The organism is uncultured Parabacteroides sp., assembly GCF_902493135.1.
In the GTDB taxonomy this organism is placed as follows: Bacteria; Bacteroidota; Bacteroidia; order Bacteroidales; family Tannerellaceae; genus Parabacteroides.
Map to the genome: position 1 here is coordinate 1 of NZ_CABUOD010000035.1, position 50,382 is coordinate 50,382.

The window sequence follows — 50,382 nt, forward strand, 5'->3', positions numbered from 1 at the left end:
TACAAACCAATAATCATAGAGTAGCTTCGCCATCGCCTCTAAATTCTGATTTATCGGTATATAAAGAGAAAAGGAGAGGAAAAATCCCCTCCTTAACTCAAAACCAAGTATCAGACATTCAAATCTTTCATTGCTAATCCATAATTTTCTTGACCGAACAGGTCTCTATGGATAAGTTTCAAACCAAGAGTCTGATAATACTTGTAGTCATCACCTTCGGTACAGAGGTATCTGTAACCATATCGAGGCATGTATTCCTTGAAGAATCGAGCCAAGTCTTTCAGGCTTTCGGCTTGGTTCTTTTTGAAGTTACTGCGCACAATGATGATAGACCAGTCGGGGAAGTTGCCTCTTCCTTCGCTGTACTCCCAGAAGCGGATGTAGCAGTCCAAATCACGCTCACGGATGTTCACACAAAAGCCATTGGCATTTTGCATCACGCTACAACTGTTTCTGTAGCCGAACTTCTCACACAAGTAGAGATTAAAATCAAGAATCAAATCGTTTTGTAACAAAATTAATTGAGTTTAAAAAGTTAATAAATGGTGAATTATAAATGAAAGCCTCGCTTGCGCTTAGCCTTTTTCTTTTTCATCAGGCGATTGAACTCGGCTTCTTCTGCGGCAGTGGCATCATAGGATGAGTTCCCGTTTAGCAAACCGAGACTTAAGCCAAAGCTATCGTCGGAATGAGAAACGCTTTGCTGCATCTCTTCTTTCTGTTGTCTGGGTTCCTGTTGGGTTAACTCCAATAAGGATGCGCAAGCATTCTGTCCCAATCGGTTGTCGATATTCAAGTAGCTGAACTCCCTACTGACTTTTGAACCAGAGAAAGAAAAACCGTTGTACTCAAACTTGACACCCTGTATTTCTCTTGTAGTCCGGCTGACTTTGAATTTCATATCAATGTCACGGTCGGCAAGGGCTTCTTTCAGTTCATCCCAACTTTGAGCTTTGGGCAATTCCTTTTTCAACGCCTTGTATATCTCATGCTTTGCCCGGTCGTATGGGCGCAAGCGTTCCTCCTTAATATGGTCTTTGCCGTTGGCAAAGTGCAAGCGGTATTTTGCCGTCAGCATCTTACACGCCTTTTCATTTCTGCGGAAGTCGTTCTTGTCGCTAATCGTTTTACCGTCATTGTCCACCCGATTAAAAACGATGTGACAATTCGGATGTTCACGGTCAATATGCCGGGCGATGATGTACTGCGTGTTTTCGATGCCCATCAGTTTCATGTAGTCGTGGGCGATTTGCAACATCAACGCATCATCAGACTTCAGGCGTTCGCCATCTTCAGGAGAGAAGTTGAGCGAGGTGTGTCCGACAATATTCTTTACCTTGTCATCGAGCAATGCTTGTAATTCAAATTGCTCCGCCATCTGTTCGGGTGAGCCATCCACTCCGACAGCTTCCAACAGTTTGGATTTCTCCTCTTTCAGGACATAGCGAACACAGCCACCGAACGATGTTCCTTTTGTCTGTTTACCTATCATCTTTCAGTCGCTTTATGAGTTGATTAATACGCTGCGCCATCTCTTCGCATCTTTTGGCAACAGCAAAGAATCCGTAGGTGTTTGCCTGCTTCGCCAATTGGTTAAGATTGGTGCTTTCACCTATCAACTGACGGATGATGTGGATATGCTCTTTCGTGATTCGTTCACGTACTGTTCCGTTCTCAATGAGCGAACGGATGACTGCGCTTTGGGTCTGTTTGCTCCGTCTGCAAAGCGCACCGAGCCATGCGAATTGGTCGTAAGACAGACGGAGTGTTATCGTATGTTTCTTTTCCATTTTGAATAGCTTTTAGTGAATAATTTGTGACCATCGGGAGCCGCCTCCTCAGACTTTTTGAGGAGTAAGTGGTCGGGAAATGTAATACACCGACATTAACTTGCTACAGTAAAAAAGTCTCGATTCCTCTCCCTTTGCTCAAAGTTTGAATCCTCGTTTCTTGGGCGGTGAAAGCTTCGGTTGAGGGATATCTCGTTGTACGCTGATGAGCTTCAAATCGAATATCTCTATCAGTATTTTCAAGTTCGGATTCCTCTTAATCATCTGCTGGAGTATGGCTTCATCGGGGCGTACTTTTAACAGATAATCGGCGATGTCGTAACCCTCTTTACGTTCGTTCTCAGTTGCTTTGGCTTCTAGATAATCGAACAGTTGTACATCAATTCCATAGCTTTTCATCAACCCGATTTTGCTCTGCCAATAGTCAGTCGCTCCCAAATCGGGGAATAACACAACGCTTCTTCCAGCCAGAACGGATAGGCTGTTGGTATTGAAACAACCGTTCTTTCCACCCGATGCAATCCATAGGAATTGGGGTAGGTAGTAGGATGCAATGAGTGCCGTTTTCTCGCTTTCGACCAGTGCAACAGGACGGCTTTTGTCTTCTATAAGCAGATGCTCACCGAAGAAACATTGTTTCAGATTATAGCCATCCTTGTGCAGTATGGAGTGTACCCACGTGACGTGATTGTACGGCTCTTTTATCCGCTTGCCTGTCGTTGGATTGTAAAGCATTATCTTACCTGTGCGAACTCTGTTCTGGTAATCCATTTGCCAAAATACGGTTGCACCGTCCCAATGCTTGGAAGTGCCGACTTTGTATTTCTCCATCAGTTTCAATGTCTCCGCTTCTCCAAATTGAGCCGATAAGAATTGGAACAGTTTGTTGTCGGGATAGCGTTGCAACGACTGATTGACTATATCCAAATCAATGTAGGAAGTGGCTTTCGGTTCGACTTCTTTTATAGTCGTATAACTCCGAAAGGTATCCTCGGATAACTTCTCCTTCTCAGACGGATTCCGTTCAAAGTAATCACGAGGCGTGAAGTGATAACCGCATTTCTGTTCATGGTCACAACGACCCACGTAATCGGGTAACTTGATTCGTTTCTCCGTATCAATGTACTTGGAAAAACATCTTTTACAGTGGCAGTTTGGGCAAGTATGCCGGGTACTGACACCTTTGTAGGGTTCTAATATGAATCTATGTGTACTCATTGTTTGTTTCTTGTTTTATGTGTCACTTTTGTCGTTATTGTCGTTTTCTCTTGGAAAGTGCCAAAACCGACAAAAATGTCATGGGTTAATCTTTGAATATTCTCCATGCTTCTTTTTGCGGAACAGAGTCCCGATATTGTCATTGAGAAAGCGTTGAAATGTTCGCTCCTTCATTCCGTTTTTTTCGGCTATCTGTATAGCTTGGGCAGTTGTAAAGGAAGGAGGCAGCAGATTGACTATCGCCTATTGCTGACTGTTGAGGGCATTCTCATTCAGAATATTTTGCACGCTCAATGCGGATTCCTTGAAATATTCTGTCAGTTTAATGGCTCTCTCCACCGTCAGCAGGTCGATACACGTCTTGTCGCACTCTCCGCAAGTCCATCGTGCCAGTTGGATAATCAGACAGAAGCGAATGATGTATATCTCCAGCTTGCAATAGATACTTACAATGGTGTCGTTTGTTTCCCGGTCGCACAATTCTGAAAAATGGTGCTGCCATTCGTAAAGCCGTTTCTTGGCATCCTCTGAGAAGAAGAGAGTTTGCGGTTCAATTTCGCTGTCTTCATTGAGGTGGCACTCTGATTGTATCAGCCTGTCAATGATAGCATTCCATTCTTGCTCTATATCTTCCGGCAGTTCTTTGTCATTCCACCGTGCCTTCTGTTGCAGATTAGGCATTACAAACAGAATGCGGTCGATAAATCCGTTACTGGAGCGTTCACCTTTAGCCAACTCGTTCAAGATTTTCTTTTGGATAGTACCAATGACCGATATATACGGACGCTTGATGAAGATGGAACTCTTGGCATTCTTACGGTCGGACATAGTGGTCTTGGCACTGAACACAGAGAGCCAGAACTGTTCTTCCGAACCGTTGTTATAGCGGTTGAAGTTCTTGAACCATGCGGATAATTCATCAGCCCACAGGCATAACCCACGTTTGTTTTGCGCATGAATGAGGCTTAACTCTTCGGGAGTTACATCCGAAACCAAGAAGCGTTTGCGGATAGGCTCTTGTGGAAATTGTTCTTCACCGCTTTCCGCACGTTCCTTGCGGCTCATGCTCATCAGTTCATCGTATTTGGCAAGAGCCTTTTCAAATTCCTGATTCTGTCGGTAGTCATAACCAAGAAACGGCTTCATTGCAAAGCTGAGCGGATGGCTTTTGTTCGCTCCCGGTCTTCCAATCAATGCCATATACAGGATGGGGCTTTCCAGCCAGCCTTGCTTGATTTGGGCAAGGTGTGTGTTGCCTATGCCGACTGCTATTGCCGTGAGGATGGCTGCGGCAATGTAGTCGGTAGGGTAGTTATGGCATTCGTGTACCTCACGGATGATGCGTTGGATTTTTGCAGGGAATATACTGATGGGGAATGCCGTACCAGACAATCTTGTGCTTAAATCAATCGCTTCATCAATGATGGATGCCGGATTAATAGAATATGTATCCATAGCCCAACCTATTAAAATTGCACTAATGATTTGGGCTTATGGCGTACACCACTCTGCATATTGGCAAGCATCTCCTCGTATGTCTGCTCGGCAGTCTTTCTCCGTCCGTTCTCAATCCAAGCAAGAAGCTCGTCCTCGTAGAAATAGAGTTTCTTCCCCTTCTTATAAGACGGAAGTAGTCCTTTGCGCACCAATGTATATATGGTAGGCTTGGCTTTACGGATGATACGGCAAGCATCCTCGATTTCCACCAATACATGTTTGTCGGATGGCTGTGGTTGGAGTTCCGCTACCATCTTTTTCAACTCGATGACCTGTTCGGTCAGATAACCTACCGCCTCGGGTAGCTTATCAAATGTTACTGTTTCTTTTTGCATACGCCAATCGTTTTTAATTGTTCGACGGCAAAGGAAACAGGTGTTTCAATGGTGGAATCATTCACCAAAATTTAACTGATGAATAACTTTTTGATGGTAATTAGTGATGATTACAAAGGATTTAGCTACCTTTGCATAAAATTTGAGTATGAAAATATAGATAAAGTATTATGTCAAAACTAAGTGAATTGGTTGGTGTTGTTGAAGAACCACATCTTGTCATTCAAGAATACTTTAAGACGCTGGATGATTGGTGTACTGAGATGGAACTGTCGGATCCCATAAAACAATCTGTAATGTCTTCGCAGTTGGTTCTTATACCAGAAGGGTTTCGTGATTGTCCAAAGGCGTTTACCAATTATGCGAGTGACTTCTATAACTACTGCAAGCATGTCAATAGTGTGAGTATCGAAATCTGTTGCAATGATGAGGAGTTTACGCAATTGGAGTTGTGCTCGGTAAAAGTTCGGTTGGGGAAAATAATTGCTACATCAAGCATATCTGGTGTTATCATTTGGAATATAGTCAGCGGTTATATAAAGGATGTTATTGATGAAGCGGTCAAGACGGAACCAGTTGTAGAACAGGTGGCAGATGTACCCTCGTTTCAGTCTGAACCAGAGTGTTCTTTCTCTGTTATTATTCGCGACTCAACAGGTAAATGCATTGAGGTGAAATACGATGGACCGGTGTCGGGTATGGAAGAAGCTGGAGAACAAATTAAGATAATAGCTGGTGATGGAAAGTAAATACATTGATATTCTGCAACATCTTTGTGATGATTCTTTTGATTACAAGGGAGCACTGAATGTTGTACGAAAAGATCTGCATAATGCAAGGAACAATCATCAAGAGCAACAAGCCAATAACTTTTGGGCAATAAAGACTGTTATTGAGATATATCAGGGGATGGTTGATGTGTATGAGTTGCTGCAACAGCACGAATACTACAAAGCGTGGTGTGAAGCGGAACAGGTGGAGATTATGTGCAACAATCTCCAACGCAATTCCCAAGATGTTTTTACTATCGTAAAAGACCTGTATGAATGTATCATCCGACTGCAGGGCTTGTATCCGTATCAGATATTCTGTAGCTATGTGATACAAATCAAGAAGGAGCGTTGCTCTATCTGCAATCAGATCCGTAACATAAGGCATGACTGTGGACACAGAAGAGGATATGTATATAATGGTCAGTTCTGTTGCAATATAATTGAGGACTTTGAACTCAAAAGCATAGATATTGTGGATAATCCAGTACATAAGTATGCTGTACTATTTACTAAGGGTAAAGATGGAAATAGCGAGGATAACTATGACTACTCGTTGGTAGAGGGATTAATGCAGTATTGGACGAAGCCATTTCAACATTGGATATATTATATCAAGCACATTCATAAGCCTTTGACTGATTATCCCGGGCTGACGGATGATGATTATTGTCCTTGCGGGTCAGGGAAAAAGTATGGTGAGTGTTGCAAGTCCGATCCTGAGGGTGTAAAGCACAAAGTGTACCAGTTTAGGGTAGAACAATGTTTATTATAAGTGTTTTAATGATATTGGTATAGTTCAATAAAATAGAAAGTTGGTTTAGGAAATTTAGATTCTCGGAATCTCGCTTACTGACAAAATCTATTTAGGCTTGTCCCGCAAAAAGAATATCAACGGTGTTGAAAATCTTTGCAGTTCAAGTGATCCGAATTTATTTAACTTTTAACCGAGTCCAATTTTTAGTGGACACATATGACATGAGTTAATAATTTACAATTCAGTTTCAAAAGAAATAAAAGGAACCCGTAAAATTAGAAAGATTGGAATTTTGGATTGATTTTTAGTTAGGCAATCTTCTTGTCTAATTTAATCTTGCATTCAGATTCAGTATGAGACATTTTGCGCTCAATGGTAGATATTTCCGAATCACGGAGAGTATGAGCGAATACCCTCTTTATGAATGTGGCAGTCTGTAAGCGTGGCTTGCCAAATGCTTTACCGATATTCCATCCAAAGTGCATGATGTCAATGGTCTTTAACTGAGAATCAACCTTTATAGGTTCAACTTTAGGCAGAGTATCTGATAAGTAATATTTTGTAACATATCTACACAAGCGATTAAGTGCAGCTTCATCAAGATAGAGAACTAAGGTTTGTTTTGTGTAAGCAATGACCTTATCAAGTTTTTCTTGTGATTCTCGTTCTTTCTCAGCCATAGCGTTTGCACGGGAAATCTCATATTCTGATGGTTGATTAAGCACATTGATAGGGATGTTGCTAATAGAGGCTGTAGGGACTTCCTCCTTTGGAAATTCTACCATGTCTTCATTGGATTCTGAAAGCGAGAGAGTAGAAACTTCTTCTGTGGTGTCAGATGTAGTTTCGATTTCTGCTTCAGATTCAGAAACGATAGGTTCTGGATCTATGGTATTTTCAATAGATTCCTGATGTTCTATTGGATTTTCAGTTACCACCGCCTTATTACGATAGCACTCAAATCTCATAAAGCTTTTTTCTATTGTTGGGGAAAGGAGTTGTCTGAATACCATTTGCAGATTGAGATAGATAGCTCCCATGATAATGGTGCATACCACCAAAATGAGGTAACTACTGAACTCGTCCCAACCATAGTGAAGTACGGTCTGGCGGGCTAAAACACCAATGATTGCGATTGTACCAAAAACAATCAGATGCAATGTTATATGTTCTATCTTTCTCTGTTCCATAGTGAGATGTATTAATCGTTTGTGTGCAAATATATAGGATTAATTTTTGAGAAAATCCATAGTTTTGCCTGTTAATGGGCTTTTGACGATATATTTCATCACTTTTCACCATGTTATACTCCTAATAATAAGCGTATTGCAAATTTCTTGCTTTTGGATGAAAATAGTTGGGTAAATAGGCTTGTGTATCTTAAAAACAAAAATTATCTGCATCATTTAAGGTAAACAATGCAGATAATCAATAGGGTATAGAGATATTGCTTATTAGCAATACAATGTATGGTTTGTATCCTTGTTAAAATATAACAGGAGGTTGTAATCTTGTTTATGAGCGACTTTGTTTATTAGCCATTTCCTAAATGCAGCGGAATGCCCGGTGTCAATCTGATAGGATAGGATTATAACCATATCGAGATTATACACATCGGCATTGTTCCCATTCTCCAATTTGATGTACTTACGAACTTCGTAGCTATTCAAAATATTGATTTTCAGTATTCTCTTAATTGCAGCGTGGATAGTACCAGCCGTTGTATAAAACAAGTCTGCCAGCTCCCAAGAGGTCATCCATACTTCGCCATCGGAAATATAGATGCCTTGTCCGTTGTTGGTTATGATTCCTCGTTTCATAGTTCTATCTATTTGAGTGATATTTTATTAGCTGTTTCTCGCTTCTTGGTATTGACCAAATCGGCATATATCTGAGTTGTGGACACGTTCTTATGCGTTAGCATCTTTGAGACCGTGTAAATATCTGTACCTAAGGATATTTGTATGACGGCATACGAGTGACGAAATCCGTGGAAGGTTATCGGTTTCGTTATCCCTGCCTTTTTGAGCCAGCTTTTCAGCGGATAATTAATCATACTCCGTTTCAACTTCTTGAATACTTTGCCTGTTCCGGGCGTACCGCATAGTTCGTAGGCTTCGTAACTGATGGGGAGTGTTGCCTCCGTTTGAGTTTTCTGTGTCCTGATACGCAGACAATAACCTTGGTCTGGAGCGATAGTAAAGTCTTCCCATTGCAGATTGAGAATATCACTGATGCGTAAGCCTGTCAGACAAGCGAACAGAGAAGCGGATTTCAATACGGGGATGTCGCAAGGAGTGGCAGCGAGTTGTTTTACTTCTTCCAACGTCAGATACTCTTTCTTTACGTCTTGTGGCTCTATCTTATCAAGGTAATCGTTAATGTTCTCCCGAAACCATTTATCCCGATAGGCAATCTTCAATAATCCTCTGAAAGTAGAGTAGTAGCCGGATGCCGAATTGAGGGATATGGAGCGGTTGCTGTGTTTGAGTTGTTTGGCGTTTAGCAGGTACTCACGGAACTTCTTGCATAAATCCACATTCACATCACCAAAGGTACATTGTCCCTTGACGAAGTTGTAGAAATGCTGATAGACGAATTGCCATTTCTGGTCTTTGTTTCGACACATCTTCTTGAAGTAGGCGAGGAAATCGGCTTTCTGCTTGGTCTTATCCAAGAAGCCAAACTCTTCGTTGATGAGCGATTGTACCCGGATGCAACGGATCGCTTCTGCTTTGTTCAACATATCGTTGTTGAACTCCCGTTCCATTTCGTTTTTGGGATGGGCATAGATGTAGATGCCAAGGTATTCCCTGCGGCTCATCTGCATCGTTTCAGGGTTACGGACTGCCGGATAATAATCCAGATACAAGGAGATACGATTGTTTCGAATCACTCTCTGACGAACTGTTACTTTTGTACACGTGTGTGACATACTGTTTAATATTTAGAGTTTTACATTTGTTTGGTGCAAAGGAATAAGGTGATTCAATGGTGGGTATATTCACCGAAAAATAACTTATTCAATCTTTGGGGCTGCAAGCAACTTATCCAGTTCTGGCTTGGAGATAAGTGTGTATTTGCCTTTCTTGACCTTAGGGATATTATGATACTTCGCATAATGATAGAGCTGGTCACGGGTGAGATTGAATTTCTCCATTGCTTCGGCTACCGTATAATATTGAGGTTCTTCGGGGGCAGCAATGCCCTTGGCTATATCCACATGCTTCTTAGAATAGTACACCATGATGCCCTCTTTCTTCTTTGGAATGGCATTCTTGGAAACGAAACAGTAGATGGCGGATAAGGTCATGCCGAACTTCTCGTGCATTTCTTGGGTACTGTACCATTCGGTAATGTCAGGATTCGGTGCTTTCTTGGCGAAGTAAGCGTCCATGTGTTTCTTACTCCAGTAGGTCTTACCACGATTGAAAGTCCGAGGGATGTTGTTCTTCTTGGCTACTAAGAATATCCATGATTCGTTTACATGATATTTCTCTTTGACTTCTGCGGTGGTGTAGAAGTCGGTGATAGGGGCTTTCTCTTTTGTTGGTGTATGGAATTCTGTTGGATTATTGAATAACACATCAATATCCTCTTTATTCAAAAGGTATTTGAAGCCCAAGCGAATGACCTTTAATTCACTACGTTTAATGTAACCGTAAACGGTTGGTCTAGTTACTCCGAGATAGATAGCCGTTTCGGTGATTGTAAGAAATGGTTTGTCTTTTATTCTTTCAATAGGCTTTTCTTCTATCTTCTTTTCTACGATTTGATTGTTTGCTTTGATTGCTTCATCACGCTTTCTCTTTTTATAGAGTGCGTTGGCACATTGCTTGGAACAACACGCAGTAGTTGTCTTTTGGGCGATAAACTCTTTACCGCACCAAGCACAAATTCGCTTAATTTTCAGGTTGCTGCTCATTTTAATTCATCTTTATTTCTCCGTTATTTTTGTAAATTCCCGTAAAACCGTGTAAAATGGCGTATAGTTTCTCTACTACCTTTCTACAGGATTTTCAGTCTTTAACAAGCGAGCAACAAATGCGGTACAAAAATGAGCTGAAAAAGCCCTATAAACGATAACCATCGCTTATAAGGCTAAAAAGAAAGGCGTTCAAAATGAACGCCTTAATAATCATTGATGATATATGCTAATCGTTGGTAATCACCACTTATTTTCCGATGCAGCATACATAGCTGCCTGAATGATAGATTATTGCAATTTAATCGGTAGAAAAGTTGTTTTTTGAGCCTCCTAGACTTGTTTTTAAGGCTGTATTACACTCTTTTCTCAATGAATCAGAACTATGAGGAAGTATTGCATCCTCAATGAAGTTCACCTGTTTCCTATCGGTTACAAAGGTACAAAATTTAGGGATGTTTTCGCCGATAATGTCAACTAAATGCAAGATATTTTCACGGATATTGTATGCTGACCAAAAGAGAAATATTCAGTTGAAGCCTTTTTTCTTTTCTTCCCCTCTGTTTGACTTGACTTTATTGCCCGTGCATATAATAACGGTCATTAAAGTCAAGTTGAGAGTGGAGTCATATCTTTTTCTTTTGGCGAGCAAAATAGTTCTTTGATATGATGAGTGTATGATGAACAATTTGCATTGTTTGTAACGAATAACATATTGTTTGTTGATAGGTGTATATGGTGCTTACAAACAACATTATAGCATTTAGTTTTTGGAAGTTTTTGCTCAAAATAGATTATGTATATGGTTAATTATGCCAAGATGTGCATTTTTCTATGTGTAATACATCATTAAATAAATAAAAAGTATTACTTTTGTATATTATATGATAGGTTGATTATGGTGAAGTCATCGACATAGTCGCTTTGCACCTTAAATTGATGTAGTAATGGCAAAGAATACAATGGGAATCAAACTTCCCTGAAAATTGGAGCAGAAGATGCAGATTGTAGGTGAGCAGATTAAGTTGGCTCGCTTACGTCGGAATCTGAGTGTGGCTCAGGTGGCAGAACGGGCTACCTGTTCTCCGTTGACCGTAGCTCGTATAGAGACAGGTGCACCGACCAGTGATTAGGTAGAGAGTAACGAAATAACAAAAAAGAAAGATAAATATGAAATACAAAAAAAGTCCTTTAGACTATTTCTTACAACAACGGATAAGTGACAATGCAAAAGAGCTAAAGAATACTCTTAATGAAACATTGCAAATGGAGCAAAATTGTCTAGAGCAAATACATCTAAGCATAAATCATTGTAAAAATAATATTGCTGTCTGTGAAGAGCAAATTAAAAAATGTAGTATGGCGTCTTTGTCTATCTATGAAGCTAAGAAATTTGCATTCAAAGACAATCTAACCATATGGAATACGATGGGACATATTCAAATGACAAGTATTGAAATGAAGGAATATTTGAAGCGCTTGTCTGTTGAAGATGTTGACGAATGGGAGCAACGAACTGTTATTAAGTCGGCATATACAGCTATATATGAAACTTCAAAAAAGTTAGTTGATACTACTGGTGATATTATTAAATTTATTAAGGATTGTTTCCCAAGTTATGACTATGGAGCATTTACTGCTGCAAGAAAAGAGCTTACCAAGTTTAGAGAGGAAAACACAGCCGAATTAACTCGTGTTAGAAAGGGAATAGATGCTCATAGGGATGTAGAAGTAAGTGCACAGATAGATATTATAGAAAGATTGCATTTGGCTGAAGCGGTGCAATTAATTACTAACTACGGAAATATTGTTAATAAGCTTGGCAATGTAACAAGTTTGATTATAGAATTGGGTGTAAAAAGATTGCAAGTATGCTTCTAAATTCTATACTTTATGGAATAAACGGTATAAGACAATATCTTCATAATGTATTATTAAATAAACAAAAAGCATTATCTTTGCATATTATATGAAGGGTTGATTATGACAAAGAATACAATGGGAACCAAACTTCCCCGAAAATTGGAGCAAAAGATGCAGATTGTAGGCGAGCAGATTAAGCTAGCTCGTTTACGTAGGAATCTGAGTGTGGCTCAGGTGGCAGAACGGGCTACCTGTTCACCGCTTACTGTGTCTCGAATTGAAAAAGGTATTCCAACTGTTGCTATAGGAATTTATATGCGTGTGCTGTATGCTTTGCAGCTCGATGATGATATTTTACTGCTTGCCAAAGAAGATAAAATGGGAAAAGCTTTGCAAGATTTGAGTTTGAAAACAAGAGAACGTGCATCCAAGAAAGAATAATCTATGAAAAAGTTGTATGTATATGCCGATTTCGATTGGCTCAAAGAAGTGGAACTCATTGGCGAATTAGGCTATGAGTCTCTTCGTGGTGCGGACAGCTATAGTTTTACGTTCAATAATGAATGGTTAAGGCAGCACAGCGATCTGTTTTTGAGTGACGACCTGAACAATTATCCCAGTCAGCAATATACACAACCGGACAAGGATATATTCGGATGTTTTTCTGATGCCTTGCCGGATCGTTGGGGACGAACTTTGTTGTTGCGTCGTGAGCAAATTGCGGCAGCGGAAGAAAAGCGACCTGTAAGAAGATTGTCTTCTTTCGATTTTTTGACTGGTATCGATGATTTCTCCCGAATGGGTGGATTCCGTTTTAAGGAAACCCCTGATAGTGAATTTATAAATGTAAGTGAATCGTTGAAAATCCCACCTCTGACAGATATTCGGGAGTTGATTGCAGCCAGTGCTGAGATTGAGAAGAGCGAAGAAAACAATATGCTCCCCGATAGGAAATGGATTGCACAACTTGTGCAACCTGGGACATCATTAGGAGGAGCAAGGCCTAAAGCTAATGTAATAGATACGGATAAAACTCTTTATGTTGCTAAGTTCCCGTCTCGTAAGGATGACTATGATGTTGGGCTTTGGGAGCATTTTAGTCACTTACTTGCTAAAAAAGCAGGGATAAACGCAGCAAAAACCAAAGTGTTGGCTACAAGAGAAAAATATCATACATTGCTGTCACAACGCTTCGATAGAACTAATGATAGCAAACGTATTCATTTTGCATCTGCCATGACCTTATTGGGGCTGAGTGATGGTGACAATGCAACTACCGGGCATGGTTATCTGGATATAGTCGACTTTATTATTCAGAGCTGTACCGATGTGGAGCGAAACCTACAGGAACTATACCGCCGTGTGGCTTTCAATATTTGTATCGGCAATACTGATGACCATTTTCGCAATCACGGTTTTCTTTTGACTGCAAAAGGTTGGACACTATCTCCTGCATATGACATGAATCCCACGCTGAGTGAGTATCAAAGTTTGCTTGTTTCATTAACTTCTAATAAAGCAGAGCTGAGTATTTTGCTGGATGCTTGCGAAGACTACATGCTAAACCGTAAAACAGCAGAAAAGATTATTTCGGAGGTTATTGAAGCTGTAAAAGGATGGCGCGAATTGGCAACACGATTAAGTATTTCCAAGAGAGAAGCGGATATGTTTGCCGGAGTGTTGGATGGGCGATATAAGGCGGAATGACTATTATAGTGTGCCAAATTACCAAGCAAAAATGCGCCAAATTGCCAAACGATACGAGATAGATGGTTGATTTGTATGTGATTGAATAATAAGATGCGATTGAAGTTTTGTGTTATGCTGAGCGAACATAATGTTTGTGTAGCATAATTTTTTGAAAGATGAAATTCATTGATGAAATAGATAAAAGCGGTAAATGTGTTTTTGTACATAGCTTGATGCCAATTGTAGTCATTCCTTTAAATGATGTTTTTGTTGCTTATATACTTGGCTATATGAAGAATTAGATGTATTTTTGTTTGTAATTTAACGAGGATAATTTAAATACTAATGTCGAATAATCAACAAATGATGCTGAATAGAATAAAAGTGGTACTTGCAGAAAAGCAAAGAACCAATAGATGGTTGGCGGAGCAAATGGGTAAGTCCGAGAATACAATTTCAAGATGGTGTTCTAATAAGTCACAACCATCCCTTGATATGTTGGTTAAAGTTGCAGAATTACTTAATGTTGACCCTCGTCAACTTATAAATGGTGAGACAAAAATTTAGTTATGGCAATAAAGAAGACTCAATTATATAGCATACTTTGGGAAAGTTGCAATATCCTACGCGGAAGCATGGACGCAAGTCAATACAAGAACTATGTATTGACTATGCTGTTCTTGAAGTATATCAGCGACAAAGTTAAATCTGATTCAGACATATTCTTTGACCTTCCTGAAGGATGCTCTTTCAATGACATCGTTACTCTTAAAGGGAAAACCAATATAGGCGAGGAGATTCAGAAGAAACTCCATGCTATAGCCCGAGCGAATCCTCGATTGGATCACATTATCAACGAAGCTGATTTTGATGACTCGACAAAACTCGGATCAGGGAAGGCTAAGGTTGATACATTGACAAGCCTCATTTCTGTTTTTCAGCGGGATTTCCTTGATTTTAGTAAGAACCGTGCAGGTGATGACGATCTTATCGGAGATGCGTATGAATATCTGATGAAAAATTTTGCCGCAGAGAGTGGTAAAAAGAAAGGTCAGTTCTATACTCCTGCTGAGGTTTCTCGCTTAATGGCTCGTCTGATAGGCATACATAAAGACAATCGACCGCAGATTTCCATATATGACCCGACTTGCGGCTCGGGATCATTGTTGCTTCGTGCTGCTGCGGAATATTCCAAGCATCGTGATGGTGTTTCTATATTTGGTCAGGAACTAGATGGGGCAACACGAGGTATGGCGGTTATGAATATGTATCTTCATGGTTATGACGACCCGGAGTTAGAAGTCGGAGATACTATTGAAAAGCCATTCTTTAAATCAACCTCAAATCAACTGGAAACATTCAACTATGTCGTTGCCAATCCTCCATTCTCTCAGAAAGGATGGATAAAGGGAGAAATTAAGACTAATGACATCTTTGGTCGATGGGGAAACTCAGACAATCTACCGCCCATTCCACCGGTTGGCTATGAAGATTACGCATTTTTGCTCCACATTATCAAGTCTATCAATTCCCAAGGACGGGGAGCTTGTATATTGCCAAACGGAGTTCTGTTTCGTGGCAATGAAGAGGAGGCTGTTAGGCGGAAAATTATTGAGAAACGGTATATTAGAGGTATCATAAGTCTGCCTACAAACTTGTTTTTTGGTACTGGAATTCCAGCTTGTATTATCATTATTGACAAAGCTAAGACTTCGACATCAAAAGGCATTTTTATGATTGATGCTCGCTCTGGATTCGCAAAAGATGGAGCAAAGAATCGACTTCGTGAACAGGATATTCGTCGTGTATTTGATGCATGGGAAACTCTTGAAAATCTCGAAGCAAATGGTAACCTTGATGATAAAGAGGAAACCATACCTCATTTTGCCCGATTCGTACCTTACACCGAAATTACCAACGAGCGAAATGATTGCAATCTCAATGTGTCACGTTATATAACACCAGTCGATACTGAAATTCAGCAAGATCTTTATGCTCACCTCAAACTAAACGGAGGATTACCTGCCAAGGATATAGAAGAAGGATTTTCTTATCTTTGGCGACACTGTCCGACACTCAAAGACGAGCTGTTTGAGCCATTGGAGGAAAATTATTATAAACTGTGCGTCGGACGCAACGAGATTCCAAACACTATTACACACAATAAGGAATTCTGTACTTTAAGTGGATTCTTTTCGGAAGCAGTAGAAAAATGGTATAAACTTGTGTCACAACAGATGTTTGCGCTTGCTCTCGGATGCCAGCCTAAAAAACTTATAGCAGACTGGAGTGAGTCACTCCTTAAAATGCTCTCCGAAATCGATGGTCTCGTTGACAAATACACGATATATGACATATTGCTAAACTATTGGAATTCTGTTATGCAAGATGATTGTTATCTGATTTCTCGCTATGGTTGGACGGTAGAATTGTCTTGTGATGTTCTTACGACCGATAAAAAATCTAAAGAGGTAAGGTTCGTTCCTAAAAAGAATCCTACCTTCAGGGATTATAATTGCGATTTGTTGCCAGTTCATGTTGTTATCAATCAATATTTCAAAGAAGAGAACAATGTGGTCAATAAAGCTGAAGAGCGTGTGTCACAACTCAAAGGTGAGATAGAACAGATGGAGGAGGAATACCCCGAGGAACTTAACGATACTGTTACCGAAATCATAAGCAAATATATCTACGCTATATGTCCTAAACCTTTGGAGGGAGAAAAAGATGTTTTAGAGACATATCTTGCTATTAACGAAAAAGGAAAGATTGGCAAAGAGAAACGCGAAGCTATAATAGCTGAAAATCGGAATGTTTTCGACCGTCTTAGTGATTTGAGTGTAAGTGCAATTAAATATCGGTTGAAGGAAGTTGTCAATTATGCGGCATTGCCAGATGAAACCATTAAGTTATATAAAAAATATATTGACTTTAACAGAGAGTTGGCTGATGCTAAGACAGATGTTAAACAAAAGATATTAAAGTTGACCAAACTTGTTGTTGAAAAATATCCAACTTTACAAGAATCGGAAATTAAGGATATGGTTGTCAACGACAAATGGCATACCGCTATAGTTGGTGGAGCCATTAGTGCGGCTTTCGATGTAACCGTGGATATTGAACAACAAGTTACTGCTCTTGCTGATCGTTACGCTCGACGTCTATCTGATATTGAGTTATCGGTACGTGGATTTGAAGAAAAGGTTAATTCTCACCTCGCTAAAATGGGTTTTGAAGTATGATTGAAACTAAATTCAAACAAACTGAGTTGTGCCAAATACCAGAGGATTGGGATATAGGCACCTTTGCTGATTTCTTAATAACTTTTTCTGCGGGGGCTACCCCTTATCGAGGTATCCCTGATAACTTTGTTGGTACAATCCCATGGATTTCAAGCGGAGAGCTAAATTATTGTGAAATTGAAAATACTCGAGAGCACATATCTTCAGACGCTCAAAAGAATACTCATCTTACGTTGCATAAACCGGGAACATTCCTTATTGCAATTACAGGGCTTGAAGCTGCGGGGACTAGAGGGCGATGTGCCTTTGTTAAAATTCCCACAACGACAAATCAGTCATGTCTTGCAATCAATAGCACTGACAAGATGACTGTGAAATATTTGTTTTGGTTTTATCGTCAATGGAGCGATTATCTTGCTTTCAATTTTAGTCAAGGTTCAAAACAGCAAAGCTTTACGGCAGAGATAGTAAAACGTCTTCCATTATATGCGCCGAAATATAAAGAGCAAGAGAGAATCGCAGAAGCATTGAGCGATTTAGATAAGTTAATTCGTGAACTTGATACTCTGATTGAAAAGAAACGGTCTATAATGCAGGGGACTATGCAAGATCTCCTAACAGTTCGTCGTCGACTTCCCGGTTTCGATGAACCATGGAAAGAAGAAACTGTAGATAATATCTGTATAAGATTTGATAATCTGCGCATTCCTGTCGCTGAAGCTCTTCGAAAAAAAGGAAATATTCCGTATTATGGAGCAAATGGAATTCAAGACTATGTTGATGGTTTTACCCATGATGGAGAATATATCCTGTTAGCAGAGGACGGTGCAAACAATCTTATAGATTATCCCATTCGATATGTTAAAGGTAAAATATGGGTTAACAATCATGCCCATGTTTTACAGGGTAAACCAAATAAAGCTGACACTCGATATTTATCATACGGCCTTAAGACCATAGATTTTGAATCTAATATAGTTGGCAATGGACGTGCAAAATTAAATGCAAAAACCTTAATGGATTTGCGTGTCGTAATTCCATCCACTACCGCAGAGCAAATTGCAATCGCAGAAGTCCTCTCAGACATGGATGCTGAGATTGAGACACTGGAGTCAAAAAGGGATAAATATATTGCAGTCCGTCAAGGCATGATGCAGCAGTTATTAACAGGAAAAATTCGTTTAATATGAACACGATACCATTAGTAGATTCGGAACGCACAACTCAAAACCGTGTTGTTAATCTCCTCCACGATTACTGTGGCTATCAGTATCTTGGATATAAACAGAATGCCGATAACCTTCCAATTATTCCTGAAATTCTCGGAAAGTTTATAAAAGATACACAACACGCCTCAAATACGGAGATTGATAAAGTTCTTCGCTTGCTCGACTTGGAAATAAGCCGATGTCATGACAAGGATACGCTGTTTCAGAGCAATCTGAACTTCTATAGTTATCTGCGCTATGGAGTAAATATTCAAGGTGATGACGGACATAGTAAAACAGTCAAAATTATTGAATGGTCCGAGGATAATGTGGCCGACAATATATTTTCTTTGGCAGAAGAGGTAACAGTCCATCGTAATATAGAGGAATATCGTACGCGGCGTCCAGACATAGTAGTATATGTCAATGGAATGGCTCTTGGAGTTATTGAATTGAAGAAATCAACTGTTAGCGTAAAGGACGGTGTACGCCAGCAAATTCGCAACAATGGTAAAGATAATGAGATATGTCATTTTTTTGTGCCTGCCCAATTTCTTTTTGCCGGAAACGATAGTGAAGGAGTGCATTATGGTACAATACTAACTCCGGAAAAGTTTTGGTTGCGTTGGAAAGAACCAACAGGTCAAAGTTATCCCAATGATACGTCCACTCCCGAACCAATTCCTGAGCTATTTCCAAGATCAGAATTTCCTAATGAGCTTGATCGTTCATTGCTTCAGATGCTTGAACCGAAAAGAATTTTGCGTCTTATTCATGACTGCGTTGTATATGACGGAGGTATTAAAAAAGTTTGTCGTCCAAACCAATATTTTGCATTCGAGGCAGCAAAACCACGCATCCGCAATAAGCAAAGTGGTATTATCTGGCACTCGCAAGGTGCCGGCAAAAGTTTGATGATGGTATGGCTGGCTCAATGGATATTGGAGAATATGCCAAATGACCCGCGTGTTGTTATTATCACCGACCGTGATGAACTCGACAAACAAATTGAGAATGGATTCAAAGATGCCGGTCATAAACCAATTCGTGCCAAAAGCGGAAATCATCTTCTTTCGATGCTGTCAGAAGTTGAACCTAATTTGATTTGTACCCTTATTCATAAATTCGGTATTGCAGGACAGGAGGACTCCGCTTTTTCTCCTGAAGAGAAGAAACTTCGAGGAAAACGCTCACCTGAGCAATATATGGCTGCACTTGCAGAAAAACTGCCGAAAGGATTCAAGGCTAAAGGCAATATATTTGTTTTTGTTGACGAATGCCATCGTACACAAGGTGGTATACTCAACAAAGCCATGAAAAAAATCATGGGCGATGATGTTATGCTCATTGGTTTTACTGGAACTCCATTGCTGAAACAACAAAAGAGTAAACTTACATCGAGAGAAAACTTTGGCAATTATATCCACACATATAAATTTAATGAGGCGGTTAAGGATCAGGTGATTCTCGATCTACGTTATGAAGCTCGCGAAATAGAGCAGAATCTTGAAAACGAACAGGCCGTTGACCAACTCTTTGAACACATTACACGCAATCTCAGTCCGAAAGCAAAAGAAGAGTTGAAAAGTCGATGGGCTGTAATGAAGAATCTTTTTTCGAGTCGTGACCGCGTGCGTAAGATTGTAGCCGACATTGTAAAGGACATGCAACTCATATCATGCCTTCGGGAAGGTTGGGGTAATGCAATGCTGGTTTGCGATAGCATTTATCAGGCTTATCGTTGTTGGGAGGTCTTTCAGGAAACACAACTTAAAGGGCATTGTGCAGTCGTTTCAAGTTTTAACGGTAAAGATGCGAGTCCAGAAGAATCATCTTCGGGCGAAACACAAAGCGAGGCTGAATATAAAGCAGAGATGGCTAAGAAGATGTTTAATGACCGCACTCCCGAGAAATTTGAGGAATGGGCTAAGACTCAATTTGTTGACCATCCAGGTGACATGAAACTATTGATTGTGGTAAGTAAACTACTTACTGGTTTTGATGCTCCATCTGCCACTTACCTATATCTTGACAAAAAAATGGAGGGGCATGATTTGTTTCAAGCCATCTGTCGCGTAAACCGTACAGATAATGAGCATGAAGAAAAAGAGTTCGGGTATATTGTCGACTACAAACAGCTTTTTAAGAATATTGAAAATGCGGTTAATGATTACACCAGTGGAGCATTTTCAGATTACGACAAGGAAGATGTGGAAGGATTGTTAACGGATCGATTTGAGAATGCCAAGCGCGATCTGGACACGGCACTTGAACGTGTAGAGCATCTTTGTGAGCCTGTTGCTCATCCAAAAACGACCAACGAATTTTTTGATTACTTTGTATTCGACCAACGCAGCACGGAGCCTGATGAAGAAGAAGCTGCAACTATCCGAAGTGCCCCCATACGCGAAGCCTTCTATAATGCTGTAAAAATTCTTGTGACTCGTTATTCTGCAATTGCGCTTGAAATGGAGAGAGCTGGTTATACGACTGAAGAGGCGCAGACTATATTTGAGCGTATCAAGAATTTTGATAATATTCGGAATGCCATAATGCGCCGTGCCGGAGATATTATCGACATGAAACTGTATGATCAGCAGATGAGGAACATACTTGATATGTATGTAGATGCCAAGCCCTCAAAGGTTTTCGCTATGCTTGAAGACTTTTCATTTCTTGATCTTGTGCTAGACGGCAACTCAGAGGAAGCAGAACAAGAGGCCGAGGAAGCACTTGGAGGAAAGGACGGTGTTGCTTCAACGATTACTGCCAATGTTCGTCGTGTAGTAAACCGTAAACGTGAGAGTAATCCAGAAGAATATAGAAAATTCTCAGAACGCATAAACCGACTGCTTGCGGAGTATCGCCAAGGAGTTCTTGAGTACAAGGAATATCTCAAAGCAATAGCGGAATTGGCTCGTGAACTGGGTAACCGTACATCAGACCCTCGGCTTGATACTCAAGGGAAACAAGCGTTGTTCGATAATCTTGGCGAAGATGTAGAGTTAGCTCTCGAAGTTTATCAACTTATAAAAGTTAATGCTAAGCAAGGATTTAGGACTAATGATGTGAAGGAAGCAAAACTTCGTAAAGCATTAGCTTCACTTGCACGCTCCAAACCATTTAATGTAGATGATATCCTGAGCATAGCAATAAAAAATCCTGAGTTTTAATGCACACCATAGTAGTAGCAGATATTGAAATCGAAGTCGAACGCAAATCCATTAAAAATTTGCATTTGGCTGTTTATCCTCCGGATGCGAGGGTACATATCTCTATGCCTAATTATCTGACTGATGATGACGCTCGGAATTTCGTATTGCAAAAACTAGAATGGCTTCACGTTCAGATTGAGGAAATACTCGCCCAACCTCGACAGACAGAACGGCAATTCGTATCGGGCGAGAGTCATTATTTATTTGGTCAACGGTATCAACTTATTGTAGAAGAGCTACCTCACTATTCAAATAGTATGGAACTTAAAGGTAACAAACTTTATATGTTTTTGAAACCTGGCACTTCTATTGAAATAAGAGCAGAACTAATGCGTATCTGGTATAGGTCGCATCTTAAAAAGGAACTGGCATCAATGCTCCAATATTGGGCTAATAAACTTGAAGAAAATCCTTTTGAATGGCAGGTCAAGCAGATGAAGACTGAATGGGGCAGTTGTATTCCTTCAAAGCGTCTCCTTATCTTTAATCTTGAACTTGCCCGAGTACCACGTGAGTGCATTGAGTTTGTAATTGTACATGAGTTCTGTCATTTTAAAGTCGATAATCATAATAAAATTTTCGAGATGTTGATGACCAAACGTCTTCCGAATTGGCGCGCTTTGCGCCAAAAACTGAATGCATTTGTAGCACTACCATACAAAGAATAACGCACACTTATGAATCGAATTATACTTATCGGCAACGGCTTTGACTTGGCACATGGGCTTCCTACTAGATATGAAGATTTCATAAACTGGTATTGGGAAAAACGAGTTGACTCTTTTACAGGAAATATTACATCTATATCAGAGGACTGTCTTTGTTCTATCAAAATTACTTCAGACAACTACAATCGCTGTTGGAATGTCTTTGCATTTTATCTTCCTAAGTATTTTAACAAACCGTCCGGTAAAGAGATAATTGATTGTATTGCCAATGATTCTAAGTCCTTTGAATTTTCATTGTCTCCATTTTTTAAGAGTATATGCACTTCTATTGAGGTCAAAGGATGGGTTGACATAGAAAAGGAATATTATGATTTATTGCGAAATTCAATTATAAATCCAGACAACTGTGATTATACAATTTCTGAACTCAACAAGCAATTACATTATACTCAGGAACTTTTAGCTCAATATCTTTCTTCTATCACAACTGATAATATAAAGTGCAATAAGGAGATACAACGTCAAATTTATGGAAATATTCGTAAAGACGATGTTAGTATTTCACAATTACAGGTTTACTATGACTATGTAGATTATTTAATCCAACAAGACGATGCGTACCAACAGTTACTCTGTAGATATGGTTATGAAGGTTCCGATAGGCATTTTATGACAGAAGATATCAAACAGCTCAGAAAGCAGTTTATAGGTTCGTCAGAGATAGAAGAAATTTACCTAAAGGATTTAATAATTCCTGAGAATATTATGTTACTTAATTTTAATTATACTGAAGTAGCAGACAAATATGGGGGGCTGAAAGTTGCAGCTATAAATCATATTCATGGAGACTTGAATAATCCTAATAGCATAATATTTGGTTATGGTGATGAGCTTGATGAGGATTATAAAGATTTCCTTAAACAATCAGATAATGAGTGTTTAAGAAACATCAAATCTATAAAGTATTTAGAGTCGGGAAAATATCGTAATTTACTTCAGTTCATTGAGTCTGCTCCATATCAAGTTTATATCATGGGGCATTCTTGTGGTAACTCGGACAGAACGCTGCTAAACACCTTGTTTGAACATAAAAACTGTGTTTCAATAAAGCCACATTATTATCAAAAAGATGATGGCTCAGATAACTATCTGGAAATAGCACAAAATATATGTCGTAATTTTACGGACATGAAGCTAATGCGTGATAGGGTCGTAAATAAAATGTTTTGTGAACCATTACCACAATATATTAAATGATTTTGTTATGGCAAAGAATATAGAAATACGAAATAGTACGGCTGAGTTTCTCATCTTCATGCTTGAAGGCAAAGAGGATGGGATTCAGGTGATGTATAAGGATGAAACCATTTGGGCAACGCAAAAGGCAATGGCTCAGCTTTTTGATTGCTCAACTGACAATATTGGACTGCACTTAAAAAATATATTTGCATCTGGGGAACTTGTCAAAGATTCAGTTACCGAGAAAAACTCGGCAACTGCCGCAGACGGGAAGAATTATCAAACGATGTTCTATAATCTCGATGCCATTATTAGTGTCGGGTATCGAGTCAATTCTGTTCGTGCCACTCAGTTCCGGCAGTGGTGTACGTTTGTACTCCGGCAATTTGCCATCCGTGGTTATGTGATTGACAAGAAGCGAATGGAGAACGGTTCGTTTATTGGTGAGGATTATTTTGAGCATTTGCTTGCCGAAATAAGGGAGATAAGGCTGAGTGAACGTCGTTTTTATCAAAAACTTACAGATATTTATGCTACGGCTATAGACTACAACAAAGATGCTCCGACAACTCGTCTATTCTTCAAGAAGGTACAGAACAAAATGCACTATGCTGTGCATGGGCATACCGCAGCGGAGCTTATTGTTGAGCGTGCCAATGCAGAAAAGGAACACATGGGATTGACCACTTGGGAAAATGCTCCGAATGGAAAAATTGTCAAAACTGATGTGTCTGTTGCAAAGAACTATTTGCGAGAAAAAGAATTAGAAGAAATGGGTAGGATAGTCAATGCGTCCCTTGATATGGCAGAAAGTATGGCTATGCGTCATATACCTATGACAATGGAAGATTGGGCAAAGCGAATAGACAAATTCATTAATTTATTTGAGAGCCCGATATTGCAGGATAGCGGAAAAATTTCTGCCGAATATGCAAAAGAGTTTGCTGAATCTGAGTTTGAAAAGTACAGGATCATTCAAGATCGTCTTTTCCAATCTGACTTTGATAGATTTGAAGATAATAGTCTTCCTGCATTAGATATTGAATAATTATAATGTCATTTTGATGTTGGCAAAATCGCCTTTAGGATATGGCAGATTCATGTTGTTAAATTGGCAAGTGTTCGGACAATAGTTCTGTGTTCATCATCTAGTATCTGCATTTATGGTGACCGACGTTACTCCAGTATACCACTTAAAAGCAAGAAAAGAGTTCACATAAGAGTTCATAAAAGAACCAGTAGGGTTCATAAAAGAGTTCGTAAAAGCACTACTGAAATACGCTTGCCGATGGTAATTGTCAAACAGAGGCTACAAGGGTATTACAAGCCCATCCAAAACATGATTGCGTGGAGAGTTAAGGTATTCTATAATCGCAATAAAGTCATATCCTGCTTGCCTGGGATTGGCAACTTCTCACGAGCGATTTATTGCTTGGGGTATTGAGTTACCCTAACTCAATAGAGGTCGTATAATGGGCAAGCCCAGGGTGCAATTAAGTGTGCAAATTTCGCTTTTTGTCGAGAAAGATGAGGAAGAGGCTGGCGAAAAGAAAAAGTGCTTAAATAACGCTATTTTTCATCCAATCAGCTTGCTGGAAAATTGGCATTCTCAAACGGCCGATTGGTCGCTTGGGGTATTAGGCTCCCCATACAAGATAATGTCTGTACAACGGGCAAGCCCGTGGCTTTAAAAACAACCTATTCCAAAGGAATTATCCACAATAAATTTGCAAAATAAAATGGCAACGACCAGTTTCGAGAATTATCATGAAACCAGTCGTTGCGCTTAAACTTTAGCATACATCACAATACACGCTTTTAGAATAAAGTCAAGTGGAGAGTCAATAATGGTAATCCGGCATGAACCGATAAATGCCACGGCTGTCCTGAATCACCATCCGTTTGTTCGTGAGAAACTTAATTATCTTCACAATCTTGTTGTGATTAAATTTCGTTCCTGCCAGTTCGTAGGCAGTGGTCAGTTCTTCTTCCAAAGCCTTATATCCCGAAATAGTTTCTCTTCCCTCAAAAGCCAGTTCGAGAGCCTTGCGATGGATTGTTTCGTGGATGTCCCTATAAGGGGAGAAGGGTTCCTGTTTGGGACGACCTGCACTTTTCTTGGTCGGCACATAGTCCGGCAGAAGTTCGGGAAGTGATTGGTCATTGATGCAGAAGGCGAATGGCAGAAAGTCTTTGGAACGGGTATGCACACTTTCCACTTTGCTGATGTTGTTGTCGTCCTTGTCTTTTTCGATTTGGATGACAGTCTCAGCCTTGTTGTTAATTTCCGTGCCAATGTGTCCACGGGCATTTTCATCGCTTTTGTTCTGATGAAGGATGGTGTGAAGATGAATCTGGTATTCGTCAGTCCACTGCATGAGTTTGGAGATTACGCATGTGGCTTCACACGGTGAATTGATGTCATATACCAAGTCACGGATTCCATCAATCACCACAAAACCGAGACCTTCAATATGACTGATGGCATCGTCTATGATAGCCAAACGCTCCTTCGGATTGAACTTGCGCAAAGCGAGAAAATAGAAACGGTCGCAATCCTCATTGGCCGGCAACTCTGCCAGTTTCATTATACGATGCATTACAATCATGCAATGGTTCTGACTCTGTTCGGTGTCAATGTAAAGAATGCGGTTTTTCCCGTCAGGAAAATCCGTTGTGTAGTTAAGGATTTCTTTTCCGGACAAAGCTGCTGCCACCATAGCCGACACATTGAAAGTCTTTTTGCTTTTAGCCTTGCCTATAGATGCACTGAAATTTCCCAATGTCCCGATAGCCACTTTGCCTATTTTCAGAACTTCCGGCTCCAGTTCGTATTCCTTTTCCAAACTGAGCATTGTTTCTTGCCATCTTATAGCGACCTGAGCAAGATTTTCAATGGGTGCTGCCGTTTCCATACTCACCAGCTTTTAGGATTGGCTTTGCGACGTGTAGTTGCAAGCATTTGGGCGTGTTCTTCCTCGATGCTTATAGGCGATTCTCCTTTCCTTCCGCTTTCCAACCATTTGTCCAATTCATCACGATAGACAAACAAGTGTTTTCCTTGTTTGATGATTGGAATACCACCATGCTTGGCTTTGTAATAAAAGGATGATTTCGAGATACCTAAATATTCGCAGACTTCATCAACGGTCATTGGAACATGGGTGTCTTTTTTTACCTCGTTATGCTGCTGATGAAGTTTTTCTGTCAGCAGACTTTCCATACTTGAGATTCTCTCGCAGAGTTTGCCTACCACTTCCGGTAGGTCATTGAAGGTTAATTTGTTTCTTTGCATGATATAACATTGTTTTTGTTAAACATGCTGCAAACCAATACAATGATGTAATGCTGACAAACCTCAGAAAGCAATAATATTTCGGTCTGCGTTGAATAACCCTAATTGATTGAACCTAAGTCCGATTCAGGGTCGTTCTTCATACATTTGAAGTGATAATCTCCGGTTTTAGGGATATCAAGTGCTATTTTGCAAACTCCGCTTGTCCGAAGATTTTTAGCCAGATATTTAATCGAAGCATCTTTCAGTTCATGTGTGAACATCGAATGTATGAATGTAGCTCTGTCTATAAGGGAAATGTTCAATCTCTCTCCGATGTTCCACACAAAGTGCATCAGGTCGATAGAACGGAGGGGATTATCTAATCTTGAACGGATAGGCTTGTATAATTCAGATTGTCCGTGTGCGAAATACTCTATGTTTTCATGCAGAATTTCAAGATTTTCTTTTGAGAGAAATTCAGTCATTACAAAGGTGGTGTATTCATGAGTGACACGTTTAATGTCTGCCTGTCTTTCGGATTTTTTACGTTCAATTTCGGCGGCACGCATTTCATAATTATCCATATAGTCGTATTTTACACAGTTTTCTACAACTGGCTTTTCCAAATTTATCTTCCTACCCTCAGAATATGTGGATTCAATCTCCTTAATCTGTTCTGTCCGTTCAATATGGAACGGTTTTACTTGCTTGTCAAAAGACAAACTCAATTCATTTTTTGTAATGAATCGGAAGAAGAAATGCTTAAGTACTCCACAGGCGAGTATCATTGCCGTAATATATAGAATAACTGGAGTTGAATATTCCATCATGTCGATATGGCAATTAAGATATAAATAGGAGTCTGTTGCCCAGTAAAGGATGACACTTACTGAAAGTATGAAACTGGTTCTTTGAGGAGAGATTTTAATACTATTCGTCATAAACTGATACTGTTTGAGTTTTACAATAGGACAAATGTATGTGCAGATTTCCAAATAGTTGCAATTTGCGATGGATAATCGTTCAGAATTTAAGAAAAAATATGCTCAGAGTATGATTTTAAGCAAAATATCATACTCTGAGCGATAAAAACGAGATTATTTGTACCTTAATTCTTACTTGCGGATTAAAGAGATTCTGTTGCTGGCTTCACGCTTGTTACTGTCCACAACTTTCATGTACCGTTGTGTCGTGGTGATACTTTTATGTGCCATATTACTTTGAATGGTACGTATGTCAGTGCCGGCCGCTCCTTGAAGTGTTGCATATGTTCTTCGGTAGGAGTGGAAAGTGATATTCTTGGTGATACCGGCTTCGCGAATCCACTCTTTCATGGGTTGCTGTGTCCAACTTCGTTTCAATCCTTTAAATACTAATCCGGTTTTTTCCGGAGAATAGCCGATTAATTGCAGGGCTTCGTCACTGATAGGAATGATGTCCTCCGTCTTGGTCTTTTGGGTAATTGTGTGGACACATTTTCCTCCAGCTGCAAAGTCCACGATTTCATGCCATTGTAACGATAGTATATCGCTGATTCTGAGACTGGTCAAACATGAGAACAATGAAGCTGTCTTCAGAATCGGCTTTTTGCAAGGTGTTTCTGCCAATTTGTATAGTTCTTCCACACTTAGATACTCTTTTGGAGTATCTTCTGTTTCGATTTTATCCAAAAAGTCATTGATATTGGTCTTGATTAGCCGATTGCGATAAAGGATTTTCAAAAGTCCCCTGAATGTTGACCAATAGCCGGAAGCAGAGTTCTTTGAAATGCGACCGTCACGCCTGAGTTGCTTGGCATTTAGCAGATACTCACGAAACTTATTGCAAAGGTCAATATCAATTTCTTCAAAAGTACATTTGCCATGAACGAAGTTGTAGAAATGGTGGTACACAAATTCCCACTTTTGGTCATGCTTGCGAAGCTGCTTGCGGTAGTATTCCAGAAAATCCGCTTTGAGTTTGTGCCTGTCAAAGAAATCATACCTGTCATTAACGATAGATTCAAAGCGTCGGCATCGGATGGCTTCCGCCTTTTCCGACATAGTTGCATTGAAGTTGCGTTCACGTTCATTCTTAGGATTGGCATAAATATAAATGTTCAATCCTTCGTGACGGATGGTCTTCATTGTTTCCTGGTCACGATACCCCGGATAATAATCCAGATAGAAAGAAAGCATCCCATGTTTCAAAGGACGTGTTCTCAATGTTACTGTTTTACATTCTAACATAGTTACAATTATTATTGGTTTATACTTGATTTGCTGCAAATGTCCGTAATGGCTTGACACAGATAATGCTCATTTTTAGAATCATTTTCTGGTCTGCCTAAATTCAGACTTAGGCTTATTTTCTGACACCCATTACATGATCAAATTCCACTTTCAGGAATCTCACGAAACGACCTTTCTTCTCACGTTTGATTTCGTGGAACTGCAGAATGCCATAGACAGAATCCCGTGTGAGATTGTATTTCTTCATGGCTTCCTGCACGGTGTAGTACTCCGAAGCATTATCTTCAGCAGTCTGCTTGGATAGGTCAAAATGTAGCTTCGAGTAGAATATCTGACCGTGTTCTTTCTTGGACGGGATGTTGTTGCGATAGACATGGGAGCGGATGGCACCCCGACTCATACCATACTTTTGTTCTATCTCTTCGGGAATGTACCATTCGGTCAGATCATTATCTGTCTTGTATTTGGCAAAAGCAGCATCAATATGCTTTTTGCTGTAATAGTTGAACTGACGGATTTTTACTTTTGGCACATTATGCTCCCGTGTATAAGTCCATACCCATTTGGTGTTGACCTTGTATTTTTGGGCAATTTCTTCAGCAGTATAATATTCAGCAATATCAAATTCGACTTTTGACATCACACGTTCATAAGGTTTAGATTTAAGCAAAAGTTCTATATCAGCTCTTCGAATAAAAGACATTCGTGAACTAATCCGACTTGCTCTCAACTTATCCTCTTTAACTAATTTGTAGATGTACTGACGAGAAACTCCCATCAATTTAGCTGCTTGTGAAAAGGTAAAGTACTCTTGATTTTCCAACATCTTCTTTACCTCCAACAATTCTTGACTCTGAATGAGCTCCATTCTTCGCTCTTTCATTCGATGTTTGTAGCCTCGTTTAGAACATTGAGGACTACAATAATTGGTGGTGGTTTTCTGAGCTATAAAAGGTTTACCACACCATTGACAAATTCTTTTTACTTCCATGTTGTTTTCTCCATATTTTTAGTGAAACCATAAAGATTTAATTTCCCTTTTTGTCTCTCTACGTAAACCATTGTTCACCCATGTCGCCAAATGCGTCACTGTGACATCGGGGACAAACCCCAATTTGTTTCGCGGTAGAAATACGGTAGAAAAATATGGTGAACAACACTATCCAATCGCTATGAACTGGATTTGGGATAAATAAAAAAGCCGCTGAATTTCAGCGACTTCATTATAGTTGGTTCTAATTCGTTGCGGTTAATTGCGATATATCATTTGCCGACGCAAAACCTCTCAAATATATTCCCCAGCACTTGGTCTGTTGTGACTTCTCCGATGATATCTGAGAGGTGGAAGATGCATTCTCTTAGGTCTTGGGAGATGAAGTCGCCGGAGAGGTTGGCGGATAAGCCTTCTTGGACACGGTGGATGGATTCGAGGGCGTGGGTCAGGGCTTCGTAGTGGCGGATGTTGGTGACGATGATGTCGTTTTGGGACAAAGAGGGGATATGGGCGGCTTGGATCAGGAGATCCTGCAATTCGTCGATATGTTCTCTTTTCTTGGCGGAGATGAAGATGGATTGCACGTTTTCGGGAAGGCCGGACTCGCTTGCTATCGGTTTAAACCGACGGTCGGGGAGCAGGTCGGCTTTGTTGAAAACGAGGATGAGCTGCTTTCCTTCCGAGCGGGGCAGTATCTTTTCGGACAATTGGGCGATCTGCAAGGATGCATCGGCGGCATCTATCATCCAAAGGACAATGTCTGCCTGGTCGAGCTTCTGGAAGGTTCGCTCGATGCCGATACTTTCGATCTCATCATGCGTTTCGCGGATGCCGGCGGTGTCGATGAAACGGAAAGTGATCCCTCCGATATTGATCGTGTCTTCGATAACGTCGCGGGTCGTACCGTGGATATCGCTGACAATCGCTTTGTCCTCATTCAGCAGGACGTTCAGCAGAGTCGATTTTCCGGCATTCGTCTCACCTATGATCGCAACCGGAATACCGTTCTTGATCGCGTTTCCTACACTGAATGAGTGGGCCAGACTCGATATGACCGATTCGATATGGGCTGCTAATGAGCTAAGTTCGCTACGATCGGCGAACTCCAGTTCCTCGTGGTCGCTGAAATCCAGCTCCAGCTCCATCAAAGAAGTGATGTGCAAAAGCTGTTCGCGTAAATTCCTTAATTCATGGCTGAAACCGCCACGCATCTGGTTTAATGCCAGGCGATGTTGTCCCGCAGAGGTGGAAGCAATCAGGTCAGCGACAGCCTCAGCTTGACTTAGGTCCATCTTGCCGTTCATAAAAGCACGTTGCGTATATTCGCCGGGGAGGGCGGAGCGGCAACCGCTTTCAATTAAAAGCTGCATGATCTGCTGCTGGATGTAGACGGAACCGTGGCAAGTGATTTCTATCGTGTCTTCGCCTGTGAAGGAGTGAGGAGCACGGAAAAGAGCGACCAGCACTTCGTCTATGAGTTCCTCGCCACGGCGGATACTACCATAATGCATCGTATAGGCTTTCTGTGACAACAGGTCTTTTCCTGCTGCATGCGGTATGAATATCGTGTTACAGATCGCGATTGCTTCCGGTCCGGAAACACGGATAACAGCAATACCCCCGGCTCCGGGGGCTGTTGATACGGCACAGATAGTATCTTGATTGATCATTGTAAAAGCGAAATCATACAGTTATTAATTCATATTCTTGTCTTCCCAGGCCGATCTTTTCAGCATGTTCCAAGCCTGCTTGCCAGTTCGTTTCCGGGTGCATGATGTGGAACTTGTCGCAACCTTCCAGATGGTCGTGATGCGGAGAGTCGGAAAGCCGGTTCCCTGTTTCCAGAATGGGAGCATTGATCACGATATCGGCACAAGCCTTGTCCAAGGCTACCGGATCGAAAGAGGCGGCAATACCCAAATCGGGAACAATCGCAGCATCATTGTGGTTCCAGCAATCACATTCCGGAGATACATTCATAATAAAACTGATATGGAAATTCGGTTTGCCCGACAAGACGGCTTTGGAATATTCGGCAATCTTGTAGTTCAGGCGTTCGGACGTGTCGCCTTCACCCATGACAGCTCCATCGTATTGGCAAAGAGCGACGCACTGCCCGCAACCGACACATTTTCCGTAGTCGATTTCCGCTTTATGCGAAGCATTCAAATGAATGGCATCGTGGCGGCAATGCTTGACGCATATATTACAACCCTTACAATTTTCGATGTCGATCCTGGGTTGCGATGCCGAGTGGAGTTCAAGTTTTCCACCCACGCTGGCGCATCCCATGCCGAGGTTCTTCAAAGCGCCGCCGAATCCGGTCTGCTCGTGTCCTTTGAAGTGGTTCATGGAAATGATGATGTCTGCGTCGGCAATAGCGGAGCCGATTTTGGGAGCTTTGCAATATTCACCGTCGATTTCGATTTCACGGTATTCGGTTCCTTTCAGGCCGTCGGCGATAATCACGTCGCATTTGGCGGAAATAGGGTTGAAACCGTTTTCCATTGCACTTTCCAGATGGTCTACCGCATTGGCCCGACGGCCTGAATACAAGGTGTTGCAGTCCGTCAGGAAAGGCTTCGCCCCTAAGCTGCGAAGCAACGTGGCCATTCGGGCTGCATAATTCGGCCGGATAAAGGCCAGGTTGCCCGGTTCGCCGAAATGGATCTTGATCGCAACAAATTGATTTTGGAAATCAATGTTTGCTATGCCTGCACGTTTTACGAGGCGTTCCATCTTGTCCAACAGGTTGCTGGACGGAGTTGTACGGAGATTGGTAAAGTAAACTTTAGACGTTTCCATTTGTTTATTGGTTTTATGGGGACAAAGGTACGAAAAAAACTATTCTTCCTGTGAGTTGCCGGTTTTGTAGATTGGCTTTTATATAGTATTTTTGTGTCAAATCAGTTAAATTATGGATATGTTTCGGTTAAACCATGAGCAATTACTTAAAGGCGTAAATCTGAGTTTCCAACGTTACTTATTCCGGCAGGTCAAGTGGGACAGGAGGCTGATCGGTATCTTTGGTGCGAAAGGGGTGGGAAAAACCACGCTTTTGTTGCAGCATATCAAATCGGCATATGGCGATTCTCATGAAGCCCTGTACTTGCCACTCGATAATATATGGTTTCAGGAACGGTATATGTTGACCGAAACGGTCAGGCAATTTTATGAGGAGGGAGGCAGGCATCTTTTCCTGGATAATGTTCATCGATATGGAAACTGGATACAGGCGATAGAACGTTTGTACGACGATTATCCTGAAATGCAGATTGTGTTTGCCGCACCTCTGCTGGTCGAAGGTGAGAAGATGGAGCTGTCTTTTGGCGGGAAAGGTGATTGGCATACGTTGCATACGATGTCGTTCCGTGAATATTTGTCTTATGAAGGTGCGCTGGATCTCAAACCGGTCCCATTGGACGAGCTTTTGCTTAACCATGCGGAAGTGACGCAACAGGTGATGGACGAGATAAACATAGTCCCCATTTTCCGGAATTATCTGGAACATGGCTGCTATCCTTTTTATTGGGAAGATCCGGATGCCTTCAATTTCCGTTTGCAGGATTTGGTGCGGGATTCGGTCGATGTGGACCTGCCTGCCATTCGCCAGATGAACAATGCCATGTTCCGGAAGATGAAACAATTGCTGATTCAGCTTGCCAAAGAAGCTCCGGAGTTTCCCCGCATGCAGGCTCTGACATCCAAGTACGGGGTGGATAACACGCAAATGCACAAGCTGCTGGATTATGTCGAGGAGATAGGAGCGCTCCGCATTTTACAAGTCAGGAAAGAAGACGGCGGACCGGCCCGTTCGTACCGTTCATTCCTGGCGAACACGAATCTGATGGCAAGTCTTTTCCGGGAGATGGAGCGGATTTATTGGGGCGAGACATTCTTTGTCGATCAGATGTCTAATTGCGGGACGGTGGAACTTTTGCATAACGGAGATTATCGTGTGAATGAAAAATACACGTTCGTGATCGGTGATCCGTTGATGGACTATGAACGTATCAAGAATGCGGAAAATACGTTTGCCGCCATACACGGACAGCCCAAGAGTGTCGGAAACAAGATACCTATCTGGGCGCTTGGCCTTTGTTATTGATAGATTTTGTCATCAACTAAATATGTAAGTTATGTTGGAAAATATGAAAAACAGACGGACGATCCGTAAATATACGACTCAGGATATCCCGGATGCTTTGTTGAATGAATTGCTGGAAGTTGCCGCCCGTGCATCCAATACGGGGAATATGCAACTCTATAGCGTGGTCATTACCCGCGATAAGGCGAATAAGGAAAAGTTGGCTCCTGCTCATTTCAATCAGCCGATGATTACGGCAGCTCCGGTCGTGCTCACCTTCTGTGCCGATGCCAACCGTTTTGTCAAATGGGCGGAGCAGCGCAATGCCGTGGCTGGTTTCGACAATTTCCAGACTTTTATCGCTTCGACTATCGATGCGATGCTGTTTGCCCAGAGTTTCTGTACGGCAGCAGAAGAAAAAGGGTTGGGAATCTGTTATTTGGGAACGACGGCTTATAATGCGGATAAGATTATTGATGCCTTGTCGCTTCCCCGCCTGGTTGTCCCTATCGTGACGGTCACGGTCGGCTATCCCGACGGCATGCCCGATCAGGTGGAACGCTTGCCACTTGAAGCGGTTGTCCACCGGGAGGCTTATACGGATTATACGCCAGCTTCTATCGATGCATTGTTTCACGACAAGGAAGAACTGGAAGTAAATAAACAATTTGTACGGGAGAATGATAAGGAGACATTGGCCCAAGTATTTACGGATGTACGCTATACGAAGGCCAACAATGAATATTTCTCCGACGTATTACTGAAAGTCTTGAAGGAGCAGGGCTTTATGAAATGACATGCACGTTGTAGTGCATGAACAGTCCGCTTTCGATAACTCCGGTGATCGATTTGACCGATTCTTCCAGGTTATTGGGGATAGTATCGAACCAGGCATCGAGAATCAGGTTCCCGTTCTCCGTGATCACGGGACCGTCTTTTCCTTCGGCCATTCTTAATTTGATTTCTTTAGGATTATAAGCCCGGAGCGCTTCTTCGACGTAGGTAAGTGCTTCGGGAAATATCTCTATGGGTATCGGGAAGCGAGAACCTAATTGGGTTACCATTTTGGATGGATCGGCGATGATATAGGTACGGGGGCTGGAGCTGATCAGCAACTTTTCTTTGAACATCGCTCCTCCGCGCCCTTTGATCATATTATGTTCCGTGTCTATCTCGTCCGCCCCGTCGAATGTCCAGTCCGGCTTGTGTTCCCACAGGCTGGTGACAGGGATACCCAAACGGGCGCATGCCATACGGATTTCCTGTGAAGTCGGGATTGCGCGGATATGCAATTGTTCGTTTTTCACCCGTCCGGCGATTTTCAATAAGGCCAGATAGGCAGTCGAGCCCGAACCCATCCCGATGATTTCCCCATCCTTTACCATCGAGGAAATGATGTCCGCCACTCTTTCTTTCTCTTCTCTGTTGGAGATGTCTTTTCCCCATTCTAAAGATGATAATATTGTCTTTTCCCATTCCATGATTTATCGACTTTTGTTTTAGTAGTGCTAACCCTATGCTTTAGCTTGCGTAATGCATAGGGTTAGCACCCGTAATGCATAGCTTTAGCACCCGTAATACATAGTTTTCTTTTAGATCCGGTCCAATACTGTTTCGATCAGGCCGGTCATGGAACCTTTGTATTCGGTATTCATGTCTTGGGCCACCCGTCCGGCGATGATGCAACACACGGTCATGGCACGATGTCCCATCAAGGCGGACAGACCGGCGAGGGACGAACTTTCCATTTCGAAGTTGGTAATCCGGCTATCGTTGAACTCGAAATCTTCTATCTTCCGGTTCAACTCCGGATCGGCAAGCGGCAGGCGGAGTTGGCGGCCTTGCGGACCGTAGAAACCGTTGGCCGCAATCGTTACTCCCCGGATGATATCGTCTTGCGTGATCTGTTCGACCAGGGAAGGATCGGCGGAAACGACATAGGGCCGGATGCCGCTTAGCTTCCATTCCAATTGCCATATCAATTCCGATTCGAAAGCCTTGTCGCGCACCTTCTCGGAGCCGGCATAAAAATACAGGACTCCGTCGAATCCGATCGATTTCTCCGCCGCCACATAAGTCCCGACAGGAACAAACGGTTGCAATCCTCCTGAAGTGCCGACACGTACCATTGTCAGTTGCCGGAATTCCGTCTTGATGGTACGAGAGGCAAAGTCGATGTTTGCCAGTGCGTCCAGTTCATTCAGGACGATGTCGATATTATCGGTCCCGATACCGTGTGAGAGCGTCGTGATGCGCTTCCCTTTGTAGGTACCGGTGATGGTGTGGAATTCGCGGCTCGACACTTCGCATTCTTTCGTGTCGAAGTAGGAGGCGACGGTGTTTACACGATCAGGATCGCCGACCATGATGATCTTGTCGGCGAGTTGTTCCGGTTTCAGATGCAGGTGAAAGCAGCTGCCATCGGGATTGATGATAAGTTCGGAAGGAGCGATCATTTGATTTCTGGTTTATGATTTAAGATTTATGATTTATGTGTTGATGATAAATCATAAATCTTAAATCCTTGTTAGTCTTTTAATGGTTTCGAAGGCGCACTTGACGGTTTGGCGATTGCTTCGCGCATGCCGGTGTCTGCCTCGATATTCTTCATCTTGTAATAGTCCATGATACCCAAATTGCCGCTACGGAAAGCTTCAGCCATAGCCTTGGGCACTTCGGCTTCGGCTTCGATAACCTTCGCGCGGGCTTCTTGTGCTTTGGCTTTCATTTCCTGTTCGACGGCGACGGCCATGGCACGACGTTCTTCGGCTTTTGCCTGGGCGATATTCTTGTCGGCCTGAGCCTGGTCCATTTGCAGGTAAGCCCCGATGTTCTTGCCTATGTCGATGTCGGCGATGTCGATGGACAAGATTTCGAATGCAGTCCCGGCATCCAATCCTTTGCGGAGAACCAGCTTGGAGATGGAATCCGGGTTTTCCAGTACGCTTTTATGGTTTTCAGACGAACCGATAGAGGATACGATACCTTCGCCGACACGGGCCAGGATCGTTTCTTCGCCGGCACCTCCGACCAACTGCTTGATATTGGCACGGACCGTCACACGCGCTTTGGCGATCAGCTGGATACCGTCTTTGGCAACGGCTGTAACGGGAGGCGTGTCGATGACTTTCGGGTTTACCGACATCTGCACGGCTTCGAATACGTCACGTCCTGCCAGGTCGATAGCGGTTGCCATCTGGAAAGGGAGGTCGATATTCGCTTTCGATGCGGAAACAAGGGCATGGACAACCTTTTCGACATGTCCGCCTGCCAGATAGTGTGCTTCCAGTTCATCGCGGGTCAGCGTTTTCAGACCGGCTTTGTGGGCTTCGATCATGGCGCGTGTGATGATATAAGGCGGCACATTACGGATACGCATCAGGAAAAGTTGTATCAGCGAGATATTGACACCCGAGACTTTAGCCGATATCCACAGGAGGAACGGCACATAATAAAAGAAAATTACCAGCAGCAATATCGCTGCTCCCAAAAGGGCGAGAGGTACAAAGGTCATTTCCATGTGAGTAGAATTATGATTTATGAATTATGATTTGTTTTTCAACTTTTACTTTTCACGATTACATTGTAGCCATCGACGCGTATTACCTCGACCGGCGTGTTTTCATCGATCAGCTCGTCCATCGATTTGGCTTCTACGGTGATCCCGTTAATGCGGGCCTTCCCGATAGGGGCGAGGCGTGAAAGCGTCAACCCTTCGTCGCCCGGCACGATTCCCAAGTCGCGGCTGGACACCAGTTTGGAATCGATGTCGGTCTTCAAAGCCACCCGGTTGAAGGATTTGGAACGCAACAACCAGACGAAAGAGGCCGCGAACACAAGCAACGATACCGCCAACGTCACATTCCCGACCGGCGTACTGACCGAGTAGGCATAGATCAAGCCGCCGGCAGCAAAAAGGAATCCTCCGACACCGGCGACCGTGATACCCGGTAGCATAAATATTTCCAGCAGGATGAGCACGATGGCTACAACCATAAGGAATGCGATGATGAGCGTTTCGAATATCATATACACTTGTTTTACCGTTTGTTTTTCAGATAATTGATCTCTGCATTACGGGCTCTCTTTTCCAGTTCGCCGGGCTGTTCCAGTAAGGCGTTCAGTTGCTCTTCCGCTTGCAGGATCGCTGGCTTCAACTGTTCTTTGCGGGCCTTGTTGCCTTCGGCATAGGACGTGCGCAGGCCGTCGAGCTTTTCATTCAGCTCTTTGATCTGCTTGTTCAGGGCAACCGCCTTTTCGTAGTAGCTCCTTGCTTCCGGGCTGTTGATTTCATCGAACTTGTAATAAACGATATTATTACCGATGATGAATTCAAAATCCTTTTCGATCTTTTCTTCCCCGTAAGGAATTTCCGTATGGGCCAGGCGAATCAGGTCGGCATAGTCGGAACCTTCTTTCCAGGAATCCCGGATGGATGTGATCGCGGCACGGGCCTGTTTCACTTCGATGTCTTCGCTCTCCACCCGTTTGTGTTCCGGGTTCGGGATGAAAAGATAGACGCAGGCTTTTCCTTCCGGCTGGAAACGGTCGGAGACGAACCATCCCAATCCTTTCACTTCGTCGAAGACCATCATATAGTCGTTGTAGGGCGAGTTGAACGGCATGCCCAGTTGTTCCGGCGCCAGATACGTGTCGGAATTGATGTTGTAGCGGGTGACGAAGAGGTCGTAACCGCCTATCGAACCGTTTCCTTTGGAAGAGTAATAGATCGTGGCGCCATCGGAAAGGACGAACGGGTAGTTGTCATCGTCATTGCTGTTGATATTCATCGGCAACTGCTTTTCGTCTCCCCATTCGTCCATAAGCATGGACTGGCTGAAGAGGCAATAGTGGTCCCCGTCCGTAGAATGGGCATAATAAATCTTGTCGCCTTTCTGGTTCTTGTAGACGGTTGAACTTACAGGCTCGTTTGTCCGGAAGAAATCCTTGTAGGAATCGAGCGTACCGCTTTCTTCGCTCAGGATATAGGCGGAGAGGAAATCGTCTTTGTCCACCACCAGGCTATCGATGATCTGCACGTCTTCCACCTTTTCCATCATGCGTTGTGCATTGTTGGCCAGGTCGAGCTTGGCCTCGAAAGGTTGCGGGTCCTGTTTTTTCTTTGTCAACAGGTCGATATATTCTTCCAGCATTTCACCGGCTTCGTCGAAGCGATAGGTCTTGTAGTAGACTTCGGCCATATAGCGGTATGCTTCCTGCACTTTGCGCTTGACGGCTACTTTCAAATGCTTTTCCGCACCGGCCAGATCGCCGGTCTCGTAGCAACAAACGCCATACCAATGATTATAGGAAGAGTTGCTTGGCGCTTGTTTGACCAGCTTTTCAAAGGCAGGCTTTGCTTCCGCGTACTTTCCGTCATTGTATAATTTCTTTGCTTCGGCCAGACTTTGTGCATGTAGTCCGCCGCAGAGTAATGTAATTCCTATTGTATAAAACAGTTTATTAGATAACCAATTCATCGATTTATGATTTATGAATATGATCTATGATTCGGATTTATGGTTTATAATTCATAAATCTAAAATCATAAATCATTACTTTTGTGTCCGATTACAAAAATAGGAATTAAAATCAAGAATCAAAACCCTTATTTTTTAATTCTTACTTTTTAATTCTTAATTAGTAAAGTATGGCAAAGTTGACAGAAGAAGAACTCCTGTTTCGCAAAGTGGAAGAGAAAGTTAAAAAGGCGATATTCGACTATGGCCTGATCGGGGATGGCGACCGCATATTGATCGGCCTGTCGGGGGGAAAGGATTCCTTGGCGCTGGTGGATCTGCTCGGACGCCGTTCCAAAATCTTCCGGCCCCGGTTCGAGGTGGTCGTGGCGCATATCGTGATGTCTAATATCCCGTATCGTTCGGATATCGATTACCTGAAAAGCCGGGCCGACGAGCACGGGCTTCCTTTTTTCGTACACGAGACGAGTTTCGACGCTTCGACCGACACCCGCAAATCCCCTTGTTTCCTTTGCTCTTGGACGCGGCGGAAAGCCTTGTTCGATATCGCAAAGCTGCACGGATGCAATAAGATCGCCCTGGGACATCATCAGGATGATATTCTCGAAACACTTTTGATGAATATGATCCATCAGGGAGCGATCGGAACCATGCCGCCGCGTTTGAAGATGGATAAGTTCGAGATGGAGATTATCCGGCCTATGTGCCTGGTGGAGGAGAAAGATTTGATCCGGATTGCTGCGTGGAGGGGATACCGGAAACAGATCAAGAATTGCCCGTACGAATCCGGTTCCAGCCGTTCGGATGTGAAAGAGGTGTTGTCGCGTCTGGAGGCGATCAACCCAGAGGCACGCTATAGCCTTTGGAAGAGTATGTCGAATATTCAGGAGGATTATCTTCCTAAAATCATAAATCATAAATTATAAATCATCAATCATCTCATGCAAGGGTTTTATACTATTCTGTTATTGGTCGTATCCAATATCTTTATGACGTGTGCCTGGTACGGGCACCTGAAGATGAAGCAACAGTTCAGCTGGTTCGAGCATCTGCCGCTGATAGGTGTTGTCTTGTTCAGTTGGTTTTTAGCATTTTTCGAATATTGTTTCCAGGTGCCGGCAAACCGGATGGGCTTTCGCGATAATGGCGGGCCGTTTAACCTGATCCAGTTGAAGGTGATCCAGGAGGTGATTACGCTGGTTGTCTTTGTCGGTTTCAGTTCGATCGCTTTCAAGGGCGAGTCGTTTAAGTGGAACCATGCGCTGGCTTTCCTGTTTTTAGTGGCGGCGGTTTATCTGGTGTTCAAGAAATAAGATTTTAAGTTGTTAAATACCCCCATGTCGCCGGCCTTTATATCCGGATGTTCCGGCCCTCTCACCCGGATGTATAGGCCGGCAACATGAGGGTGTCGTCTAAATAGCACAATATCGCCTCCTCTTCATCCGGGTGGAACCACCGGATGTCGGTATCCCGTTTGAACCAGGTCATTTGTTTGCGGGCGTAAACGCGGGAGTTGCGTTTTATCTTTTCAATCGCGAAGTCTAATGTCCATTCGCCATCCAGATATTTGAACAGTTCTTTGTAGCCGACCGTGTTGAGCGAGTTTAGTTGGCGGAAGGGATAAACACGTCGCGCTTCTTCCAGCATGCCGTCGGCCATCATTTGGTCTACGCGGCGGTTAATGCGGTCGTAGAGTTCTTCACGGTCACGGGTAAGTCCTATCCGGATGATCCGGAAAGGCCGTTCTTTGCGGGTGTTGGTCCGGAAAGAAGAATAGGGTTTGCCGGTCATACGGCAGATTTCAACGGCGTGGATCACACGTTTGTGGTTGTTGCGGTCCACCTCTTCGTAATGCAAGGGATCCGCCTCTTTCAACTCGGCAAGGATAGGGGCGAGGCCTTCTTCTTCAAATTGCTTGTAGATGGCGGTTCGGATTTCGGGGGTGACGGTGGGGATATCGTCGATCCCTTTTGTGACGGCATCGATATACATCATGCTGCCACCTGTCATAACGACGGTGGGATGTGCCTGGTGGAGTTCCCTGAGCAGGGACATCACATCTTCTTCGAAATTGCTTGCGCTGTAATAATCGGTGAGTGACAAGGTGCCGACCATATAATGGCGTACACGTGCCATCTGTTCGGCCGTAGGGGCGGCCGTGCCTATCGGAAGCTCTTTGTAAAGCTGACGGGAGTCGGAAGAAATGATCGGAGAACCGAAATGCTCTGCTACACGCAGGCTCAGTTCCGTCTTGCCGACTCCTGTCGGCCCCAATAGGATGACAAGGGATTTGTCAATTGAACTCATCGTACGGATTGTCCATCGGTCCGTCGCCAAGCCCGTCGAAACCTTCTTTGTCGAGTTCGTCGATATCGTATTCGGAGTCGCCGTAGAAATCTTCACCTATTTCGGTGTTGCCTGCTTTGGTGTCCATCTCGTCGAACGACATGATCTGAACGGGTGCCTTTCCTATAGATTTGCTGCATAAGGGTTTGTCCAGATCTTTGCCTGGGATGATTTCGCGGAGTTCCATGAAGAAAGCACGTTCGGTCATATAATCGAAGACGAAAAGCAACTTCTGATGCTCGTCTTCAAGAAGCTCTTCCAGACGTGTGTCTTCCATTATATAGTTGTCCACTTCAGAAGTGGTATCCATTTCAACCAGTGTGATTTCCGTATTCTTGCTCCAGTCGTCATCACAGATGAAGAAAGAACACATCTGATCTTTTGTGTACCCAACAGAGTCCATAATGGCATTGTACAAATCCAGGAATGTCGCTTCCGAGTCGATCTTAATCTCGCGTTTGAAGTCATCAACTTCATCTGATAGAATTAGAAATCTAAATACCATAATCGTTATTAGTTTTTTGTTGGTTCAAAAGTAGTAAAATAAAAATAATGTGCCAATAAAATAATGTGCCAATATGCCAATTAAATTCATTCCCCCATTGGCATATTGGTACATTTCCCCATTGGTACATTCTTTATTCATCGATCGAACCTCTGACGATACCGCGTTGGGATGATTTGATGAAGTTCAGGATCAGATCCCGTTCTTCGCTGGGCTCGTATTCGGTTTCGATGGCTTTCAAAGCTTCCGTATTGTTGAGGCCGCGCGTATAAAGCGTACGGTAGATATCCTGGATCAGGAATACCTGGCTGTTGGTAAATCCGCGACGGCGTAACCCTACGATATTGATACCGCAGTACACGATCGGGTCACGGCCGATCAGTGTGTAAGGAGGAATATCTTTGCCGATGCGGGAACCGCCCTGCACCATGACATGCTTGGATATACGGGAGAACTGGTGGACCAGGCTACCGCCGCTGACGATGGCAAAGTCGTCGATCTCGACTTCTCCGGCTATCTGAGAAGCATTGCCGATAATGATGTTATCTTTCAGCAAGCAATCATGGGCAATATGGGAATAAGCCATAATCAGGCAATTGTTTCCGACAACGGTTTTGCCTTTCGAGGCTGTTCCGCGGTTGACGGTCACGCATTCGCGGAGAATGGTGTTGTCACCGATTTCGGCAGTTGTAATTTCTCCTTTAAACTTCAGGTCTTGAGGGATACCGGCAATGACGGCTCCGGGGAATACCTGGCAATTGTTGCCGATCCGCGCACCGTCTAAGATAGTTGCATGCGAATAGATCCGGCAGTTGTCACCGATTACGACATCTTTCTCGATTACGGCAAAAGGGTCGACTGTTGTATTCTGACCGATTTTAGCTTCGGGATGAACGACTGCTAAAGGGGATATGTTCATAATGATTTATGATTTATTATTTATGATTTCGGATTTATGGTTTATCGTATCATGTCGTTACCATAAATCATAAATCTGAAATCATAAATCATGGATTTATTTATTCTTTACGATCTGTGCCATAAACTCGGCTTCGCTAACCAGCTTGTCGCCTACGAATACGTATCCTTTCATGGTGGAGATACCACGGCGGATGGGAGCCAGCAATTCCAAACGGAGGATCAGCGTATCGCCCGGAACGACTTTCTGACGGAATTTGACGCCGTCGATCTTCATGAAATAAGTGGAATAGCGTTCCGGTTCGTCTACCGAATTCAGAACGAGCAACCCGCCGGTCTGGGCCATCGCTTCAACTTGCAGTACGCCCGGCATAACCGGTTCCTGGGGGAAATGGCCCGTAAAGAAAGGCTCGTTGCTCGTGATGTTTTTCACACCTACGATATAGTTGCCGCCGATCTCGATGATCTTGTCGACCAAGAGGAACGGGTAACGATGCGGGAGCAATTCACGGATACGGTTGATATCCATAACCGGAGTGCTGTTCGGATCATAGACGGGAGCCTGGACTTCGTTCAGTTTGATGTCCTTGCGGATCATGCGTGCCAACTGGTTGTTGATCTTATGTCCCGGACGGGTAGCGATTACACGGCCGCGGATCGGTTTGCCGATCAATGCCAGGTCGCCGATCACATCGATCAGTTTGTGACGTGCCGGCTCGTTGTCGAATACCAGCGGTTTATTGTTGATGTAACCCAAGTCCTGTACGTCCTTATGCGGGATAGACAGTTTGTCGGCGAGGTTGTCGAGCATTTCCTGCGACACTTTCTGGTCATAGATAACGATTGCATTGTCGAGGTCGCCGCCTTTGATCAGGTTGTTCTGCAACAACATCTCTACTTCGCGGACAAACACGAATGTGCGGGAAGCGGCCAGTTCCGTCGGGAATTCACTCAGGTCGTTCAGCGTGGCGAACTGGTTGGAAAGCACAGGCGAATTGAAGGAAATCAGTACATTGACGCTGAACTTGTCGTCCGGCAGGATGATGAGGGAAGAACCTGTTTCTTCATCCTTGACTTCGATCTTGTGCTTTACGATATAGTAATCTTTCGGTGCGTTTTGTTCTACGACACCGGCTTTCTGAATCTCTTCACTGAAAAAACGGGAACTGCCGTCGAGAATCGGGAATTCGGGTGCGTTCACCTCGATCAGGCAGTTGTCTATTTCGTAGGCATATAAAGCTGCCATCGCATGTTCAATGGTACTTACCTGGATACCGTTTTTGGAAAGTACGGTTCCTCTTTGGGTTCCGGCTACGTTTTCAGCAACGGCATCGATTACAGGTCCTCCTTCCAGGTCAACACGTTTGATTTTGTATCCATGATTTTCGGGTGCAGGGTGGAATGTGATTTGAATATCCAGCCCCGTATGCAACCCTTTTCCTTGCATAGAGAAACTCGTGGCAAGCGTTTTCTGTTTCTGCATACGATCTATATTGATTTATGATTTATAATTTATGATTTATTCATTGTCAATTGCCGATTTAAGTCGTTCTATCTCACGCTGCATCTGTCCCATCTGGCGGTACATGTCCGGCAGGCGGTTGAATATCGCGCTGGAGCGCATAAACGCCTTTGCGTTGATAGCCGGAGCGCCTAACAGGGTCGCCGGTTCTTTGACATCGCTGATCACGCCGCATTGTGCACCGAATACCACATGGTCCGCCACATGGATATGGCCGGATAGCCCGGCCTGGCCTCCGAACATACAATGGCTGCCGATCTTCACGGACCCGGCGATGCCTACCTGGGCTGCCATGACCGTATTTTCGCCGACTTCCACGTTGTGTGCAATCTGTACCAGATTGTCCAGTTTGACACCCCGGCGGATGATGGTCGAGTCCATGACGGCGCGGTCTATCGTGGTATTGGCTCCGATTTCGACATCGTCTTCCAGTATGACATTTCCTAATTGGGGGATCTTCTTGTAGTTATCGCCTTCGGGAGCGAAACCGAAACCGTCCGACCCGATCACGCTTCCGGCATGCAGGATGCAGTTGTTGCCGATTACGCAGCCGTTGTAGATGGTCGCGTGCGGATAGACCGTACAGTTATCGCCAACGGTCACATGGTCGCCGATGTAAGCGTGTGGATAAATACGGCTGTTCTTGCCGATCTTCACGTCTTCGCCGATATAGGCGAAGTTGCCGACATAACATCCTTCGCCGACCGTTGCCGAACCGGCGATGAACGCCGTAGCGTCTATACCCGCTTTCTTTGTTTTCGCCTGTTCCACCATATTCAACAGTATGGCGAGTGAAGCATAGGCATTGGCTACCTTGACCAAAGTGGCTTTGACCGGTTCGGCGGGAGTGAAATCACTGTTTACCAAAACAATGCTTGCTTCAGTTTTGTAGATAAAATGTTCATATTTGGGGTTTGCCAGGAAGGTCAATGTTCCCGGTTTACCTTCTTCTATCTTAGAGAAGTTGTTGACTTTCACTTCAGGGTTGCCTTCGACGGTTCCACCTAAAACGCTCGCTATTTGTTGGGCTGAAAACTCCATTACTTAATCTTATTATATGTATTTCAAATGCAACTGCCCGGATTTGCATCAAGGCAGTTTGCAAAAATGGTGAAAATTATTGGGATAGCCTATGCTTTGCAGGGAATAATTCCTTTATCGTGCAGATATCCTGCCATTTCGCGTTGTACGGCCTGGGCTGCTTCACGCGCTGCATTGGCAAAATTCTCCGTTTTGTCTGCATATATGATAGCACGGGAAGAGTTTACCAGCAATCCGCACCGGTCGTTCATGCCGTACTGGGCCACTTCGGCGAGGCTTCCGCCCTGTGCGCCTACGCCCGGAACCAGCAGGAAGTGGTTGGGAGCGTGTTTGCGGATATCCAGGAACATCTTTCCCTGGGTGGCGCCTACCACATACATCATCTGTTCGTCCGTAGCCCAATCCTGTGACTTTTTCAATACTTTTTCGAACAACCGTTCGCCATCCGCATCTTCCGTCAACTGGAAATCGTGCGAGCCTTTGTTGGAAGTCAATGCCAGCAGGATCACCCAGGCTTCCGGATAGATCAGGAACGGTTTCACACTGTCTTCGCCCATATACGGGGCGACCGTTACGGCATCGACCTTGATATGGTCGAAGAAATAACGTGCATACATTTCGGAAGTGTTTCCGATGTCCCCGCGCTTTGCATCGGCAATGATAAACTGGTCGGGATAGTTTTCACGCAGGTAGGCGACTGTCTTTTCGAATGACATCATCCCTTTTACGCCCAGACTTTCATAGAAGGCCAGGTTCGGTTTATAAGCCACGCAATAGTCGGCTGTCGCGTCGATGATCGCTTTGTTGAATGCGAAGATCGGATCTTCTTCAGACAGCAGGTGCTGCGGGATCTTCTTTATATCAGTATCGAGCCCCACGCAAAGGAAGGACTGCTTTTTCTTGATGTTTTCGAATAATTGCTGCTTGTTCATGTTGTTACGTGTAAAAAATTAGTCTAAAAATGATGTTATAGTTCAGACTCTTTCAGTCGTTCAGCGTTCTCGGCCACGATCAGTTGATCGAGGCATCCTTGTATATCCCCATCCATAAAGGCTGAAAGATTGTAAATCGTGTAGTTGATACGATGGTCGGTGATGCGTCCTTGCGGATAATTGTAGGTACGGATCTTCGCCGAGCGGTCGCCGGTGGAAACCATCGTCTTACGTTTGTTAGCAATGTCATCCAGATATTTCTGGTGTTCCTTGTCATATATAAACGAACGCAGGCGCGTGAGGGCGCGTTCCTTGTTCTTCGGTTGGTCGCGTGTCTCGGTGCATTCGATCAGGATTTCTTCGCTTTCGCCTGTATTCGGATTCTTCCAGACATAGCGCAGGCGGACGCCTGATTCGACCTTGTTTACGTTCTGTCCTCCGGCTCCACCCGAACGGAACGTATCCCATTTGATTTCGCCTTCGTTGATTTCCACGTCAAACTCGTCTGCTTCGGGGAGGACGGCGACGGTCGCCGCCGATGTATGCACGCGTCCCTGTGTTTCGGTTGCCGGCACGCGTTGTACGCGATGCACGCCCGATTCGTATTTAAGGGTCCCGTACACCTTTTCTCCGCTCACGGTAAAGATGATTTCCTTGAAACCGCCGGCCGCTCCTTCGCTACAACTGGACAGGGCCACTTTCCAGCCTTTCATCTCGCAATACTTCACGTACATGCGATACAGGTCGCCGGCGAAGAGCGCGGCTTCGTCGCCACCCGTTCCGCCACGTATTTCGACAATGGCGTTTTTGTCGTCCTGCGGGTCGGCCGGCACGAGGAGCAGCTTGATCTCCTCTTCCAATTCCGGGATACGCGCTTCGCAGGCAGCCGCTTCTTCACGGGCTATCTCTTTCATCTCCGGATCGTTTTCGGCCATCATCAGACGGGCTTCCTCCAGGCCGTTGAGGCATTGCACATATTCCTTGCGGGCTTTTATGATTTCGTTCAGCTCCTTATATTCTTTCGTGAGCTTGACGTATCTTTTCTGGTCAGCGATGACATCAGGATCTGTGATGAGCGTCGAGACTTCTTCGAAGCGCGATACCAATCCGTCCAGTTTCTCTAATAGCGTATTATCCTCAGCCATATATGAACTCACCGAACTCGCTTTTAATAATCAGTTCTTTCTTGTCGCTTTCTTCTATGCGGCCGACAATCTGCGCGTCGATATTGAATGATTTGCTGATGGCAATCACCTCTTCCGCATGTTCGGGAGAAAGATAGACTTCCAGACGGTGTCCCATGTTGAACACTTTGTACATCTCGTCCCAAGCCGTGCCGCTCTGCTCCTTGATCGTCTTGAACAGCGGGGGAACGGGGAACATATTGTCCTTGACCACGCGGCAATTGTTTCCGATGAAATGCATTACCTTGGTCTGTGCACCGCCTGAGCAGTGTACCATGCCGTGGATATCCGGACGCAACGCATCCAATAGCTTTTTGACTACCGGAGCATAGGTCCGTGTAGGAGAAAGCACCAGTTTGCCTGCGTTCAACGGCGATCCCTCTACGGTGTCGGTCAGTTTCAAGCCTCCGCTGTAAACCAGTTCGTCGGGGACAGCCTTGTCGAAGCTTTCCGGGTATTTTTCCGCCAGATACTTGGCAAATACGTCGTGACGTGCACTGGTCAGCCCGTTGCTTCCCATGCCGCCGTTATATTCTTTCTCGTAGGTTGCCTGCCCGAAAGATGCCAGTCCGACGATCACGTCGCCCGGACAGATATTCGCATTGTCGATCACATCGGCGCGTTTCATGCGGCAGGTAACCGTGCTGTCGACGATGATGGTACGCACCAGGTCACCGACATCGGCCGTTTCGCCGCCTGTAGCATAACAACCCACTCCCATTTCGCGAAGTTCGGCCAATAGTTCGTCTGTCCCGTTGATGATGGCGGAGATCACTTCGCCCGGAATCAGCAACTTGTTGCGTCCGATGGTAGAGGAAACCAATATGTTGTCTACGGCGCCCACGCACAGCAGGTCGTCGATATTCATAATCAAAGCGTCTTGCGCGATACCTTTCCATACCGACAAATCTCCGGTTTCTTTCCAGTACATATAAGCCAGGGATGACTTGGTTCCGGCTCCGTCGGCATGCATGATGTTGCAATATTCGGGATCGCCTCCCAGAATGTCGGGAATGATCTTACAGAATGCTTGGGGAAAGATTCCCTTGTCGATGTTCTTTATTGCGTTGTGAACATCTTCTTTCGAAGCGGATACACCGCGTAGATTATAACGTTGGTCACTCATTGTTTTTGTGAATTTGTCTGCAAAGATACTATTTTTTGTCTTACTTATCTAAGTTTTAGCACATCTCCTTCTTCTGGGATATAATCTTTGTGCTTTTTATTCATCTTATATAAGCTTTTGATCTGTATTCCGTATTTCTGTGCGATGCTGTGCATGGATTCGCCTACCTGTACGACATGGTCATAATTCGGCTTGTCCGCTTTCTTCTTTTTCTTTTCCAGATAAACGATATCGTTTTCCTGCAACGGGAAATCTTCCGGCACCTCGTTGTATTTCTTCAGGTCTTTTACGCGGAAGCCGAGGCTGGCGGCTATGTCGTCGAAGCTGTCCTTGCCGTTGGAATAGACATACAGCAGGCCGTTTGTACGGTAGACCGTATAGCGGGAAATGCGTGCCGGTTGCCTGTTGGATTTTTTACCGCCTTTTGCCGTATCATACCGGTACAGGTCATAATCTTCGATCAACTTGATCAGCCGGTTGGCGTATGCGCGGTCGGTCGCATATCCGCATTTCTGCAAACCTCTTGCCCAGCCTTTATAGTCGGTTACTTTCAGTTTAAAGAGGGATGCGTAGCGGGGACGGTCGACCAGGAAACGGGCGTGATCTTCGTAAGACTGTTCCGGATTCTTATATTTACGGAAACATTCTCCGCGCAGGTCGTCATCGTGATAGACACGGCCACCCCTCCAATCGGAATGGCACTTGATGCCGAAATGGTTGTTCGATTTGCGTGCCAGCTCGCTTTGTCCGGCTCCGGATTCCAATAGCCCTTGCGCAAGCGTGATGCTTGCCGGGATGCGGAACTTCTTTTGATGCTGGATGGCTAAATTGCCGTATTGTTTGATATACTTTTCGTATGCCGGCACTTTCCGTTGGCCGGCTCCAAGTGCCGCTCCGGTAACGGACAGCATCAGGAGCAGGGAAAGGATTCGTAGTGTTGATCGCATGACTGATTCGTTATGTATAATTATATTTTGCACAAAGATAAGAATAAAAAATGAGAGATTGAGCAGATGAGCGCAGGAAGGTTGAAAACAAGGGGTTTAGAGGAAAACGGGCTGCAAGGACGAAGCCAAGCGAAACCGCCAAAAAGCCAACTGAAACCGGAGTTGCGTTACTATCCCGTTACTCTTTTCAAAACGGCGGCGGAGATTTTAAGAGGCTTCCAACACGCTGAATTACAAGCCCGATTCGGAGGGTTCCGACTACAAATGTAGCAGAATTTTCGGATTATGGGCTGCACACCTCGAAAAAAGTCGGTTTTCGGGCACGGCTCTTTCATTTAAAAAATAGACGAATATTGAAAATAAGGCTTATTTTATC

The 50,382-nt window shown here is 43.5% G+C and carries 47 protein-coding genes and 2 pseudogenes; 18 read left to right on the top strand and 31 right to left on the bottom strand.

Annotation, left to right across the window (positions count from 1 at the left end):
• Positions 1-110 precede the first annotated feature (110 nt).
• The 6 genes and pseudogenes from RDN79_RS14340 to RDN79_RS14365 all read right to left on the bottom strand — a co-directional run bounded on the left by RDN79_RS14340 (position 111) and on the right by RDN79_RS14365 (position 4,840).
• On the bottom strand, positions 111-515 hold the full coding sequence (locus RDN79_RS14340; protein ID WP_084824991.1) for a hypothetical protein: 405 nt from the start codon (positions 513-515) through the stop codon (positions 111-113).
• A 35-nt stretch (positions 516-550) separates the two neighbouring features.
• On the bottom strand, positions 551-1,492 hold the full coding sequence (locus RDN79_RS14345; RefSeq protein WP_308573246.1) for a relaxase/mobilization nuclease domain-containing protein: 942 nt from the start codon (positions 1,490-1,492) through the stop codon (positions 551-553).
• A complete protein-coding gene (locus RDN79_RS14350) occupies positions 1,482-1,790 on the bottom strand; it encodes a MobC family plasmid mobilization relaxosome protein (protein WP_149928505.1) in 309 nt (102 codons plus the stop codon). Before RDN79_RS14350 ends, RDN79_RS14345 begins: the two co-directional genes overlap by 11 nt.
• A gap of 138 nt (positions 1,791-1,928) precedes the next feature.
• Positions 1,929-3,008, bottom strand: coding sequence for a DUF6371 domain-containing protein (locus tag RDN79_RS14355; protein ID WP_146352613.1), 1,080 nt, complete (start codon positions 3,006-3,008; stop codon positions 1,929-1,931).
• A gap of 78 nt (positions 3,009-3,086) precedes the next feature.
• Positions 3,087-4,463 (bottom strand): annotated as a pseudogene (locus RDN79_RS14360) (DUF3987 domain-containing protein).
• Positions 4,464-4,474: 11 nt separating this feature from the next.
• A complete protein-coding gene (locus tag RDN79_RS14365) occupies positions 4,475-4,840 on the bottom strand; it encodes a helix-turn-helix domain-containing protein (protein WP_149928501.1) in 366 nt (121 codons plus the stop codon).
• 170 nt (positions 4,841-5,010) lie between these two features.
• Between RDN79_RS14365 and RDN79_RS14370 the strand changes: the two genes are divergently transcribed.
• Positions 5,011-5,589, top strand: coding sequence for a hypothetical protein (locus RDN79_RS14370; protein WP_032595630.1), 579 nt, complete (start codon positions 5,011-5,013; stop codon positions 5,587-5,589).
• The gene (locus RDN79_RS14375) at positions 5,579-6,385 is read left to right on the top strand and encodes an SEC-C metal-binding domain-containing protein (protein ID WP_032595631.1); all 807 of its coding nucleotides are present in this window, start codon (positions 5,579-5,581) and stop codon (positions 6,383-6,385) included. The genes RDN79_RS14370 and RDN79_RS14375 overlap by 11 nt, the downstream gene beginning before the upstream one ends.
• 290 nt (positions 6,386-6,675) lie before the next feature.
• Here the strand turns inward: RDN79_RS14375 and RDN79_RS14380 are convergent, their stop codons facing one another.
• From RDN79_RS14380 to RDN79_RS14395, 4 genes are all read right to left on the bottom strand, one after another.
• The gene (locus tag RDN79_RS14380) at positions 6,676-7,557 is read right to left on the bottom strand and encodes a mobilization protein (protein WP_270746629.1); all 882 of its coding nucleotides are present in this window, start codon (positions 7,555-7,557) and stop codon (positions 6,676-6,678) included.
• A 264-nt stretch (positions 7,558-7,821) separates the two neighbouring features.
• Positions 7,822-8,187 carry a lipofamily protein gene (locus RDN79_RS14385; RefSeq protein ID WP_149928496.1) on the bottom strand — a complete coding sequence of 122 codons (366 nt, stop codon included), beginning with the start codon at positions 8,185-8,187 and terminating at the stop codon, positions 7,822-7,824.
• Between the two features lie 8 nt (positions 8,188-8,195).
• Positions 8,196-9,302 carry a site-specific integrase gene (locus tag RDN79_RS14390; RefSeq protein ID WP_149928494.1) on the bottom strand — a complete coding sequence of 369 codons (1,107 nt, stop codon included), beginning with the start codon at positions 9,300-9,302 and terminating at the stop codon, positions 8,196-8,198.
• A gap of 84 nt (positions 9,303-9,386) precedes the next feature.
• Positions 9,387-10,292 carry a helix-turn-helix domain-containing protein gene (locus tag RDN79_RS14395; protein WP_149928492.1) on the bottom strand — a complete coding sequence of 302 codons (906 nt, stop codon included), beginning with the start codon at positions 10,290-10,292 and terminating at the stop codon, positions 9,387-9,389.
• A gap of 998 nt (positions 10,293-11,290) precedes the next feature.
• On the opposite strand from RDN79_RS14395, the pseudogene RDN79_RS14400 reads away from it, so the two are divergent.
• The 12 genes and pseudogenes from RDN79_RS14400 to RDN79_RS14455 all read left to right on the top strand — a co-directional run.
• A pseudogene (locus RDN79_RS14400) lies at positions 11,291-11,416 on the top strand (helix-turn-helix domain-containing protein); the annotation flags it as partial.
• Positions 11,417-11,462: 46 nt separating this feature from the next.
• Positions 11,463-12,173 carry a hypothetical protein gene (locus tag RDN79_RS14405; RefSeq protein WP_308573247.1) on the top strand — a complete coding sequence of 237 codons (711 nt, stop codon included), beginning with the start codon at positions 11,463-11,465 and terminating at the stop codon, positions 12,171-12,173.
• Between the two features lie 102 nt (positions 12,174-12,275).
• Positions 12,276-12,596, top strand: coding sequence for a helix-turn-helix domain-containing protein (locus tag RDN79_RS14410; RefSeq protein ID WP_032573715.1), 321 nt, complete (start codon positions 12,276-12,278; stop codon positions 12,594-12,596).
• A gap of 3 nt (positions 12,597-12,599) precedes the next feature.
• Positions 12,600-13,862 carry a type II toxin-antitoxin system HipA family toxin gene (locus RDN79_RS14415; protein ID WP_223126785.1) on the top strand — a complete coding sequence of 421 codons (1,263 nt, stop codon included), beginning with the start codon at positions 12,600-12,602 and terminating at the stop codon, positions 13,860-13,862.
• A 327-nt stretch (positions 13,863-14,189) separates the two neighbouring features.
• Positions 14,190-14,411, top strand: a complete 222-nt coding sequence (locus tag RDN79_RS14420) for a helix-turn-helix domain-containing protein (protein WP_032573711.1) — start codon at positions 14,190-14,192, stop codon at positions 14,409-14,411.
• Positions 14,412-14,413: 2 nt separating this feature from the next.
• A complete protein-coding gene (locus RDN79_RS14425; RefSeq protein WP_308573248.1) occupies positions 14,414-17,086 on the top strand; it encodes a class I SAM-dependent DNA methyltransferase in 2,673 nt (890 codons plus the stop codon).
• Entirely contained in the window at positions 17,083-18,276 is a 1,194-nt protein-coding gene (locus RDN79_RS14430; RefSeq protein ID WP_050441024.1) for a restriction endonuclease subunit S, read from the top strand. Before RDN79_RS14425 ends, RDN79_RS14430 begins: the two co-directional genes overlap by 4 nt.
• Complete coding sequence (locus RDN79_RS14435) at positions 18,273-21,467, top strand: HsdR family type I site-specific deoxyribonuclease (RefSeq protein ID WP_223126783.1); 3,195 nt, start codon at positions 18,273-18,275, stop codon at positions 21,465-21,467. Before RDN79_RS14430 ends, RDN79_RS14435 begins: the two co-directional genes overlap by 4 nt.
• Positions 21,467-22,177, top strand: coding sequence for a SprT family zinc-dependent metalloprotease (locus RDN79_RS14440; RefSeq protein WP_308573249.1), 711 nt, complete (start codon positions 21,467-21,469; stop codon positions 22,175-22,177). Before RDN79_RS14435 ends, RDN79_RS14440 begins: the two co-directional genes overlap by 1 nt.
• Before the next feature lie 9 nt (positions 22,178-22,186).
• The gene (locus tag RDN79_RS14445; protein ID WP_308573250.1) at positions 22,187-23,434 is read left to right on the top strand and encodes an AbiH family protein; all 1,248 of its coding nucleotides are present in this window, start codon (positions 22,187-22,189) and stop codon (positions 23,432-23,434) included.
• 7 nt (positions 23,435-23,441) lie between these two features.
• Positions 23,442-24,464, top strand: a complete 1,023-nt coding sequence (locus RDN79_RS14450; protein WP_223126780.1) for a virulence RhuM family protein — start codon at positions 23,442-23,444, stop codon at positions 24,462-24,464.
• 424 nt (positions 24,465-24,888) lie between these two features.
• Complete coding sequence (locus RDN79_RS14455) at positions 24,889-25,107, top strand: hypothetical protein (protein WP_223126779.1); 219 nt, start codon at positions 24,889-24,891, stop codon at positions 25,105-25,107.
• 150 nt (positions 25,108-25,257) lie between these two features.
• On the opposite strand, the gene RDN79_RS14460 is transcribed toward RDN79_RS14455, so the two are convergent.
• The 7 genes from RDN79_RS14460 to RDN79_RS14490 form a co-directional block, all read right to left on the bottom strand.
• A complete protein-coding gene (locus tag RDN79_RS14460) occupies positions 25,258-26,331 on the bottom strand; it encodes an AAA family ATPase (protein WP_308573251.1) in 1,074 nt (357 codons plus the stop codon).
• A 2-nt stretch (positions 26,332-26,333) separates the two neighbouring features.
• A complete protein-coding gene (locus RDN79_RS14465) occupies positions 26,334-26,711 on the bottom strand; it encodes a helix-turn-helix domain-containing protein (protein ID WP_308573252.1) in 378 nt (125 codons plus the stop codon).
• 101 nt (positions 26,712-26,812) lie between these two features.
• Positions 26,813-27,634, bottom strand: a complete 822-nt coding sequence (locus tag RDN79_RS14470) for a hypothetical protein (RefSeq protein WP_308573253.1) — start codon at positions 27,632-27,634, stop codon at positions 26,813-26,815.
• Between the two features lie 174 nt (positions 27,635-27,808).
• Positions 27,809-28,921, bottom strand: a complete 1,113-nt coding sequence (locus RDN79_RS14475; RefSeq protein WP_195651864.1) for a site-specific integrase — start codon at positions 28,919-28,921, stop codon at positions 27,809-27,811.
• Between the two features lie 115 nt (positions 28,922-29,036).
• Positions 29,037-29,915: a helix-turn-helix domain-containing protein gene (locus tag RDN79_RS14480; RefSeq protein WP_298550185.1), complete on the bottom strand. Its 879-nt coding sequence runs from the start codon at positions 29,913-29,915 to the stop codon at positions 29,037-29,039.
• Between the two features lie 272 nt (positions 29,916-30,187).
• Positions 30,188-31,585: a tRNA uridine-5-carboxymethylaminomethyl(34) synthesis GTPase MnmE gene (mnmE, locus tag RDN79_RS14485; protein ID WP_298550222.1), complete on the bottom strand. Its 1,398-nt coding sequence runs from the start codon at positions 31,583-31,585 to the stop codon at positions 30,188-30,190.
• A gap of 16 nt (positions 31,586-31,601) precedes the next feature.
• A complete protein-coding gene (locus tag RDN79_RS14490; RefSeq protein ID WP_298550187.1) occupies positions 31,602-32,723 on the bottom strand; it encodes a DUF362 domain-containing protein in 1,122 nt (373 codons plus the stop codon).
• Positions 32,724-32,835: 112 nt separating this feature from the next.
• On the opposite strand from RDN79_RS14490, the gene RDN79_RS14495 reads away from it, so the two are divergent.
• Together RDN79_RS14495 and RDN79_RS14500 are read left to right on the top strand one after the other, a co-directional pair.
• Positions 32,836-34,026 (top strand): AAA family ATPase, encoded by a 1,191-nt coding sequence (locus RDN79_RS14495; RefSeq protein WP_298550189.1) that lies wholly within the window; start codon positions 32,836-32,838, stop codon positions 34,024-34,026.
• Positions 34,027-34,057: 31 nt separating this feature from the next.
• Entirely contained in the window at positions 34,058-34,801 is a 744-nt protein-coding gene (locus tag RDN79_RS14500) for a nitroreductase family protein (RefSeq protein ID WP_298550191.1), read from the top strand.
• Here the strand turns inward: RDN79_RS14500 and rpiA are convergent.
• The 5 genes from rpiA to RDN79_RS14525 form a co-directional block, all read right to left on the bottom strand.
• The gene (rpiA, locus tag RDN79_RS14505; protein ID WP_298550193.1) at positions 34,791-35,486 is read right to left on the bottom strand and encodes a ribose 5-phosphate isomerase A; all 696 of its coding nucleotides are present in this window, start codon (positions 35,484-35,486) and stop codon (positions 34,791-34,793) included. The genes RDN79_RS14500 and rpiA overlap by 11 nt on opposite strands.
• Positions 35,487-35,597: 111 nt before the next feature.
• Positions 35,598-36,461: a nucleoside phosphorylase gene (locus RDN79_RS14510; RefSeq protein ID WP_298550195.1), complete on the bottom strand. Its 864-nt coding sequence runs from the start codon at positions 36,459-36,461 to the stop codon at positions 35,598-35,600.
• A 71-nt stretch (positions 36,462-36,532) separates the two neighbouring features.
• Positions 36,533-37,525, bottom strand: a complete 993-nt coding sequence (gene floA / locus RDN79_RS14515; protein ID WP_298550197.1) for a flotillin-like protein FloA — start codon at positions 37,523-37,525, stop codon at positions 36,533-36,535.
• Between the two features lie 38 nt (positions 37,526-37,563).
• Positions 37,564-38,034 (bottom strand): NfeD family protein, encoded by a 471-nt coding sequence (locus RDN79_RS14520; RefSeq protein ID WP_298550199.1) that lies wholly within the window; start codon positions 38,032-38,034, stop codon positions 37,564-37,566.
• An 11-nt stretch (positions 38,035-38,045) separates the two neighbouring features.
• Positions 38,046-39,485, bottom strand: a complete 1,440-nt coding sequence (locus RDN79_RS14525; protein ID WP_298550201.1) for a M48 family metallopeptidase — start codon at positions 39,483-39,485, stop codon at positions 38,046-38,048.
• A 170-nt stretch (positions 39,486-39,655) separates the two neighbouring features.
• Between RDN79_RS14525 and RDN79_RS14530 the strand changes: the two genes are divergently transcribed.
• Positions 39,656-40,411, top strand: a complete 756-nt coding sequence (locus RDN79_RS14530) for a tRNA 2-thiocytidine biosynthesis TtcA family protein (protein ID WP_298550203.1) — start codon at positions 39,656-39,658, stop codon at positions 40,409-40,411.
• Between the two features lie 15 nt (positions 40,412-40,426).
• The gene (locus RDN79_RS14535) at positions 40,427-40,798 is read left to right on the top strand and encodes a DMT family protein (RefSeq protein WP_186930865.1); all 372 of its coding nucleotides are present in this window, start codon (positions 40,427-40,429) and stop codon (positions 40,796-40,798) included.
• A gap of 61 nt (positions 40,799-40,859) precedes the next feature.
• Here RDN79_RS14535 and miaA read toward each other — a convergent pair whose 3' ends face one another.
• The 9 genes from miaA to RDN79_RS14580 all read right to left on the bottom strand — a co-directional run bounded on the left by miaA (position 40,860) and on the right by RDN79_RS14580 (position 50,006).
• A complete protein-coding gene (gene miaA, locus RDN79_RS14540; RefSeq protein WP_298550206.1) occupies positions 40,860-41,792 on the bottom strand; it encodes a tRNA (adenosine(37)-N6)-dimethylallyltransferase MiaA in 933 nt (310 codons plus the stop codon).
• A complete protein-coding gene (locus RDN79_RS14545) occupies positions 41,779-42,336 on the bottom strand; it encodes a hypothetical protein (protein ID WP_298550208.1) in 558 nt (185 codons plus the stop codon). Before RDN79_RS14545 ends, miaA begins: the two co-directional genes overlap by 14 nt.
• Before the next feature lie 133 nt (positions 42,337-42,469).
• Positions 42,470-43,255: an acyl-ACP--UDP-N-acetylglucosamine O-acyltransferase gene (gene lpxA / locus RDN79_RS14550; protein WP_298550210.1), complete on the bottom strand. Its 786-nt coding sequence runs from the start codon at positions 43,253-43,255 to the stop codon at positions 42,470-42,472.
• A gap of 96 nt (positions 43,256-43,351) precedes the next feature.
• Entirely contained in the window at positions 43,352-44,737 is a 1,386-nt protein-coding gene (locus tag RDN79_RS14555) for a bifunctional UDP-3-O-[3-hydroxymyristoyl] N-acetylglucosamine deacetylase/3-hydroxyacyl-ACP dehydratase (protein WP_298550212.1), read from the bottom strand.
• Positions 44,738-44,773: 36 nt separating this feature from the next.
• Positions 44,774-45,817 (bottom strand): UDP-3-O-(3-hydroxymyristoyl)glucosamine N-acyltransferase, encoded by a 1,044-nt coding sequence (gene lpxD / locus RDN79_RS14560; protein WP_298550214.1) that lies wholly within the window; start codon positions 45,815-45,817, stop codon positions 44,774-44,776.
• Between the two features lie 89 nt (positions 45,818-45,906).
• Entirely contained in the window at positions 45,907-46,749 is an 843-nt protein-coding gene (pyrF, locus tag RDN79_RS14565; RefSeq protein ID WP_298550216.1) for an orotidine-5'-phosphate decarboxylase, read from the bottom strand.
• A 35-nt stretch (positions 46,750-46,784) separates the two neighbouring features.
• Positions 46,785-47,894, bottom strand: a complete 1,110-nt coding sequence (gene prfA / locus RDN79_RS14570) for a peptide chain release factor 1 (RefSeq protein ID WP_298550224.1) — start codon at positions 47,892-47,894, stop codon at positions 46,785-46,787.
• Positions 47,887-49,059 carry an AIR synthase-related protein gene (locus RDN79_RS14575; protein ID WP_298550218.1) on the bottom strand — a complete coding sequence of 391 codons (1,173 nt, stop codon included), beginning with the start codon at positions 49,057-49,059 and terminating at the stop codon, positions 47,887-47,889. Before RDN79_RS14575 ends, prfA begins: the two co-directional genes overlap by 8 nt.
• Before the next feature lie 44 nt (positions 49,060-49,103).
• Positions 49,104-50,006: a glucosaminidase domain-containing protein gene (locus RDN79_RS14580; RefSeq protein ID WP_298550220.1), complete on the bottom strand. Its 903-nt coding sequence runs from the start codon at positions 50,004-50,006 to the stop codon at positions 49,104-49,106.
• Positions 50,007-50,382 lie beyond the last annotated feature (376 nt).

Bases quoted from the DNA above. Each gene is read 5' to 3' on its own strand.
- RDN79_RS14535 (WP_186930865.1), top strand. From the start codon at position 40,427: ATGCAAGGGTTTTATACTATTCTGTTATTGGTCGTATCCAATATCTTT.
- pyrF (WP_298550216.1), bottom strand. From the start codon at position 46,749: ATGAACAAGCAGCAATTATTCGAAAACATCAAGAAAAAGCAGTCCTTC.
- RDN79_RS14380 (WP_270746629.1), bottom strand. From the start codon at position 7,557: ATGGAACAGAGAAAGATAGAACATATAACATTGCATCTGATTGTTTTT.
- miaA (WP_298550206.1), bottom strand. From the start codon at position 41,792: ATGAGTTCAATTGACAAATCCCTTGTCATCCTATTGGGGCCGACAGGA.
- RDN79_RS14385 (WP_149928496.1), bottom strand. From the start codon at position 8,187: ATGAAACGAGGAATCATAACCAACAACGGACAAGGCATCTATATTTCC.
- RDN79_RS14390 (WP_149928494.1), bottom strand. From the start codon at position 9,302: ATGTCACACACGTGTACAAAAGTAACAGTTCGTCAGAGAGTGATTCGA.
- RDN79_RS14410 (WP_032573715.1), top strand. From the start codon at position 12,276: ATGACAAAGAATACAATGGGAACCAAACTTCCCCGAAAATTGGAGCAA.
- RDN79_RS14440 (WP_308573249.1), top strand. From the start codon at position 21,467: ATGCACACCATAGTAGTAGCAGATATTGAAATCGAAGTCGAACGCAAA.
- RDN79_RS14350 (WP_149928505.1), bottom strand. From the start codon at position 1,790: ATGGAAAAGAAACATACGATAACACTCCGTCTGTCTTACGACCAATTC.
- RDN79_RS14415 (WP_223126785.1), top strand. From the start codon at position 12,600: ATGAAAAAGTTGTATGTATATGCCGATTTCGATTGGCTCAAAGAAGTG.
- RDN79_RS14345 (WP_308573246.1), bottom strand. From the start codon at position 1,492: ATGATAGGTAAACAGACAAAAGGAACATCGTTCGGTGGCTGTGTTCGC.
- RDN79_RS14525 (WP_298550201.1), bottom strand. From the start codon at position 39,485: ATGAATTGGTTATCTAATAAACTGTTTTATACAATAGGAATTACATTA.
- RDN79_RS14435 (WP_223126783.1), top strand. From the start codon at position 18,273: ATGAACACGATACCATTAGTAGATTCGGAACGCACAACTCAAAACCGT.
- rpiA (WP_298550193.1), bottom strand. From the start codon at position 35,486: ATGGAATGGGAAAAGACAATATTATCATCTTTAGAATGGGGAAAAGAC.
- RDN79_RS14455 (WP_223126779.1), top strand. From the start codon at position 24,889: ATGGGCAAGCCCAGGGTGCAATTAAGTGTGCAAATTTCGCTTTTTGTC.
- RDN79_RS14425 (WP_308573248.1), top strand. From the start codon at position 14,414: ATGGCAATAAAGAAGACTCAATTATATAGCATACTTTGGGAAAGTTGC.
- RDN79_RS14355 (WP_146352613.1), bottom strand. From the start codon at position 3,008: ATGAGTACACATAGATTCATATTAGAACCCTACAAAGGTGTCAGTACC.
- RDN79_RS14370 (WP_032595630.1), top strand. From the start codon at position 5,011: ATGTCAAAACTAAGTGAATTGGTTGGTGTTGTTGAAGAACCACATCTT.
- RDN79_RS14580 (WP_298550220.1), bottom strand. From the start codon at position 50,006: ATGCGATCAACACTACGAATCCTTTCCCTGCTCCTGATGCTGTCCGTT.
- RDN79_RS14530 (WP_298550203.1), top strand. From the start codon at position 39,656: ATGGCAAAGTTGACAGAAGAAGAACTCCTGTTTCGCAAAGTGGAAGAG.
- RDN79_RS14495 (WP_298550189.1), top strand. From the start codon at position 32,836: ATGGATATGTTTCGGTTAAACCATGAGCAATTACTTAAAGGCGTAAAT.
- RDN79_RS14460 (WP_308573251.1), bottom strand. From the start codon at position 26,331: ATGGAAACGGCAGCACCCATTGAAAATCTTGCTCAGGTCGCTATAAGA.
- RDN79_RS14375 (WP_032595631.1), top strand. From the start codon at position 5,579: ATGGAAAGTAAATACATTGATATTCTGCAACATCTTTGTGATGATTCT.
- RDN79_RS14395 (WP_149928492.1), bottom strand. From the start codon at position 10,292: ATGAGCAGCAACCTGAAAATTAAGCGAATTTGTGCTTGGTGCGGTAAA.
- RDN79_RS14490 (WP_298550187.1), bottom strand. From the start codon at position 32,723: ATGGAAACGTCTAAAGTTTACTTTACCAATCTCCGTACAACTCCGTCC.
- RDN79_RS14575 (WP_298550218.1), bottom strand. From the start codon at position 49,059: ATGAGTGACCAACGTTATAATCTACGCGGTGTATCCGCTTCGAAAGAA.
- RDN79_RS14405 (WP_308573247.1), top strand. From the start codon at position 11,463: ATGAAATACAAAAAAAGTCCTTTAGACTATTTCTTACAACAACGGATA.
- RDN79_RS14555 (WP_298550212.1), bottom strand. From the start codon at position 44,737: ATGCAGAAACAGAAAACGCTTGCCACGAGTTTCTCTATGCAAGGAAAA.
- RDN79_RS14520 (WP_298550199.1), bottom strand. From the start codon at position 38,034: ATGATATTCGAAACGCTCATCATCGCATTCCTTATGGTTGTAGCCATC.
- RDN79_RS14510 (WP_298550195.1), bottom strand. From the start codon at position 36,461: ATGATCGCTCCTTCCGAACTTATCATCAATCCCGATGGCAGCTGCTTT.
- RDN79_RS14445 (WP_308573250.1), top strand. From the start codon at position 22,187: ATGAATCGAATTATACTTATCGGCAACGGCTTTGACTTGGCACATGGG.
- RDN79_RS14430 (WP_050441024.1), top strand. From the start codon at position 17,083: ATGATTGAAACTAAATTCAAACAAACTGAGTTGTGCCAAATACCAGAG.
- lpxA (WP_298550210.1), bottom strand. From the start codon at position 43,255: ATGAACATATCCCCTTTAGCAGTCGTTCATCCCGAAGCTAAAATCGGT.
- RDN79_RS14365 (WP_149928501.1), bottom strand. From the start codon at position 4,840: ATGCAAAAAGAAACAGTAACATTTGATAAGCTACCCGAGGCGGTAGGT.
- lpxD (WP_298550214.1), bottom strand. From the start codon at position 45,817: ATGGAGTTTTCAGCCCAACAAATAGCGAGCGTTTTAGGTGGAACCGTC.
- RDN79_RS14480 (WP_298550185.1), bottom strand. From the start codon at position 29,915: ATGGAAGTAAAAAGAATTTGTCAATGGTGTGGTAAACCTTTTATAGCT.
- floA (WP_298550197.1), bottom strand. From the start codon at position 37,525: ATGGAAATGACCTTTGTACCTCTCGCCCTTTTGGGAGCAGCGATATTG.
- RDN79_RS14465 (WP_308573252.1), bottom strand. From the start codon at position 26,711: ATGCAAAGAAACAAATTAACCTTCAATGACCTACCGGAAGTGGTAGGC.
- RDN79_RS14475 (WP_195651864.1), bottom strand. From the start codon at position 28,921: ATGTTAGAATGTAAAACAGTAACATTGAGAACACGTCCTTTGAAACAT.
- RDN79_RS14545 (WP_298550208.1), bottom strand. From the start codon at position 42,336: ATGGTATTTAGATTTCTAATTCTATCAGATGAAGTTGATGACTTCAAA.
- prfA (WP_298550224.1), bottom strand. From the start codon at position 47,894: ATGGCTGAGGATAATACGCTATTAGAGAAACTGGACGGATTGGTATCG.
- RDN79_RS14450 (WP_223126780.1), top strand. From the start codon at position 23,442: ATGGCAAAGAATATAGAAATACGAAATAGTACGGCTGAGTTTCTCATC.
- RDN79_RS14470 (WP_308573253.1), bottom strand. From the start codon at position 27,634: ATGACGAATAGTATTAAAATCTCTCCTCAAAGAACCAGTTTCATACTT.
- RDN79_RS14420 (WP_032573711.1), top strand. From the start codon at position 14,190: ATGTCGAATAATCAACAAATGATGCTGAATAGAATAAAAGTGGTACTT.
- RDN79_RS14500 (WP_298550191.1), top strand. From the start codon at position 34,058: ATGTTGGAAAATATGAAAAACAGACGGACGATCCGTAAATATACGACT.